Source organism: bacterium (genome assembly GCA_021157605.1).
In the GTDB taxonomy this organism is placed as follows: domain Bacteria; phylum Patescibacteriota; class UBA1384; order JAGGWG01; family JAGGWG01; genus JAGGWG01.
Map to the genome: position 1 here is coordinate 1 of JAGGWG010000011.1, position 50,437 is coordinate 50,437.

At 37.3% G+C, this 50,437-nt stretch carries 53 protein-coding genes and 13 tRNA genes; 12 read left to right on the forward strand and 54 right to left on the reverse strand.

The annotated features are described in order from the left end of the window. Positions 1–38: 38 nt before the first annotated feature. From J7K05_01460 to J7K05_01485, 6 genes are all read right to left on the reverse strand, one after another. Positions 39–1,115 carry a site-specific DNA-methyltransferase gene (locus J7K05_01460; protein MCD6194855.1) on the reverse strand — a complete coding sequence of 359 codons (1,077 nt, stop codon included), beginning with the start codon at positions 1,113–1,115 and terminating at the stop codon, positions 39–41. Positions 1,116–1,117: 2 nt separating this feature from the next. Then, positions 1,118–1,321 (reverse strand): helix-turn-helix transcriptional regulator, encoded by a 204-nt coding sequence (locus J7K05_01465; GenBank protein MCD6194856.1) that lies wholly within the window; start codon positions 1,319–1,321, stop codon positions 1,118–1,120. Positions 1,322–1,400: 79 nt separating this feature from the next. After that, positions 1,401–1,488: transfer RNA gene (locus J7K05_01470), tRNA-Ser, on the reverse strand. Between the two features lie 255 nt (positions 1,489–1,743). Further along, positions 1,744–3,123 carry a C39 family peptidase gene (locus J7K05_01475; protein ID MCD6194857.1) on the reverse strand — a complete coding sequence of 460 codons (1,380 nt, stop codon included), beginning with the start codon at positions 3,121–3,123 and terminating at the stop codon, positions 1,744–1,746. 93 nt (positions 3,124–3,216) lie between these two features. Continuing rightward, positions 3,217–3,288 (reverse strand) — tRNA-Ile (locus tag J7K05_01480). 9 nt (positions 3,289–3,297) lie between these two features. After that, complete coding sequence (locus tag J7K05_01485) at positions 3,298–3,552, reverse strand: hypothetical protein (GenBank protein MCD6194858.1); 255 nt, start codon at positions 3,550–3,552, stop codon at positions 3,298–3,300. Positions 3,553–3,653: 101 nt separating this feature from the next. Here J7K05_01485 and J7K05_01490 point away from each other — a divergent pair, with 101 nt between their 5' ends. Continuing rightward, positions 3,654–4,160, forward strand: a complete 507-nt coding sequence (locus tag J7K05_01490; GenBank protein ID MCD6194859.1) for a PH domain-containing protein — start codon at positions 3,654–3,656, stop codon at positions 4,158–4,160. A 194-nt stretch (positions 4,161–4,354) separates the two neighbouring features. Here J7K05_01490 and J7K05_01495 read toward each other — a convergent pair. Then, positions 4,355–4,429 (reverse strand) — tRNA-His (locus J7K05_01495). 87 nt (positions 4,430–4,516) lie between these two features. Between J7K05_01495 and J7K05_01500 the strand changes: the two genes are divergently transcribed. Together J7K05_01500 and J7K05_01505 are read left to right on the forward strand one after the other, a co-directional pair. Further along, positions 4,517–5,416 (forward strand): hypothetical protein, encoded by a 900-nt coding sequence (locus J7K05_01500; GenBank protein MCD6194860.1) that lies wholly within the window; start codon positions 4,517–4,519, stop codon positions 5,414–5,416. Between the two features lie 90 nt (positions 5,417–5,506). Beyond that, a complete protein-coding gene (locus J7K05_01505) occupies positions 5,507–5,752 on the forward strand; it encodes an RNA-binding protein (GenBank protein ID MCD6194861.1) in 246 nt (81 codons plus the stop codon). A 24-nt stretch (positions 5,753–5,776) separates the two neighbouring features. On the opposite strand, the gene J7K05_01510 is transcribed toward J7K05_01505, so the two are convergent. From J7K05_01510 to ruvA, 19 genes are all read right to left on the reverse strand, one after another. Further along, entirely contained in the window at positions 5,777–6,493 is a 717-nt protein-coding gene (locus J7K05_01510; protein ID MCD6194862.1) for a glycosyltransferase family 2 protein, read from the reverse strand. A 28-nt stretch (positions 6,494–6,521) separates the two neighbouring features. Continuing rightward, positions 6,522–8,363 carry a glycosyltransferase family 39 protein gene (locus J7K05_01515; protein ID MCD6194863.1) on the reverse strand — a complete coding sequence of 614 codons (1,842 nt, stop codon included), beginning with the start codon at positions 8,361–8,363 and terminating at the stop codon, positions 6,522–6,524. Positions 8,364–8,366: 3 nt separating this feature from the next. Next, positions 8,367–8,813 carry a GtrA family protein gene (locus J7K05_01520; GenBank protein MCD6194864.1) on the reverse strand — a complete coding sequence of 149 codons (447 nt, stop codon included), beginning with the start codon at positions 8,811–8,813 and terminating at the stop codon, positions 8,367–8,369. A gap of 2 nt (positions 8,814–8,815) precedes the next feature. Next, positions 8,816–10,423 carry a glycosyltransferase family 2 protein gene (locus J7K05_01525; protein ID MCD6194865.1) on the reverse strand — a complete coding sequence of 536 codons (1,608 nt, stop codon included), beginning with the start codon at positions 10,421–10,423 and terminating at the stop codon, positions 8,816–8,818. Further along, positions 10,423–10,722 (reverse strand): hypothetical protein, encoded by a 300-nt coding sequence (locus tag J7K05_01530; GenBank protein MCD6194866.1) that lies wholly within the window; start codon positions 10,720–10,722, stop codon positions 10,423–10,425. Before J7K05_01530 ends, J7K05_01525 begins: the two co-directional genes overlap by 1 nt. 33 nt (positions 10,723–10,755) lie before the next feature. Then, positions 10,756–11,688 carry an FAD-dependent oxidoreductase gene (locus J7K05_01535; protein ID MCD6194867.1) on the reverse strand — a complete coding sequence of 311 codons (933 nt, stop codon included), beginning with the start codon at positions 11,686–11,688 and terminating at the stop codon, positions 10,756–10,758. Then, positions 11,688–12,182 carry a ribonuclease H-like YkuK family protein gene (locus J7K05_01540; GenBank protein MCD6194868.1) on the reverse strand — a complete coding sequence of 165 codons (495 nt, stop codon included), beginning with the start codon at positions 12,180–12,182 and terminating at the stop codon, positions 11,688–11,690. The genes J7K05_01535 and J7K05_01540 overlap by 1 nt, the downstream gene beginning before the upstream one ends. Positions 12,183–12,195: 13 nt before the next feature. After that, positions 12,196–13,179: a peptidylprolyl isomerase gene (locus J7K05_01545; GenBank protein ID MCD6194869.1), complete on the reverse strand. Its 984-nt coding sequence runs from the start codon at positions 13,177–13,179 to the stop codon at positions 12,196–12,198. A 15-nt stretch (positions 13,180–13,194) separates the two neighbouring features. Then, entirely contained in the window at positions 13,195–14,004 is an 810-nt protein-coding gene (locus tag J7K05_01550; protein ID MCD6194870.1) for a hypothetical protein, read from the reverse strand. Beyond that, positions 13,991–15,379, reverse strand: coding sequence for an LCP family protein (locus J7K05_01555; protein ID MCD6194871.1), 1,389 nt, complete (start codon positions 15,377–15,379; stop codon positions 13,991–13,993). Before J7K05_01555 ends, J7K05_01550 begins: the two co-directional genes overlap by 14 nt. A 38-nt stretch (positions 15,380–15,417) precedes the next feature. Beyond that, positions 15,418–15,801 (reverse strand): hypothetical protein, encoded by a 384-nt coding sequence (locus J7K05_01560; protein MCD6194872.1) that lies wholly within the window; start codon positions 15,799–15,801, stop codon positions 15,418–15,420. Then, entirely contained in the window at positions 15,783–16,223 is a 441-nt protein-coding gene (gene tsaE, locus J7K05_01565) for a tRNA (adenosine(37)-N6)-threonylcarbamoyltransferase complex ATPase subunit type 1 TsaE (GenBank protein ID MCD6194873.1), read from the reverse strand. The genes J7K05_01560 and tsaE overlap by 19 nt, the downstream gene beginning before the upstream one ends. Before the next feature lie 11 nt (positions 16,224–16,234). Beyond that, positions 16,235–18,280 (reverse strand): lamin tail domain-containing protein, encoded by a 2,046-nt coding sequence (locus J7K05_01570; protein MCD6194874.1) that lies wholly within the window; start codon positions 18,278–18,280, stop codon positions 16,235–16,237. A 204-nt stretch (positions 18,281–18,484) separates the two neighbouring features. Beyond that, on the reverse strand, positions 18,485–19,513 hold the full coding sequence (queA, locus tag J7K05_01575) for a tRNA preQ1(34) S-adenosylmethionine ribosyltransferase-isomerase QueA (GenBank protein MCD6194875.1): 1,029 nt from the start codon (positions 19,511–19,513) through the stop codon (positions 18,485–18,487). 239 nt (positions 19,514–19,752) lie between these two features. After that, a complete protein-coding gene (locus J7K05_01580; protein ID MCD6194876.1) occupies positions 19,753–20,532 on the reverse strand; it encodes a hypothetical protein in 780 nt (259 codons plus the stop codon). Between the two features lie 5 nt (positions 20,533–20,537). After that, entirely contained in the window at positions 20,538–20,726 is a 189-nt protein-coding gene (locus tag J7K05_01585) for a hypothetical protein (protein MCD6194877.1), read from the reverse strand. After that, positions 20,723–21,310, reverse strand: a complete 588-nt coding sequence (locus J7K05_01590) for an epoxyqueuosine reductase QueH (protein MCD6194878.1) — start codon at positions 21,308–21,310, stop codon at positions 20,723–20,725. Before J7K05_01590 ends, J7K05_01585 begins: the two co-directional genes overlap by 4 nt. Then, positions 21,307–22,302 (reverse strand): Holliday junction branch migration DNA helicase RuvB, encoded by a 996-nt coding sequence (gene ruvB, locus J7K05_01595; protein MCD6194879.1) that lies wholly within the window; start codon positions 22,300–22,302, stop codon positions 21,307–21,309. The genes J7K05_01590 and ruvB overlap by 4 nt, the downstream gene beginning before the upstream one ends. After that, positions 22,295–22,840 (reverse strand): Holliday junction branch migration protein RuvA, encoded by a 546-nt coding sequence (gene ruvA, locus J7K05_01600; GenBank protein MCD6194880.1) that lies wholly within the window; start codon positions 22,838–22,840, stop codon positions 22,295–22,297. The genes ruvB and ruvA overlap by 8 nt, the downstream gene beginning before the upstream one ends. A gap of 83 nt (positions 22,841–22,923) precedes the next feature. Between ruvA and J7K05_01605 the strand changes: the two genes are divergently transcribed. After that, positions 22,924–24,348, forward strand: coding sequence for a DUF1704 domain-containing protein (locus J7K05_01605; GenBank protein ID MCD6194881.1), 1,425 nt, complete (start codon positions 22,924–22,926; stop codon positions 24,346–24,348). A gap of 58 nt (positions 24,349–24,406) precedes the next feature. On the opposite strand, the gene J7K05_01610 is transcribed toward J7K05_01605, so the two are convergent. The 7 genes from J7K05_01610 to J7K05_01640 form a co-directional block, all read right to left on the reverse strand. Further along, positions 24,407–27,172: an ATP-grasp domain-containing protein gene (locus J7K05_01610; GenBank protein ID MCD6194882.1), complete on the reverse strand. Its 2,766-nt coding sequence runs from the start codon at positions 27,170–27,172 to the stop codon at positions 24,407–24,409. Continuing rightward, a complete protein-coding gene (locus J7K05_01615; GenBank protein MCD6194883.1) occupies positions 27,172–27,891 on the reverse strand; it encodes a hypothetical protein in 720 nt (239 codons plus the stop codon). Before J7K05_01615 ends, J7K05_01610 begins: the two co-directional genes overlap by 1 nt. A gap of 46 nt (positions 27,892–27,937) precedes the next feature. Beyond that, positions 27,938–28,897: a galactose-1-phosphate uridylyltransferase gene (gene galT / locus J7K05_01620; protein MCD6194884.1), complete on the reverse strand. Its 960-nt coding sequence runs from the start codon at positions 28,895–28,897 to the stop codon at positions 27,938–27,940. Beyond that, positions 28,884–29,378, reverse strand: coding sequence for a crossover junction endodeoxyribonuclease RuvC (ruvC, locus tag J7K05_01625; protein MCD6194885.1), 495 nt, complete (start codon positions 29,376–29,378; stop codon positions 28,884–28,886). The genes galT and ruvC overlap by 14 nt, the downstream gene beginning before the upstream one ends. 43 nt (positions 29,379–29,421) lie before the next feature. After that, entirely contained in the window at positions 29,422–30,138 is a 717-nt protein-coding gene (locus J7K05_01630) for a YebC/PmpR family DNA-binding transcriptional regulator (protein ID MCD6194886.1), read from the reverse strand. 79 nt (positions 30,139–30,217) lie between these two features. Beyond that, positions 30,218–31,021, reverse strand: a complete 804-nt coding sequence (locus tag J7K05_01635) for an MBL fold metallo-hydrolase (GenBank protein ID MCD6194887.1) — start codon at positions 31,019–31,021, stop codon at positions 30,218–30,220. Beyond that, complete coding sequence (locus tag J7K05_01640; protein MCD6194888.1) at positions 31,002–32,420, reverse strand: ComEC/Rec2 family competence protein; 1,419 nt, start codon at positions 32,418–32,420, stop codon at positions 31,002–31,004. Before J7K05_01640 ends, J7K05_01635 begins: the two co-directional genes overlap by 20 nt. 24 nt (positions 32,421–32,444) lie before the next feature. Between J7K05_01640 and J7K05_01645 the strand changes: the two genes are divergently transcribed. From J7K05_01645 to J7K05_01675, 7 genes are all read left to right on the forward strand, one after another. Further along, entirely contained in the window at positions 32,445–33,137 is a 693-nt protein-coding gene (locus J7K05_01645) for a hypothetical protein (GenBank protein ID MCD6194889.1), read from the forward strand. 28 nt (positions 33,138–33,165) lie between these two features. After that, the gene (locus tag J7K05_01650; protein ID MCD6194890.1) at positions 33,166–33,702 is read left to right on the forward strand and encodes a hypothetical protein; all 537 of its coding nucleotides are present in this window, start codon (positions 33,166–33,168) and stop codon (positions 33,700–33,702) included. 79 nt (positions 33,703–33,781) lie between these two features. After that, positions 33,782–33,853: transfer RNA gene (locus tag J7K05_01655), tRNA-Gly, on the forward strand. Positions 33,854–34,013: 160 nt separating this feature from the next. Then, a tRNA-Asp gene (locus J7K05_01660) sits at positions 34,014–34,090 on the forward strand. Between the two features lie 38 nt (positions 34,091–34,128). After that, positions 34,129–34,368 carry a GIY-YIG nuclease family protein gene (locus tag J7K05_01665; protein MCD6194891.1) on the forward strand — a complete coding sequence of 80 codons (240 nt, stop codon included), beginning with the start codon at positions 34,129–34,131 and terminating at the stop codon, positions 34,366–34,368. Between the two features lie 136 nt (positions 34,369–34,504). Continuing rightward, positions 34,505–34,577, forward strand: a tRNA-Lys gene (locus J7K05_01670). 31 nt (positions 34,578–34,608) lie between these two features. After that, positions 34,609–35,292 carry a phosphoribosylglycinamide formyltransferase gene (locus J7K05_01675; GenBank protein MCD6194892.1) on the forward strand — a complete coding sequence of 228 codons (684 nt, stop codon included), beginning with the start codon at positions 34,609–34,611 and terminating at the stop codon, positions 35,290–35,292. 8 nt (positions 35,293–35,300) lie between these two features. Here J7K05_01675 and lepA read toward each other — a convergent pair whose 3' ends face one another. The 6 genes from lepA to J7K05_01705 form a co-directional block, all read right to left on the reverse strand. Next, positions 35,301–37,082 (reverse strand): translation elongation factor 4, encoded by a 1,782-nt coding sequence (gene lepA / locus J7K05_01680; GenBank protein MCD6194893.1) that lies wholly within the window; start codon positions 37,080–37,082, stop codon positions 35,301–35,303. 46 nt (positions 37,083–37,128) lie between these two features. Further along, positions 37,129–37,980, reverse strand: a complete 852-nt coding sequence (locus tag J7K05_01685; protein MCD6194894.1) for a deoxyribonuclease IV — start codon at positions 37,978–37,980, stop codon at positions 37,129–37,131. 14 nt (positions 37,981–37,994) lie between these two features. Continuing rightward, a complete protein-coding gene (locus J7K05_01690) occupies positions 37,995–38,588 on the reverse strand; it encodes a hypothetical protein (GenBank protein MCD6194895.1) in 594 nt (197 codons plus the stop codon). Positions 38,589–38,591: 3 nt separating this feature from the next. Then, complete coding sequence (gene murJ, locus J7K05_01695) at positions 38,592–40,178, reverse strand: murein biosynthesis integral membrane protein MurJ (protein MCD6194896.1); 1,587 nt, start codon at positions 40,176–40,178, stop codon at positions 38,592–38,594. Between the two features lie 3 nt (positions 40,179–40,181). Then, on the reverse strand, positions 40,182–41,999 hold the full coding sequence (ftsH, locus tag J7K05_01700) for an ATP-dependent zinc metalloprotease FtsH (GenBank protein ID MCD6194897.1): 1,818 nt from the start codon (positions 41,997–41,999) through the stop codon (positions 40,182–40,184). 106 nt (positions 42,000–42,105) lie between these two features. Beyond that, positions 42,106–42,178, reverse strand: a tRNA-Met gene (locus tag J7K05_01705). A gap of 125 nt (positions 42,179–42,303) precedes the next feature. On the opposite strand from J7K05_01705, the gene J7K05_01710 reads away from it, so the two are divergent. Then, entirely contained in the window at positions 42,304–42,750 is a 447-nt protein-coding gene (locus tag J7K05_01710) for a hypothetical protein (protein MCD6194898.1), read from the forward strand. 145 nt (positions 42,751–42,895) lie between these two features. On the opposite strand, the gene J7K05_01715 is transcribed toward J7K05_01710, so the two are convergent. The 15 genes from J7K05_01715 to J7K05_01785 all read right to left on the reverse strand — a co-directional run bounded on the left by J7K05_01715 (position 42,896) and on the right by J7K05_01785 (position 50,422). After that, positions 42,896–42,967 (reverse strand) — tRNA-Met (locus J7K05_01715). Further along, positions 42,931–43,218 (reverse strand): GIY-YIG nuclease family protein, encoded by a 288-nt coding sequence (locus J7K05_01720; protein MCD6194899.1) that lies wholly within the window; start codon positions 43,216–43,218, stop codon positions 42,931–42,933. The genes J7K05_01715 and J7K05_01720 overlap by 37 nt, the downstream gene beginning before the upstream one ends. Positions 43,219–43,346: 128 nt before the next feature. Further along, complete coding sequence (locus J7K05_01725) at positions 43,347–43,733, reverse strand: septum formation initiator family protein (GenBank protein ID MCD6194900.1); 387 nt, start codon at positions 43,731–43,733, stop codon at positions 43,347–43,349. Positions 43,734–43,753: 20 nt separating this feature from the next. Further along, the gene (locus tag J7K05_01730) at positions 43,754–44,461 is read right to left on the reverse strand and encodes a hypothetical protein (protein MCD6194901.1); all 708 of its coding nucleotides are present in this window, start codon (positions 44,459–44,461) and stop codon (positions 43,754–43,756) included. Continuing rightward, positions 44,461–45,081, reverse strand: a complete 621-nt coding sequence (locus J7K05_01735; GenBank protein MCD6194902.1) for a lamin tail domain-containing protein — start codon at positions 45,079–45,081, stop codon at positions 44,461–44,463. Before J7K05_01735 ends, J7K05_01730 begins: the two co-directional genes overlap by 1 nt. Then, positions 45,011–45,580, reverse strand: coding sequence for a signal peptidase I (locus J7K05_01740; protein MCD6194903.1), 570 nt, complete (start codon positions 45,578–45,580; stop codon positions 45,011–45,013). The genes J7K05_01735 and J7K05_01740 overlap by 71 nt, the downstream gene beginning before the upstream one ends. 51 nt (positions 45,581–45,631) lie before the next feature. Then, entirely contained in the window at positions 45,632–46,249 is a 618-nt protein-coding gene (locus J7K05_01745) for a hypothetical protein (GenBank protein MCD6194904.1), read from the reverse strand. Positions 46,250–46,338: 89 nt separating this feature from the next. After that, positions 46,339–48,249 carry a fibronectin type III domain-containing protein gene (locus tag J7K05_01750; GenBank protein MCD6194905.1) on the reverse strand — a complete coding sequence of 637 codons (1,911 nt, stop codon included), beginning with the start codon at positions 48,247–48,249 and terminating at the stop codon, positions 46,339–46,341. 284 nt (positions 48,250–48,533) lie between these two features. After that, complete coding sequence (locus J7K05_01755) at positions 48,534–49,229, reverse strand: hypothetical protein (protein ID MCD6194906.1); 696 nt, start codon at positions 49,227–49,229, stop codon at positions 48,534–48,536. Positions 49,230–49,336: 107 nt separating this feature from the next. Further along, positions 49,337–49,771, reverse strand: a complete 435-nt coding sequence (locus tag J7K05_01760) for a DNA-binding protein (GenBank protein ID MCD6194907.1) — start codon at positions 49,769–49,771, stop codon at positions 49,337–49,339. A gap of 22 nt (positions 49,772–49,793) precedes the next feature. Beyond that, a tRNA-Arg gene (locus J7K05_01765) sits at positions 49,794–49,867 on the reverse strand. Positions 49,868–49,883: 16 nt separating this feature from the next. Further along, a tRNA-Ile gene (locus tag J7K05_01770) sits at positions 49,884–49,956 on the reverse strand. A 13-nt stretch (positions 49,957–49,969) separates the two neighbouring features. Continuing rightward, positions 49,970–50,053: transfer RNA gene (locus J7K05_01775), tRNA-Leu, on the reverse strand. A 174-nt stretch (positions 50,054–50,227) separates the two neighbouring features. After that, positions 50,228–50,315: transfer RNA gene (locus J7K05_01780), tRNA-Ser, on the reverse strand. Between the two features lie 21 nt (positions 50,316–50,336). After that, positions 50,337–50,422 (reverse strand) — tRNA-Ser (locus tag J7K05_01785). Positions 50,423–50,437: the final 15 nt, after the last annotated feature.

Genomic DNA, 50,437 nt, shown 5'->3' on the forward strand with positions numbered 1-50,437 from the left:
GAATCTGGTTTTGGTTGTTTGCTCATACACTAATATAATTATGATAAATATTTTTTAATATAATTATTTCTTATTTCATCAATAAGCACCAAATCGGCTTTCTTATCTTTTGCATACCAATAAGTCCAACCATTATTTGAAACCTTACCAAGAATCTCTGCACTTATTTTATGGATTGAACCCACTTTATCATTCCATTTTAAAGTTGCATCTGCCAAAACTTTTGCTTTATGTTTTTTGTCTTTTGAATATAAATAATCGCCAATCTTTATATATCCTGCTTCAATTAAATTGCCAAAAGGAACTTTGGGTTTCTTTTCCTCAATTGGATATGTTAATAATTCATCACCAAGCGGTTTAACCTTTTTGATTCTTTCATTGGCAATCTTGATATAAAAATCTTCTTTTTCTATACCAATAAAATTCCGTTTTAGTTTTTTTGCGACAGCCCCAGTTGTCCCGCTTCCCATAAAAGGATCTAAAACCACATCACCAACATTTGAAGTTGATAAAATAATTCTAAAAAGCAAAGCTTCTGGCTTTTGTGTAGAATGGGCTTTTTCACCATTTATCTTTATCCTTTCGCCACCATTGCAAATAGGAATATACCAATCGCTACGCATTTGCTTATCGTCATTAAAAGCTTTCATTGATTTGTAATGAAAAGTAAATTTAGATTTTTGATCTTTGCTAGCCCAAATCAATGTTTCTTGAGCATTATTAAAACGCGTGCCTCTAAAATTCGGCATTGGATTAGTCTTAATCCAAACGATATCATTTAATATCCAAAACCCTAAATCTTGCATAATTTTACCAACCCGGAAAATATTATGATAACTACCTATAACCCATATCGTGCCATTTTTCTTTAAAACTCTTTTACATTCTTTAAGCCAATCGTGAGTAAATTTGTCGTATTCTTCAAAAGAAGCAAACTGGTCCCACTTATCATTTACAGCGTCAACTTTTGTTTGGTTTGGGCGGTAAAGTTCTCCTTGTAACTGGAGGTTATACGGAGGGTCGGCAAATATTAAATCAACAGAGTTAGCAGGAAGTTTTTTAAAAACTTCTATGCAATCGCCTTTGATTATCTTGTTTAAATATTTTTTGTCCATATTTACTTTATTAATTCCTCGATTGAAATATTCAACGCCTTTGCAATCTTCGCCACTACATATACCGAAGGTTTTTTAATAACACCTGTCTCAATCTTGGTTAAAGTCGTGTAAGGTACATCAGCTTTACGGGCAAGCTCGTCTTGAGATAAACCAAGACCAGTTCTTAACTTTTCAATCTTCCTCCCTAATTTATTGTCTATCATCTTCCATTATATAAAGATAAAAGATATTTAAAAAGAATATTGGTTAGCATACTATTTTTTATCTCCCTCAAAAAACACCTGGCGGAGGGGGTGGGAGTCGAACCCACAATCCCCTAAAGGGGAGCCGCTTTTCGAGAGCGGTGCCTTACCATTCAGCACACCCCTCCATTAAGCTGTTAATCTAGTTAAAGAGCAGGAAATTGACCTAGAGGAGTTAAATACGGCAGAGTCTAAAAGCTCACCTTACTCCCGCCGTTGGCGGGACAAGACACCGCCTTTGGCGGGACAAGCCTGCCTGACGGCAGTCAGGCACTCGGGACACCCCTCCAAAAACCAAACTTTTACCTTGTACTATTTTGGCAACATTAACCTTTAAACACAAGACACAAAAGGCTTGAGAAAAACCCGAGCCTTGAGAACAATCAAAAAGCTTGCCGCCTCACTTCTTCTACATCCTCAGGGGTCACGACCTCTGGCCAAGGAGGAACTGTGGATCTCTCTCTGACTCTTACTAACCGCAACCCCCTTCCTGTCTCTTTATCTCTGAAAATAACCTTACCTTCAATAATGCCATAGAAAGGATTCTTTTCTAGATAATACTCCACACCTACCTCTCTAGTCCCTTCAGGATAATTATCCAATACCTTATATACAGTAACTATGCCATCTCCAAAACCAAACCCTCTGTATCTCGGGTTATCTTGCTCTTCTAAAATTACATCTCTGACACTCACGCTCTCCCAACAATCTCTCTTTCCTATGCCTCCCTCCTCAACTAGGCCAATATTAAAAACATAAATCCGCTGGATAACTAGCAGGTGATTACCCACCTGATCCAAAACCCACAACTGAATCCCTATGGTTTCAGCCAAAAGGGGCAAACCAGGTCTTTCACCACAAAAATAACTATTCTCCAAATCCAAGAGAGGTTTTTGCATCTCTACTTCATAAAGAGAACGAGGCAAAACAACCTCTCCTGTCCAGATACGACTATCAGCAGACTCCACTTCAAGATTCAATTTTTGCTGCTGATCAGATAAGGGTAAAAACAGAGTTTTACCCTCGATTTCTGCCTCTGGATTTGCACATTGCAAGTTAAAATTAAACACTATCTGCCAACGTCCCCCCTGCCTTTTTTGTTCAACTACCTGCAAGGGCTCAAAGCCAATAACCATTGACCAGCCTTTAGCGGCCCTGTTGATGTCAACAAGAGGATAACGCACTTTATCTTGGGGATAATCAGGATCCTGACAAATTACCTCATCCCCCTCAATACCGCAGACAACTAAGAAGTGTCCGCCAGTATAGCCCTTATCATACCGCTGGGGTATTTTTCCATAGCTCAAACTAACAATCACAGGAGCAGACTTTTCTAGCTCCTGCAAAACTCTTTCCCATGAATAGCCAACCACCTCTATACCTTCAAATCCATAAAGCTGGGAAGCAATACGCGCCACTTCGCCACAGCTCGTATTCCTTCCGTGCCGCAAAAAGTAATCGTCATTAGCCCTTTCAGGCTCAAGCAAAGCATTGAATCTTTTTACATAGTCAAAACAAGGATCACGCTGCTGAAGATAAGCAGCACACATCTCCAGTGAACAAGGGCCACAAGTCATAGCCCCGCTGTACACTCCTATGTCAGCTCCATATTCCAAAAAATGAGGAACAGGTAGATCTATGGGATTTTCAGTGGAGAAAGAGTCTACCTCCGGCTTGTTTATTATATCTTTTGTCATCTTGCCCCAACAAGGCAAAAGCAAGAACAAAAAAACTACTAACACCGCGGTCCGTGAGAACTTCAACGATACCCCTCCTTTTCAAGGAGCGTCTATTTATATAAGACTGTTCTAAAAGAACTAATATTATAGATCCTCTTTTTCTTTTAAATTGAAATCTGCGCGCGGGAGGGTTCGAACCTCCGACCTCACCCTTATCAGGGGTGCGCTCTACCACTGAGCTACGCGCGCATTTTGAATTTACAAAACTATTGATTTAACCCAAAACACTACCACCAGCCACCCAATCAACAAAAAACCCAAAACAAACCAGATCCAGAGGTAAGAATGTGGAGAAGAAGACCTCTTCTCCTTCTTAGCCATAAAAGAATAACCACAATTCCAACAATTAATAGCATCTTCAGGATTAAGCTTGCCGCAGTGGGGACATTTTAAGGTGTAAAAAGAATACGGCTTTAAAGCTAATTTATCGGTTTTTTTGGCTAAAACAGCCATTAACCTTAAGATAACTAAATAGAGGCGCAGGGTCAAGAAAGAAAAAACTTTCCCCAACTAAAAACTTTGCCTTTAAATAGTTATATGACAAAATAAAACAAATGCCGCAAAGAGTCTTTAGCACCAACACTTCTCCTCTGCCTTTTTTGGAAGGAGAAAAGATTATCTTCTCTGCCAAACCTCATCCTTTATTCGCCCTTCTTCTTATTATTTTAATTCTTATTGCTGGAGGTATAACTTTGTTTTTGCTCTGGATCTCCCAGATATGGCTCTACACTGAAAATTTGCTTCCCGGTTGGGTTTTGTTTGTTTTTATAATAGGTGTTTTTTTATTTGTGTCTTTTCTTGTTTTTCTTTACTGGCTAAACACTAAATACATTTTAACCTCGCAAAGAGTACAGACAGAAACCGGAATTATTGCTAAAAAAACTATTGGCATTGCTTTAGATAATATCCAAAATCTTAAATCAGAAATCAGTTTTTGGGGCCGTATATTCAACTTTGGCACTATCACTATTGAACCAGCTGGGCTAGAAACAAAAATAGTTTTTGCCAATATTCCTAACCCTAAAAAAAGAATCTCAGAAATTAGAAAAGCAATCCCTTAAAACTCCGGCTTTGCTACAATTTATAGTTTCTATCACCTAAAAATTATATTCTAACATTCTTAAGAACATTAGAATACAGTCTTAGATAAATAAATCAAAAATACAACAATCTCAAAAAGCACCCACTTAACTTAACACCATCTGAGACCTAAAAATATTCTTTATTTTGAAAACTTTTACTTTTGTTTATTTTATGGGGTGACCGGCGGGACTTGAACCCGCAACCTCCAGGGCCACAACCTGGTGCTCTACCATTAAGCTACGGCCACCAGAAAAACTAAAAACTACTTCTTAAGATTATATCGACAGCACTGTTTTTTTGCAACTCTATATTTTTTATTGTTAAAATAAGAAAAATGAACAAACGACGTGTTTTGTTTTGGCTTTTTATTGGCTTATTACTTTTAATTGATGGTGCTCTTTTAATCTACCAGTTTAAAAAAGAAAAGCCAAAAGCAGATATTCAACCAACTCCTGCCTCTTCTCTTTCAAGAACCAATCTCTTTCCTACTCCTTTAAGTGCCATAAATGAAAACGCCCCGGAAATAAAATTTTCTCAGGAACAAACTATCTACAGCCTTGATAGCAATTACCACTATGACCATCCTGTTTTAATTCAAAGGACTAATGACTATCTTCTTTTCCTGGCTAGGGGAAAAAGTTCCCTACGTTTTAATGAAATAATATACCTTCGCTCTTTAGACCTAAAAAATTGGTCTAAAGCCGAAATAATCTGGTCAGATAAATACAAACATATTGCTGATATAGAGGGGCAAAAGACAAAAAAAGGTTTTTATCTCTTCTTTATTACAGAACAAAACCAAAAAACTTCTGCCCAATATCTTTATTCTGCTAAAGGCAGCAATTGGGAGCTCTTCAATTTGCCAAAAAGCGATACAGATTTAAGCCGCCTTTCTCTTTTTGAGGATAAAAATACTTTGCGCCTCTTGTCTTTATCAAAAGACCAAAAAATAATTCAGCAAACCTTTTCTCTGGATGGAAAAAAGTGGTCTAATTTTAAAGAAACTGTGAAACTTAATCTAAAAGTTGATGACATAGGCTGTTTGAAGATAGATTCCTACTACATTCTTTTTATGACTATTAACAACGAACTCTACTACACCCCTTCTTTAGATTTTTATTCCTTTAGTAAACCAACCAGTATTTTAAATTTAGCAACAAACAATTTTTTCCTTAATTCAATATCACTAGTTTACAAAAATGAAAAGGAGATTCTAATTAGATCTCTGCTTTAATTTGCTATTTTTTTTCTTTTGTTCTATAGTTATTTTATCTCTCGGGTCCGAGGGGATGAAAACTAATTTTTTATTTTTAGGAAAAGAGTTATGCGAATTTTTGTAGGCAACCTGCCCTGGGAAGCAACTGAAGAAGATCTGAAAAAGTTCTTTGAACCTATGGGTGAAGTAGCCGAAGCGGTTATTATCACTCGCAACGGCAGAAGCCGCGGTTTTGGCTTTGTAGAGATGCCCAATGAGGAAGAAGCCAAAAAAGCTATCAAAGAGCTTAATGAAAAAGAGCTCGGGGGCAGAAAAGTCGTTGTCAATGAGGCTCGACCCAGAAAAGAAGAATAAGTAGAGAACTAGATAAGGTATAGTTTAACGATACTTACCTGTTAAAAGGTTCCACTTTATTAGCAGTAGGTCTTTTAGGGTGCGTAAAGCTGCTTTTGCAGCTTTAAGTTTAGATTGAGAAGCATTACGCCAAATAACTGGTACTTCTTTGATTTTAAAGCCTGCTTTTTTAGCAATGGCTAATATTTCCATATCAAAACTCCAGCGCATAAAACGTTGCTTAGGAAAAACTACCTCTGCTGCTTTCTGGCTAAACATTTTAAAACCGCATTGAGTATCTTGAATACCGGGCAAAACCAAAAGCTGGATCAAGATATTGCCTGCTCTTGAAATAAAACGCCGAATAAATGGCTGTTTTTCTGTAATTTTGCTTCCTTGGATATAACGAGATCCAATAATTACTTCGTAATCTTTAATAAAAGGCCAAAATTCTTCTACTTCAGAAATAGGAGTAGAGTTATCTGCGTCCATAAACAAACGCCATTCGCCTTTAGCCTCTAACATACCCTGTTTAACTACAGCCCCTTTGCCCTGATTTATTTTGTTATCAATTAACCTCACATTTGGATGGGATTGGGTAAAGTCAGCCACAATTTTGGCTGTATTGTCACTAGACCCATCATTAACTACTAAAACCTCCCAGCTGAAATTTTGCTTTTTTAAATACTCCACCACTTCTTCAAGAGTAGGCGGCAAACGTTTTTCCTCATTGTAAGCAGGAATAACTACAGAAAGATAGATTGGCATAGTATTCTAAATTTAACAAAAATCAATGAACCTGCCAACTCTTTACCAACCCTTGACGCTCCGCCTCAGCTTGTTGGGGAGTAATCCTAATTTCCCCCAGAGGGCGGGGAGGATGCTTTTTTAAATCTTCAGTAGAGATATTAAAAACTAAAATTGAACCGCCAATAATTTTTTCCGGCTCAAAAGCCTCCAACCAATTATAGCCCCACTTCCCCTCTTTTATTCCGTACATTTTCGAGAACTGAAAATAAGTAGCAGAAATAGCAAACCAGCCAGTAGCTGGACCCTGATCTGAATGCCAAGAGATTATTTTTTCTTCAGGAATATAATAAGAAGGAACAGTGCCGCCAAAATAATCAATTTTTATCTTTTTTATGTTGCGTTCCTGGATAAACTTAGCCAAACGCTTACAATCCTGCCCCCAGTCAAGATTAGAATCAACCAAAAAATCATGCTTTTCCTTGCCAAAAGTGATTTCATTAAAGTAAGCCAAATAATAAGGAAAAGAAAGCCAGCTGCTTAAAACATACCAAACAAAAAGAAAACCAACTAAAACCCTACTCAAAACAAGCGCCTCCTGCGAGAAAAATCTCTTATCTCCATTAATAATTGGGTAAATTGTATCAGCAATAAAAAGATAAACAAAAGGAAAAGTGGGAAGCAAATGGCGTATACCGATATTAAGAGAGCCTTTAAGAGTAACAGCCCAATAAGCCAAAAGGGGAATGAAAATATAAGTCAAGCGCCAATAATTCTCTTTTCTTAGTTTATAACGAAGAAGAAAGTAAAAGCCAAAAAGAAAAAGAATAGTCACAGGTAAAGGAATTTTTAAAAGCCAAGCTACTGGAAAATACCACTTAACCCCGTGATTGGAAAAATAACCTAAAATAAAGGTGTCATTTCCTCCGGCAGTACGACCAAAAACACAAAAAAGCCCCAATAAATAATGACCCACTGGACGAGTCAATTTAGAGTTTTCAAAAACATGAAGGAAATTTCTGATAGGCAAAGTGCGGGCATCATCAGGTTTGAGATTTTGCTCTATAACTTGGTGCTCTATTGCTGGAGGCATATTCCAAGTAAAAGGAAGATAAATCAACCAAACAACAACAAAACCTATTAGCAACATTACTAAATAACGACCAAATAAAAATAAAAAATTAGGCCAAGCCCGATGCTTCTTTCTTTCTAAACACACCTTAACCAAAAAAATGAGAAAAAGAATGGGAATAAGGAGAAAACAGGAAAACTTAAGTGTTTGGGCAACACCAAAAAGAACGCCAGCCAAAACTAAATTTTGCCAATTTTTCTTTTCTAGAAAATTAACCCAACCCCAAACAGCAATAGTGAAACCTAAAGTTGCGGCAATATCAGTGGTAACCAAATGACCGTGAGCCAATACCGTAGGCGCAAAGCTGTATAAAAAAAGAATTAAAAGCGCCACCTTTCTTCCATATAAAGATTTAACCCAGAAAAAAAGCACTAAACCCAAAACCACAGTCAATAACGCTATAGGTAAACGAGACCAAAAAAGCATCTGGTCAGCATCATTTCCCTGTTCGTAAAGAAAGTTCCAACCTGCTTCCCACTGATTAGCAGCTCCCCAACTCCAATCACCAAACGGGCCTTTAAGATTTTGAAAAAGTAAAGGTATACCAGATAAAACTTTAGCCAATGGAGGATGTTCAGGATTGAGACGATAATCTAATTTTTTCACATAAGAATAACCGGCAGGTATATGCGCCACCTCATCAGTTGTGCCCGAATCCCAACGTGCTTGAAGTAAAAGAAAAACAAACATTGCACCTAGCAAAACAAAAACCAAGAAAAAAGTAATTGCTTTTTTGAAATTTGCCCCTTGCATTTTTTACTTTTTATTTTTATAAGTCCACCACTTATTAGCGGAAAAGTTCCAAACAATAACCACAAAAGAAGCTAAAGCTAAAGAAAACAAACGCATCCAAAAACTATCTTCAGAAAAAAGATAAAGACGACAAGCTTTAAAAACGCCCATATTAAGCAAAAAACCAACACAACTTACCAACATAAATTTTATGTAATAAGCTGAGCCTTTGGCTGCTTTGCTCTTTGATTCTTCCATACCTTTAGTAAACTCCTCTCTAAAAGTCCATAAAGAATTCCAAACAAAACTATTAGTCGCTGAAATCCAAAAAGATAAACCCTTGGCTGCTACTTCAAAAACAGCAAAAAAAGGAATCAAACGCAAAAGAAAAAAACTAACCCAATCCACTAATGTGTTTAAGACTCCGATAACAGCAAATTTAAGAAATTGAGAAAAAGTTTTTTTGTCCATAATCAGTTTTTAGCTAATTCCTTTGGAGTTACCCAAAAGCCTAGGTATTTCCCCAACATTAACCGCGTTTGGGCACTAATAGCTGGGAAAGAGCCAAAAAAGATAGCGGTAATCGGGACAAATACCCAGCTAACAAAAACTCCCAACGTTTTTATTTTACCATAATTTTTAGGACGAGGAGGTAAGAGAAGTACAGAGACAAAACCTGAAATTATAAGACCTATCCATGTTAAGGCAAGCAGCCTTTGAGCCAAAAAAGGAAGGTAATAAGAAAGAACTGAAGTTTGAAAATAAGGATTAAGCAGAAACGGCCACCAACCACCCAAAGCAATTAACAAAGAAGTTGAAGCCCAAGAAACATGGCTTTCCAGAAGCCGAAAAACCAAACTCCACTTAGACCAAAAATTAATCTCTTTGTGCTTTAAACACTTTTTCACTAAATAAGGAAAATGCTCTACTCCCCAAGCCCAACGACGCTTTTGCAAATACTGATTCTTTAATGTCTGCCAAATAGAAGGGGCATAAATAGCATCCATATAAACAGGTATAAATATAGGAATACAACTGTGCCTCCCCTGATAACGGAAAAAAACGCGGTAATAAGTGCGTGAGTCTTCAGAAACAATTTTTGTGTCCCAAAAATCAATATCTACCAAAGTTTTAAAACTTAATGATTGCGAAGAGAAATTGATCAGACGATAAGGACGTGTTGATTCAATCAACTGCCAAAAAGAGGAACCAAAAGCCACCAGTCTCACCAATGGCGGCACCTGCCAAATATTATTGCTATATAAAGGTATGGGTTGGAAGCTATGATAGATTCTATCAGCATGAAGCAGGTATTTATAAGTCAGGGCAGAAAAAAATGAATGAGCTGGACGGGTATCAGCATCAAAAATAGAAACAACAACTTTTTCATACTCTATCCCCTGTCTATCAATAAACTCTTTTAGTCTTTTGCCTGCCCAAGTAGCATTAGCTCCTTTGGCTTTTAGTTCTCCGACAATATTATCAGGGTGAACAGTTATTAAAAATTTATAAAAAACATCCTTAAACTCAGCTTTAAGACGCCGGGCAATTTGTTGCCCCTCTTTTCCAGACCGAGCCTCAGTAGCTAAAACTAAAATAATTCTCTTATTAGGAAAATCAGAATCAGCGACCGCAGAAATTGATTTGTAAAGCACTTCAAAAGGTTCTTTATAAGTTGTATAAATTACAGCGTGAAAAACTTCTGAAGGAGAAATAACCCTTTGGGGATGCCTGAGTAAATCCTTAAGGACTAAAATCTCCTCACTAATCCGCCGCCTTTCCAAAAGTGAAGAGTTTTTAGCTTTTTGTTTTAACCGCAAAAGTAGTTGCTGAGGGTTTTTAAGATAACGCAATCTTTCAGACCAGTTAATACTTTCTTCATACTTTAGGTGCCAGTAAGCGGATAATAAATAAACACCCATTACAAGAGCACGGTTAAGCCAATAAAAATCAAAAAGAATAATAAAAATTGCCACACCCTCAGGACAAAACAAAGAAAGAACAATAGGAAAAAATAAAACTAAGTAGCTCAAGCTGGCAGGTAAAATCTCCAAAAAACGTTCAAAACCTTTCTTTTTCATTAGGCTACAATTACATAATAGCTCAAAATAACTATCTCTAAGAGAGAGATAATAAAGTTAAAAAACAAAAGAAAAAATCTTAAAAAATAGTTTCTGCCAAAAATAAAAAAAGCCAAACTCAAATTCAAAATCAAAAACAAAAATAAAGCTACAGGGAAAAACCAAACATCGCTAATACCTAAATTGTTAAACACCGCTAGCCCTTCATTGGCTACAGCCCTATACCAAAGCAAAAAAACTACAAATTGAAGCGCTAACTGGAGAACTATCTGAAGTTTTTCAGTAAAAGTAATCTTCATCTTCCCTTATGATAAGAAAAAGCAGTTTTAAAGTCAAAAAGAAGCAAAAGAGCTTCGATAAAAAGAGTCAACAGCGATTGCCCCTTCACTGGCGCTAATTAAAAGCTGTTGGAAATAGTTAGAGCCAGTAGTAATATCACCAGCAGCATATATCTTAGGATGAGAAGTTTGTTGGTTGTCTTTCACCTTAATATAACCCCTTTGATCTAAATCTAAACCTAATTTTTTAGCCAGCCTATTATTAGGTATTGAGCCAATCTCCACAAAAACACCATCAACCTTAAGTTCTTTTGACCCAGAATATGGGTGAACTAAAGAAACTTTCTCTAACCTTTCTCCACCTTTGAAAGCTTTAACAGCGTTTGCCAATACTATATCTACATTTCTTTTTTGCTTAATTCTTTTTTGCCAGATAGGAGTAGCTCGCAGTTTGTCAGCTGCCTCAAGCAAATAGATTTTTTTGGCAATATCGCTCAACATCAAGGCCGCAGTAACTCCAGCATTGCCTCCACCAACCACTAAAACTTTTTTGTCCTTATAAAAATAACCATCACAGGCAGCGCAAAAATGAACACCTTTGCCTAAAAATTCTTTCTCTCCTTCAACATTGAGCTTTCTCCGCTTGGTCCCCAAAGCTAAAATCAAAAACTCTGCTTTTATTTTCTTTTGAGAGCTAAGAATAAGTTTAAATTCATTTTTTTCTTCCTTTATCTCTTTTACCTTTTCCTGATAAAAATCAGGATGATAAGAAAGAACCTGCTTTTTAACTCTCTGCATCAATTCAGCCCCAGAAATCTGTTCAAAGCCAGGATAGTTTTCAACCAAAATAGCATCTAAACCTTTACCACCCGGCACTGCACCAATAAGAGCATAACTAAGACCATAACGAGAAGCATAAAGAGAGGCGGTCAACCCCGCCATACCAGCACCAATAATAGCTAAAGGATATTTTTTCATTATGCTCATTAATGGCAAAATTTATCAGCAACTATCGAAGCCCCAAAAGATTCCGGTTTTATCTTGGCTTTGAAACCATTTTGGGTTACATAACCTACCAGCTCTTTTATCATATCTTTAGTTTCACCGTGAGTGCCAACATCAACATGGATCTCTAAATTTTTTAAAATTGAAGAGTCAAAAAGATGTTTTTGTCCTAGAGCATTAATCACTTTTTGGGCTAAAAGAAGAGAAAAATTAACCTCTTGCCAAATGCGATGACGTAAAGTATGGATATTTCTTAAATAATGCTTTTGCCAATAAAATTTACCACCTTTGCCTATACGATGAACAGCCAAAATACTAACAAAAACAACTCTACCGTTTTTTTGGTTCTTAGAGTCAGTACCCACAATTAAGCGAAAACTATCTTTTTTATGTTCAGACAAAAAAGAAAATATCTCGCCTAAAACCTTGGGGAAAGTCAATTCACCAAGAGTAGGGCTCTGAAAGTTATTCTTCATAAGAGTTAGTTATTTAAATAAATCGCAAGACAAAAGACTGCTCAATCTGATCTTGAAGCCAATCATCAAACTCTCTGTCTTCGGTGCCGCGAAAATCCAAAACCTTAACCACCTGCCATCCTCTATTAGTATGGAACACTAAAACAGAGTTTTCTTTAGCAGACCAAACTTTTTTCTTAAAATCCTCGAGCTGTTTTTTATCTGCAGTCTTATCCTTGGCAATAACTCTGACTAGTTCATCCGGAGCAAAATAACCCAAATCTCCTCCTTTGGTTTTTGTCTCCTTATCAGTAGAGTTCTTTTTAGCTAGTTCTGAAAAATCAGCACCTTTTTTAGCCTGAGAAGCAATCTCTTTGGCTTTATTTTCTTCTGAAAGCAGTATATGAGCTAAATGAACTTTTTTTCGCAAGTTATCCTCGTAGTAATTAATAAGCTTTTCCTGTTTTAGGGAAAACCGCACTAAATTTTTTATTTCAGTCGGCGTAAAACCATAAAACTGCCACAGAATTTCTTCAAAACTTTTTTGTCCTCCATTTTCTTCGTAAAGTTGATTCAATGCTTTATCCAATTCTTCTTGCCCAACCCGAAGATTATAAACTACTGCCAATTTCTCAACCACCTTTTCCCTAATCAAAAGATCCAGAGTTCTCTGTTCCAAATCTTTATCATCAGGAAGCTGACTGCCTGTTTGACGGAAAAATTGAACAATATGTGTTTTTTGCTGAAAAAGCTTTGAAAAGGTAATTGGTTCTACATTGACCCAAGCTGCAGGATAAGGAATAACAGCTGTTGTTTTTTTAACCCAGATAGAGCGCCAATTTAAAGCATATAAACCTATGCCAACAACAACCAGATAAATTAAAAAGAGACTCCATAAAGTAGTCAGGGCTATTAAAATTGTAAAAAAACCTTTTTTAGAAAGCTGTATCTTGACTTTGGGTTCTGCTAATAAAGACGAACTGCTTTCCTTCTTTGGCAAAGCGGATTTTTCTTCCATTATTTATAAATTAGTTTAGAAACCAGTTAATGTAAAGGGTCTAAAAAACAGAAAAACTATTCCCCCCAACAATAAAATTAAAGTTGTTAAGCGAATAATATCTTTTTGGCGAATAAATTGATAGCGGAAAAAGATATTGAGGTTCTCCAGAAAAAAGTAAAGTAGCAAAACAAACAAAAGACTACCGCCTATAGGAGACATTTTATAAAAACCCCAAAGTAGTAAAAATTCAGCCAAAACTAAGTCAAAAACAAAGCCATAAAAAATTATCTCCTGATAATGACGATTGCGGGCCCACAAACTAAAAATAACTAAATAAAAGCTAAAAACCAAAAGCGAAATAGAAAAAGCAAAATAACGCCAATTTTCAGAAAAATTAAGAAGATAAAAGAAAAAGTAGTAAAGGACTAAGAAAGAGAGAAAAGCAACCCAATAAATAACCATATCAAGCCAGTAATAAGTAACCGCCTCTCTTACATGGAAAGGCAAAGGAATTTTAAGCCGAGAAGCAAAAAAATAAAATCCAATCGCAGAAAATAAAATAACACCCACAGACCAAAAAGAAAGCGGAAAAATCATTGCATAGCCACTAGTAAGCACAACTAAGCTAAAAGGTAAGGAATATTTAGCTATTCTCCTCCGATAATTTTCTTTCTTTTCCAACCAAAAAAAGGAGGCAATAACAAATAAAACCAATACTACTACAAAAATAATTTTTAACAGCTCTGTCTGTGAATAAAGAGCTATTAACCCCAAAACAAAAAACAAAAAACTAACTACTGCTGCTTTGTGCCATCGTTTAAGAATAAAGTTAAATCTGAGCATTGAAGAAAGCGGAGTCGTCAAAATCTTGTCCTAAAGTTATCACAAAATCCGCTTCTTTGTCCATACCAGCAGAACAAGCAATAATCTTTGCCTGAAGAAATCTCTTTTTTAACAATTCTAAAGAGTAAGGTTTTTCCCCTGAAGAACAATCAAGAATCTTAGTTGTAGCCGTTAAACTTTTAGCTGTCCGATAAGACAAAACCTTATAACCTCTGGCTTTTAAGAAATTAGCTACTTTAAAAGCTAAACCATTAACTCCGGCTCCATTTTCAATAACAATCTCTGCCTGCTCTTTTTCCAAAAACGGTTCAATAAAAATAGAGTGGGCTAAGGCTCTAATCCCCTCCCAACTTGGATCTCTGGGCTTTAAAACATAAGCACCATTAACCCTGTCAGCATAAAGCAAACCTTGAGGTGAAGAATCTAAAACCTTGGTAGCAATTTCATCTTCACCAAGATCTTTTATTAATTCAAAAGTTTTCACTATTTCCTCAGCTGTAAGATCAGTATGAACATTACTGGCAAGACTATTAAGCAATTGCGCTACTTTAGCGGGGTTACTCCACAAACCCAAGGAAGTCATTTTGTCTTTTAAAGCTAAAATAATCTTTTGCTGGCGGCGAGCCCGGTCAAAATCCGAAGTTGTATAACGAGAACGAGCATACTGCAAAGCCTCCTCGCCATTAAAATGATGCCAGCCTTTTTTAACTTGGTAAACCATATTTCCCCCTTTCCCATCAGGAAAATAAGGATCATAAATATCTTTTTCCACATACACATCCACACCACCAACTAAATCAATTGCCTGACGAAAACCTTCAAAATTTATATTCAAATAGTAATGAATAGGCAGATCCAGAATAAAGTTAACTGTTTTTTTGACCAGCTCTTCTCCACTCAATCCATCCTTCTCATTGCTTTTGCCAAGAGAATAAGCGGCATTAATCTTACTATATCCTCCTGTAGGCAAAGGCACATACAGATCTCTGGGGATTGAGAGCAAAGCACATTTTTTGTTGTAAGGATCAATGCTGGCGACAATAACTGTATCAGTGAGGTAGGTGCCCGGGTGATTGCCGCCAGCATAACCTAAAATCAAAAAATTAATCCGCCCGTCACCTTCACCCCGTAAGTGAGCAGGCTCAACTTGTTGTAAAAAACGGAAAAACGGCGCCTGCCATCCTTGGTTTTTGTGAAAAATGTCCTTAAAAGAATAAACAATCATCCCTGCACAAACTGCTATTACCACACCTATAAAAACCAAAGAAAAACGAAATATCTTTTGGCGGCGGGCTAATTTACGCCTAATTTTTGTGTCTTGTTTTTTCATTTCTTTTTCTTTGAGAAAAACCTCTTTTTTCTGACTTGAAGGCATAGATTTTATTATAGCAAAGATGAAAAACAAAAAAAGAACTAACCGATTTTAGGAGGAGAAGGATATTTGGGAAGAATAAAATTTTCCACTCTTTTCCACTTTTCTCTTTCTGCTAACTCAACAAAATCTTCTACTCCTTTAGCAATAATCTGATTTAGTTTTAGAGCAGGAAAAACAATTTTAAGAGCATTGGCTACTACAGAAGAAAGCCGCAAACCAGAAAAACTCCCTGCTCCCTGATGAACCACTACTCCTGACAACTGAAGAATATCCTTGTTGGAAATAAACTCTTTCCAGACTTCAAAAAACCTTTCTGATTGAGAAGCCTTAAATTTTTTGCGCTTAAGCCAGCGCTTTTCCCAAATACCTAAAAAATTATTATCTGGATCAGAAGTAGAAATTATTAAGTATTTTTCAGCCATTTTCCAAGATTAGAAGACAAAGAAAGCAAACGCTTGCTTTTGGTTGCAGTTTTAAACTTGATTTTAAAATACTTTTTTCCTTTTAAAAAAGGCTCTATCTTTTCCCCCCACTCAATAAAACTTACATATTCCGGATGAAACAAATAATCAGGCCACTCAAAACAGGAAACTTCCCCTACAGAAAAACGATAAAAATCAAAGTGAGCGATCTTAAAATCCTTCTGGGTAGAATGCACTTCCAAGACCACAAAAGAAGGACTTTTAACTGCTTTGGCTCCTAAAAACTTCCCTATTTGTTGTACAAAAAAAGTCTTTCCTGAACCTAATTCGCCTTCAAGCAAAAAAACCTCTCCCCCTTTTAGTTGGGAAGCAATCCTGCCAGCCAAAGCAGAAATCTCTTTTTTGCCGCAAAGAGTTTTCATTGTTCTTAAATCTAGGGGAAAAAGAGCATCTTCGCAAGCCCTAAAAAAGAAAGCAAAACAAAGTAGTAAGGAAAAAGCCAAAAATACGAAAACAAATCAGAATTTGATGTTTTTTGCCGAAAATCTTCACATTTTAAACTGACCCCCGACACCTTTGTTTCTAATTTTTCTGGCCTTAAAAAAACATCTTTTGAGCTCTTAGAACCTTCCATCTCTTTATTAGAATTCCCTTCAGACAAAATCGAGACTTGATCTTCAGATTTAGCCATATATTTTATCCACTGCGGCAGATATATAAAAAGCTGTCTATACTTTGAACCTGAACCAACCAGAGCTTTTATTGATCCTTGGCTCTTTTTCAATTTAAAAGGAGCCCTTACTTTTAAGTCTGTGTCTTTTATAAAATACCCTCCTCTTTTAGATTCGATTTCAGCCTTAATAGATACTAACTGCCCTAAAACCAAAGACCCAAGATTAGCTTTTTTAAAATAAAAATCAGGACAATCTATAGCTGGCTGAAAATAAAGAAGTTTAAGATAAGGTTCCTGACCCTGCTTTATCTTTCCTCGCCATAAAAAGCAGGAATTAAAAGCAAAACTCTGTTTCGAAGGAATTTTAACCTTAAGAGCCCAATTATCTTGGGCAATATAAAGGTAAGAAGAGGCAAAAACATTATTAGGGATTACCACCTTAGCCTTAAGCTCAACCCAATCATCCAGCTGACGAGCCTCTCTTACAGAGGAAGGCAAGAATTGAGGCTTAAAAACATTTTCTGCACCTGGAGTTATTTCACGCGACCACTCCCATTTTGAGCCAAAACGAGAATAAGAAAAAGTACTCAAAGCTTGCTCATAAGAAACAGAATCACTTTTTTCCTTATTGGGATCAAAGAGTATAAGTTCTTCTTGGTTATTGTTCAGAACAAAATTAGGATAAAAAACCAAAAAATTTTTAGCCTTAATCACTCCGGAAAGAAAAAAGATATTTTTAGCCTTGTCCTGAAGCTGCCAGCCATCTAAATCTACAGAAAAATTATTGGGATTATAAAGCTCCACAAATTCCTTTTCACCACTTTTTGGCGCTGGATAAAGTTCATTAAGCCAAATAAGAGGATAGTGTTTCTTTGTTTTAAAAAATATCTCTCTTTGGAAACAAAAATAATTATCGCAAGCCTCAAGTACTAATCTGTAATCTGTATCTTCTTTAAGTTGGCTAAAACCAATCCTATCTAAACCAACAAAGCTTTGAGAAACAAGTGTCTTATTGTCCTGATAAAGACTAACTTGTTCATAAGCAAGAGGACCACCCAAACGTTCAAAAGAAAGATTGACACTTTGAAAACCTATATCTAAATCTACTTCAATAAACTCTGGCAAAGCAACAAAAGGTGTGGGGGCAAAAGAAACAAAGGGCAAATTTTGACTATAAACAGGCTTTTGCCAAGAGCTCTCTTTCTCTGCTTCCTGCCAAACAAAACTATCAACTATTTCCCCCGATTTAGTAATTATATAAAGAAAACCATCTTTGTCCGAGAGATAGGCTCGGCTCAAAGACAAATTCTCCAAATTAGGCACTCTTTCTTCAATAAGAGAAGACTCGCCTGTTTCTTTAAGCTCAAAAAGATAGCCTCCAAATATGTCTTTCAGGTTAGACCCACTTTCCATCTCCTCTTTTACCACATCCAACTCAAAACCATTTTCCGACAAAAACCAAAAAGCAGAATAAGCCACTATTGCCACTTCTTTGGGACCAAGACTGAAGGAAGGAAAACAATTTTTAGGTTCTCTTAACCCTCTCTGGATATCAACAACATAGTCACTGTCATTAAGCAGACAAAAATCTCCCAGATCAAGTTTCTCATCAGTTGTATTCATTATTTCCAACCATTCACCATAATGAGAGGGGGTAAGGGAACTTTTTGCTTTTACCTCTTGTATAGAGAGACCACCTAAAGTTTTAAGTTTTGTTGATAAATCAAGATTTGCTTTTGCTAATGAAAAATTAGGTGTTAAAAACACTAAAGCAGCAAAAACCGCAAGCCACTTTCTGCTTGCCATTTTCTGTATTATACCATCTTTTCTTACTTTTAAAAAACTTAATTTTTAAGTATAAGGGGGAAGGGTAGGGGACATTACATTACCCTAAACATTAAAAAACAGGGATAAAAAACCAAGATTAAAAGGACGGAATCTTCTTAAGAAATAACTCAGAAAGAGCAATTTTATTTATACAAAGAAAATAAAAAAGACCAAAAGAGTGCCCTATCTAATCAACATCGCATCCCCAAAACTAAAAAATCGATACTTCTTTTTGACAGCCTCCCTATAAGCCCGAAGGATATTTTTGCTGCCAGCAAAAGCAGAGACCAAAGCCAAAAGAGAGCTTTTAGGCAAATGAAAATTGGTAATCATGCTTTTTACAATTTTGAACTGAAAAGGCGGGTAGATAAAAAGAGAGGTTTCTTTTTTACAAGCTTGCACAATACCTTTTTTAGTGACCGCTGATTCCAAAGACCTTACTGCCGTAGTACCTACAGCTAAAACCTTTTTTCCTTCTTTAATTTTTTGGTTTAAAAATCCAGCCGCTTCTTCTGAAATCTCTATCCACTCAGAATGAATCCTGTGATCTTTGATTTTTTTTGTTCTAATAGGAGCAAAAGTGCCCCAACCAATATGCAAAGTAATAAAGACAGACTCTACCCCTTTCTGGCGCAATTTTTTAAGTAGTCTTTGGGTAAAATGAAAAGAAGCAGTAGGGGCAGCTACAGAGCCAGGATTTTGCGCAAAAATCGACTGATACCATTTTTGAGCTTTGGCTTCAGGTATTTTAGTTTTGATATACGGCGGCAAGGGAGTTCGTCCTTTCCCAAGAAGAAAATTTAATAATTTTTTGTCTGAGCAGTTTACTCTTACTTCCCAAACCTTTTCTTTATTTAGAAAATTTTGGAACTCAAGCTCAATACCTTGGCCAAGAAAAACTTTGGCCTGAGAATTAAGTTTACCTTTAGCTAGAACATGCCATAAACGCTTGTCTGCTTCTTTAAGGAATAAGACCTCTACTCTTCCGCCTGTTTCTTTTTCCCCGTGAACGCGAAAAGGTAAAACTTTACTATTGTTAAAAACAAATACATAACTATCGTCAACAAACTCAACCAAATCAAAAAATCGCCGATGCTCAATTTCTCCTGTTTTTTTATTCAAAATCATCAAACGTGAATAATCTCTAGGTCTAACAGGTTTTTGGGCTATCAAATTTTGGGGCAAAAAATAATTAAGGTCTTTTAAATGCATAATTTTTAGATTAACATCTCTTATTTTTTAGAGCAAAACTATGCTTTTATTACCCCTAAAGGTCTTAGTCTTACCAATGGCTGGGCCAAACCTGACTTGTGTATTATTTGAATCCTTTCCTTGGTGTCTTTATAAGTAAAAAATATTGAGCAGAACGAATAATCAGCTTTTGCCAATTCTTACCCCTAAGTTTAATTTTTTAATCCGCTGGACGCGGCAGAATTTTACAAAAAACTATATTAGGTTAAATCAATTTCTCCTGACTGAGCATCCTCACTTTTTTCTCTATCCCGACTCTCTTCTTTATTCTCAACCTCTTCCTTACCACTAATATTAACTCCCTCGCTTCTACTTTGTCTTTCCTTTTTAGAAAAATTGCTACTTGGGACTAGTTTCCCTCCACTCATAGAAGAAAAAACCTCCTCTTCATGTCTTTTAATTAACTCTTCTCCAGAAGAAACTTGGGTTGAAGTTTTACCCTGGGCAGTAACCAAAATCTGACGAGCTACAGCTGAAGGATGGGGTATGTTTTCCAAGATGAAATTTGGACGTTCACCCGCAGTTTGTACAACAACCCGTCCATAATCCAATAAAGAGGGCAAAAAACCTTTAACCTCAGAACTCACATCCTGAATATAGACTAAATCAGTGGAAGCCACTTGACGTTGGAAAATGTTCACCTGCTCTATATCTACTAAACGCCGATTAGTCAAAATAGTAACGTCTAAATAATACTGAATCCAGGCAACCAAACAAAAGAAATCCAAAAAAAGAAAATAAACAGCAAAAAAGAAAGCTAAAATTTTACTTGGAGAAACTAACAAACCCCACTCTTCTAACAAAAGAGAAAGATCAAAATAAGAATAAGCCACAAAAACCAAAATAGGAAAAAGAATCAACACTAAAACCGCTAAAAACACTGGCAACATTGCCAACCAATGCCGGTGCAGAAAAATAACAATCTCCTCTCCTTCTTCTAACCTCTGCTGGGCATCACCTTGAAACATACTCTTAAACATAGCTATTAACTTAAAATTATTGCTAAAAAACCAGAAATAATAATTAAAACAGAAACAAAAAGATAAATTCTTCTTGCCTTTAAGGTGGCGTCTCCCACAAAACCAAATTGGTGCAAGGCTCTCATAGCAAAAAAACTGGCTATACTCCATAGCACTACAACTAATAGATAAAACAATAAAAGCAGCCAAATCATAGTTTACCTTTTTCTTTCTCTTTTAAACTATAAGCACATCCACAGTAAGTTGGCAAATAAAAACCTCTTTTCTTGGCTTTGTGCAATGCTTCCCAATAAATTTTTCTTAAATCTCGAAAATAAAAAGGGATATGAAAATGCTCACCCAGCTCTATACCTATACGCCAAATAACAGATTGCTGTTGGTAAGGAGAGATTAAAAGGGTGGTGGTGAAAAAATCAGCCTTTATCTTTTGCGCATACTTAGCTGTAGTTTCTAAACGCAAACGATAACACACGGGACAGCGCTTTGTGGAATTATCTTCAATTTTACAGTAGTGCTTTTTCTCATAATCATAAATAGCAGAAAAATACTCCTGCATATTATAATCCGGTATCTCTAATTTGATATTTTCTTTTTGACAAAGTCGCCTCACATCTTTAAGACGCTTTTGGTACTCTTTTTCACCATGAATATTGGGATTATAGAAAAAACCAATAATGCTAAACCCCTGCTCCTTTAAAAAAGGCAAAATCCCCACAGCACAAGGAGCACAACAGATATGAACAAGAATAACCTTATCTTTTAAATCTTTCTGGTTCATAAGTGTTTAAATAAGGAACTATTTTGCAAATGTCTCAAACCCCTTTCCGTAACTACCCTTCCTTTGGGTGTCCGATTCAAAAATCCAATCTGAATTAAATAGGGTTCATACACTTCCTCTAAAGTAGCTCTTTCTTCCCCTACTGCAGAAGCTAAAGCATTAATCCCTACTGGCCCTCCAGCAAACTTATTAGAAATTACTTCCAAAATTTTTCTGTCAAGCTCATCTAAACCAAAATCATCGATTTCAAGAGCATCAAGAGCTTTCTGAGCTAAAACATTATCAATTGCCTTTTTGTTTTCCACTTGGGCAAAATCTCTTATTCTCTTTAATAAACGGTTAGCAATACGAGGAGTGCGCCGGGAACGCTGGGCAATAATTTTTACAGCCTTGTCTTTTATACCTATTTTTAAAATCTTGGCAGAGCGCTTAATAATTGTTTCAATATCTTTTGGTTCATAAAATCCTAAACGATAAACAATGCCAAATCTATCCCGTAAAGGCGAAGAAAGACTGGCATATTGGGTAGTGGCACCAATTAAAGTAAAGGGGTTAAGATCTAAACGCATTACCTGAGCAGAAGGACCTTTGCCTAAAACAAGATCAATTTTTCCTTCTTCTAAGGCAGGGTAAAGAACCTCTTCAATCTGGCGGCGTAAACGATGGATTTCATCAATAAAAAGAATTTCCCCTTCTTCTAAACTGGAAAGAACAGCAGCCAAATCCCCTACCCTCTCAAGCGCTGGCCCTGAGGTAATTTTAATAGGAACATTTAATTCTTTGGCAATAATATGAGCTAAAGTAGTTTTACCAATGCCCGGTGGCCCGTGCAAAAGCAAGTGTTCCAAAGGCTCTCCCCTTTGTTGCGCCGCCTGTAGAAAAACAGCCAGACTATGTTTAATTTTAGGCTGACCTATAAATTCATCGAGAGTTTTAGGACGCAGGGTCCTGTCAATTTGAGTTTCTTTATCTTTGAATATATCTTCAGGCATTTTTCCCTTTTTCTTTTAAAATACGACGCACTTTCTCAGCAAGAGTTTTTTCTTTGCCGCTTAAGTACTGTAAACTCTTTTGAGCTTCTTGCCGGGAAAAACCTAAACTTTCTAAAGCCTCAAGCAGATCCTCTTCGCCAGACTGCTTAAACATTTCCGAGGCAGAAAGTTCAGCTAAAACCTTGCGAGCAGTTTTTTTACCAATACCCGGGGCTACCTCTAACTTAGCCAGATTTCCCTCTTGGATAAAAGCTAAAACTTCTTCCGGCCGGTAAAGGGAAAGAAGCGCCAAAGCCCCCTTGGGACCCAAGCCGGAAATTTTAATCAGCTTGCCAAAAAGTTCTCTTTCCTTAAAAGTAGCAAATCCATATAAAGACTCACTCTTTTCTGTCTGGTAGTGATAAATAAAGAGACGAGCTATCTTTTGGGAGATTAATCTGGGAGGAACATTAACCAAATATCCTAACCCACTTTTGGTAACCAAAACAATAAAATTTGCTCCCCTAATTTTAACCTCTCCCTCCAGATAAGCGATCATAGCTTAATAATAAGCGCTAAAAACTTCTTTATCAACCAAACTCCATTTGCTAAAAGAAAAAATGTTATATAATAGAAAGGAGCATGGAAAGAGAAAGTTCTTTTGCGCCAAACCAACCAGAGCCAGAGAAAAAAGGAATGCAGACAACTACAGCCTTAGAAGTAAGAACCTACGATTCGCAGTGGTGGGAGGAATTCCAAAAGATCGGCCTTTTTGAAGCCTATGAGTTTTTGGAAGGAAACAAGGAATACAGGAATCAACAAAAAGAAGCCTTTTTGCAAGACAAAATTGAAAACCCTACTTTTGACTACCCCCACCTCAGTGCAGAAGATTTGCAAAGACGCGAAAATGAGCTTTTGGAATTAAAAAAGAAGATTATTGAGCAAGAAAGTAATCCGGTGGTCAAACAGGCCTATCGCTGGAAAATCAACGAAAAAATCGCCACCCTAAGAATGCTCCAAGCCACTTTAGCAGGTGATATGCGGCGATTCAGACGTTGGTCAGAATTTATCTATGGCAAACCCTCTTCTGAAATTTTTGCCTTTACTATTGGAGAAACACGTCAAGAGGCGCAAAAGATTCTTGAAGACCCAGAAGCATCTGAAACCTTAAAAGAAGCCGCAGAAAACTTAACCCGCCTCCTGCCGCAAGTAAACAATATCTCCCTCTCTTTACCAGAAGAGGAAACAGTAACTCAGGCTCGAGAGGCTTCAAAAAAACTTCTACAAAAGCTTATACCTGAACTACCTGAATTAGATAAATTTGATGCCCCTCTTATCCGAGAAGCCTTTACCCAAGCCCTGCAGCGCCTCCAAGCAGAAGGATGGAAAGTGGTTATTGACGAAGAAAGCAGCAAAACAGGTATTGCTGTTAGTCAAGAATCACAGGAGGTACGTATACCTGCAACACGCAAAACCTCCAAAGAAAAACTGGTAGCCCTGATTCTCCACGAAATAGGCACCCATGTGCAACGCCGGCTTAAAGGAGAACGAAGCCGTCTGCTGCTATTAGGAGCTGGACTTGATCGTTATGAAAAAGCAGAGGAAGGTATCGCTACTATGAGAGAACAAATTACCAAAGAGAAAATAGAAAAATACGCCGGCTTAGAAGGTCACTTGGCTATATCTCTGGCTATGGGTTTAGATGGACAACCTCGCGATTTCCGAAAAGTCTTTCAAATTCTGGAGGCTTTGTTTTATATGCGCAACTTAAAGAGGGGAAAAACACCAGAAGAAGCCCGCAAAAAGGCTCAAAGTTCTGCTTGGACAAGATGTGTAAGAACTTTTCGCGGAACAGATTGTAAAACCCGCGGCGCCTGCTTTACCAAAGACATTATTTACCGGGAAGGCAATATTAGTATTTGGAAATTAGTGAGAGAGCATCCAGAGGCAATGGTAAAATTTGATATCGGCAAATATGACCCTACCAACTGGCGCCATCTTTACATTCTGATGGTATTGGGCATTACCGATGAAGACCTAGAAAGAGAATCGCAACAGCCCCAATAATGCCATCTCTTAAATTTGACGTTTTTTATCGTAAAGACGAAAGCAAAAAAAGTAAATTTTATAGCTCCACTTTAGCTCTCAGAATTTTTACTAATTGACGCGCCCACGGATTAAGACACTTCAAACTCTTATCTAAAACTGAATTCTTAGTAATTATGCGGCACAAAGTGAACCCAGGCTTCAGATAAGTACCTTTAGCAGGAACCCCATCAGTAATAATAATCTCGTCCTTAGCAAGCTTAGAAAAATTATGATCAGCGCGGCGATAAATTAACTTACGACCGTTAAAAAAATAGACTCCAGCTTTGAGACCTTTAGTCACATAAGCAGGCTTACGACCTAAATAATGCAGTACTAAATGAGCGCCTCGTCGAGGACGCAAATATTGAGTCTGTATTCTTTTTTGATTCACTGAATAAGAAGCTTTTAAGAACCCCATCAAATGCCAAGCTAAAAGAGGAATCTGCTTATGGGCTAACTGAATCCAGAGCTGAACAGGCAAAGTGCCGGTAAGCCGAGGATTAAGCTCAATAAGGTATACCTTTCCATCAGGAGCCCAAATACAATCTAAGCTAAAAAGCCCCTTAAAACCTTCTCGCCGCAAAACCTCCCCTATCTTTTCCACATACTCAAAACAAATCTTCTGTATCTCTTCCGGAATAAGAGAAGAATTAAAGTCGTGACCACAAAAACGGCCAAAAGTGTTCTTCCCCACCAACTCTTCCTGATCAACAACTTGAATTTGGGGTGGAAGATAAAAAACATCTTTTTTAAGAACACATCCCTCTATAGAAAGAGGCACCCCTTCCTTTTTTTCGCTAACAAGCAAGGGCCATTTTTCTTCTTTTGCTAATATTTTTACAAGCTCCTCCTTGTTTTTTACCATTCTGCTTCCCCTTCCTCCCATCCCAGACAACTCTTGAACCACAACAGGAAAGGTTAACTTTCCTTTTTTTCTATTCCAATCTGCTGGCGAAGAAAGAAGTTTAGAACTAGGAGCAGGCAGATTTAATTTGGAAGCTACTTTTCGCAAAAAAACCTTATTATCTAGTCTTTCGAACAGCTGAGGAGAAACAGCTAAAACCTTAGCTCCAAATTCTGTGGCAACCTTTTTTATTTTTTCACTAGGAGCATAAACCATCCAAGCAGTAGGGGAATGTAATGACTCTAAAAAACTTTTAAATTCTTTAGAGGCAACAACTGTTTTAGAATTCCATTGCATTTTCTCAATCTTGCTCTTTTTGCTTGTATTAGCAGCTACAGAAAAAATATTCAGTCCCTCTTTTCCAAGAAGCAAATCTTCAGTATTTTTTCTTAAAGCCGCTACCAAATACTTATTAAGAAATTTTTCAGGACCGGCGCGACGCACAGCATTAACACTCAGACCAATAATACGCCGTGGATAAAGAGCAAAAAAAGCCCTTACCTCATCTAAACTCTTTACGGCAAAAGGACGCAATCGGCTAGTGTATTTTAAGGGATCAACAATAAAATCTCTTGCTGTAAGACGTCCTAAAATAACAGGATATTTTAAGTGTCGCCGATTACTTAAATGCGCTTTAGCTTTAATAAGTTTTCCTGCGATCCTTAGCTTAACTTTAATCAAGGGCCGGACTTCCTTTCCTAAACTAGAACGAACTTTTTTAAATCTTATTACTTCTGGAAATTTCTTAATTTCCCGCTGCAACTTTTCGATCTTTACTTTATCTTTTTCTCGAAAAGCCCGATGCAACTCTCTAGATTTATCCACTAATTCCTCAAGCCCCATCTGCTTAGCAATGGAAAAATCTAAGGAGCAAGAGTAAGCACCTGTGTCTATCTTGGCTAAAGTCTTAATCCGATGTTTTTTCCCAAAAAACTCCACTACTTCTACTAAACCAATCACCGGCCTCTCTTCTTCTCCGAGATATCCCCTATAAACCCTAAAAAGCTCTTTTCCTAACTTTACTCCTTTTTCTGGCCGCTCTATCCCTATTTTCTTTAGTCTTTCAAGCCTCTCTCTTAAGCCAGCCTTGTTAACATTTTGGATACTTAACCCCGGCCTAGCATTTAATTCTAAAATTAAAGGCCCTCTTTCAGTTAAAGCAATATCTACTCCTAAAAAATCACCTCCTGCTGCTGCTTGAGCTTCTGAAGCCAAAAGTAAAATCTCCTCCCAAAACTTAATTTTTTTCCCTCTAAGTTTTGTTTTTGATCGAGGAAGAACCTTATATCTTTTCCCATTGCGAAATCCATCTAAAGTTACTCCTGATCCCAAATCAATCCCTACTCCAATTGCCCCCTCGTGAAGATTAGCTCTTCCTCTTGATTCCACAGTAGGCAATCTTAGCATTGCCATAATCGGCACAAGACGAAAAACAATCACCCTAATATCTGGAAGCCCCCGATAAGCCAACCGTTTTAGGGTTCTGTCTGGCTTTATTCTTTCTTCTATATAAGCTACATCAGGTAAACCACTCAAAGAGTAGGTGCCTTCTAAAATATTAAGAATGTGAAGCTTTAATTGCTCTTCAGTAATATCACCTCCATCTGATCTGAGAAAACCCCTTTTAGTCCTGCCAAAAACTACTAAAATACCCTTGCCGCCAAAACCAGAGTTGGGCTTAACCACAAAACTGTTCGGAAGGCTTTTAAAATCAAATTTTCTTACCTGCTCTGGCCGACGGAATACTTTATATGTTTCGGGAACAGGCAAACCAGCATTTTTCAAAACTCGCTTAGTTTTTAGTTTATTATCAACCAAACGTATAACCTCCCTAGGATTGCAAGCTCGAATATAGGAAAAATTACGAGCATTAACTCCCAATACATCTTCCAGAGCCATTATTCAAAAATTAGTTTTCTAAAACGCAAGAATTCAGTCAATCTTAAACCAGTATAACGACCTAAAATAAAGTTAATAACTATCAAAATAACTACCACTTCTGGATATTGCCAAGTAAAATTCTGTAAAACACTCCAACGCATTAGAAATACTGCGGCAATCACCACTGTTAAAGTTTGCAGGGTATAAGAAAGGGCTTTACCAAAAGGAAGACGCAGTTGCGAAGTAATAAAGCGTTCTGAAGCAACAATAATAATTAAAACCGGAAACACTGCTACTGGAGCCAAACGGGCCAAAAAGTACCCCTGATTTACACTAAATATCAAAAGCCAGACAATCACTAAAGCCACACTAATCATTACCATCGCTCTTCGGGGTAAATCCAAAATCCGCCATCCAGACAACAAATAGCGGACAACTGTACCTACTGCTAAAGCAGCTGAAAGAAACAAAAGACCAAAACGCAAACCAATAGCAAACAAAGCTACAGCTAATACAGAAGGAATATAGATACCATAAGTTTTAAAACCAATTAGCTGTCTTGAAATAACCAATATTGTCACTGCCCAAGGAAAAAGCAAAAGCCAGAGAAAGGTTTTATAATCTGCCCCCTCGGCAACTGCTACTGACAACCAATAATGAAATTGGTGGTTATAGGCCAAAACAGCAAAAAGTACTATTGCTATGAGCACAGATAACATCCGGAAAAATCTTGCCATAATGAATTTTAGATAGTTTGAAGTATACGCTAAAATACCTCTTTTTTCAATCTTGACGCAAAAACCAAGCTGCTTTTTCTGGAGAAACCACATCAACCACAATACCTCCCCCCAACTCATAACCGCCAAATTTGCTTAAACGAGGCAGTATTTCAATATGCCAATGGTAGTAATTTTCTGCTCCTGCTTCTTTGGCCGGGGTAGTATGAATAAAAAAATTAAAATCAGGATCACCCAACTTCTTATCTAAAATCTTTAAAACAGAAGAAAAAATCTCTGCCAAGCTCACTCTTTTGCTTTTATTCATTTTCTCAAAATAGTTTCTATGTTTTTTAGGCAAAATCCAAATCTCAAAAGGAAAACGGGCTGCAAAGAAAGTAAAAGCAACAAAATCCTTATTTTCTAAAATTACCCTCTCGCCCTTTCTCAACTCTTCTGCAACCAAAGAACAGAAAACACATCTTTTTTCTTTTTGAAAATATCTCTGCGCTCCTTTTAGTTCTTTGCGAATCCGGGAAGGCAAAACTGAAGAAGAAAAAATCTGCGAATGGGGATGCTCAATAGAAGCCCCTGAAGACTCACCATGGTTATGAATAAGTAAAGAGTATTCAACTGCCGGATCTTGAAGATGTTTTTTCATCCTTTCTTGATAAACATAAAAAAGTTCATCTAATACAGCTAAAGATAACCCGCTAAGATCCGGCCGGTGTTTTTTTAAATTAACAACTTCATGGTAACCTAAAGCCCGGTAAGCCGGGTAAAGCTTTCCTCCCCGCTCTAAAACCGCGTCTTCGGGAATGTAGCTGGGGTATTTATTAGGAATAACATAGATATTTTTTGTCTCATAAACCCTTGTAGGATAAGCCGGACCAGGAATACAAAAAGGGCAATCTTTGGTCTTCTTTTTTTTGGGCTTTTTCCTAATGTAATCCTCTGGCCTTTTAGCTCTTTCAGGGGCAATAATTACCCACTCACCAGTAATAATATTTTTTCTAAGACTTGGCATAAAACCCCTCCTTTTTTTGCAAACAAGACAATGCCCAAAAAGCAACTGCCAAAGCATCAGCAGCATCATCAGGTTTGGGCAACTCTTTAAGCTTTAAAATTTTCTGAATCATCATTTGAATCTGCTGTTTAGAAGCCCGACCATAACCGGTTAATGCCTGTTTAACTTCTAAGGGGGTGGGAGCAAGCACTTGGCAACCATTTTCCGCACCCGCTAAAACTATTACTCCCCGTGCTTCACTAACAGCAAAAGCTGTTTTTTGGTTTTTAAAAAAATAAAGTTTTTCTACTGCCAAAATATCAGGCTGATGCTTTTTAATTATAGCACGGACTTTAGTAAAAATCTCTTTAAGTCTGGTGCTACCAAGACGTGCTTTGGGTTGTAAACATCCATAACAACCAACAACAAAACTGCTTTTGTTTTTTTCAAGCAAAGCATAGCCTATTCGATGAGTACCTGGGTCAATACCTAATACTTTCATCCCCAATATTATAAGCCACAAAAAAGTAAACTCAAAATATTATTTAGCCTAAATTTGCATAAACCTCACTCACTTCTTCTAAATTTTCCAACTTTTCCAAAAGCTGAATAATTTTTTCTTTAACTTTATCTGAAACTTCAACTGAATTTTCTGGCTCATAACCTAAAGCAAGAGTTTCAATTTCTATACCTGCTTTTTCGAGGTTCAAACGAGTCTGCTCTAACTTTTCAGGATGAGTATAAACAACAATAATCCCCTCCCCTTGCTCATAATCCTCTGCGCCAGACTCAATTATCGCCATCTCCACCTCTTCTTCTTTTTTGTCTTGATCTCGAGAAAGCACGATTCTGCCTTTGGGCTTAAACATCCATTTTACTGATCCAGCTTCAGCTAACTTGCCTCCATATTGGCTAAGCAAATGCCTAACTTCTGAGAGAGCACGATTCTTGTTGTCAGAAACACACTTTATTAAAAGAGCCGCTCCGCCAGGACCATAACCTTCTAATAAAAACTCTTCTAACTCTCCTGCTCCTTCACCACTTCCTCTTTTTATTGCCCGCTCAATATTGCCTTTAGGAAGATTAGCTGCTTTAGCTGCTTGAAGAGCAATCCTCAGACGAGAGTTGGAGTCCGGATCAGGACCACCTAATTTTACAGCAATAGAAATATCGCGAGCCAATTTAGAAAAAAGTTTGCCCTTGCGCTTGTCTTTAATTTCCTTTCTAAATCTAATATTTGCCCACTTTGAGTGTCCAGCCATAATAATTTTTAGCAAAGATAAGCATAACGGATAAATAATATATTTTCAATGTCTTTATCTTTGCTCAAAATCCACTTAATTAATAATAAACAATATCCTGTTCTTTGTCTGTCCGCCTCACCCTGATGTTATTTTTCTCTAAAAGAGCTAAAACCTCTTTGTGAGGATGACCATAAGTATTTTTACCTACAGAAATTACTGCTTCTTGAGGCTTGATTTTTTCTAAAAGCAAAGGGCTTAAGCCATTGCGACTGCCATGGTGAGACACTTTAAATATATCAGCTCCTAAATAGACATTATGCTTGAAAAGATCGTTCCAGTGGGAATTTTCCAAATCTCCAGCTAAAACAAAACTCTTATCTAAAAAATGAAGCTTCATTGCTAAAGAAAGATTACGGCTTGAATAGTCTGTGTCATAAAAAGGATAAAGAACCTCTATATAGCCAGAGTTTAGGTGAATAACGCGGCCATATATTAAACGCTCTTCTTTTAAGCCTAAATTTCTCAATTCTCTCTGCCAGCGCTCATAGGTTTTTGTCTTTTTTTGAACCTCAACCAATCCGTATACTCTACCCACTTCAAAAGCAGAAAAAATATCAGAAAAACCGCCAATATGATCAGCATCATAGTGAGAAGCAAATACAAACTCAATTTTTCGGTCAAAAAAAGGCAGAAAACGATTTAAACAATTTTTCATCTTTTCATTATCCGGACCAGCATCAACCACTGCTTCAATCAAACCATCTTTAATCAAAATACCGTCTCCCTGCCCCACATCACAAAAAACTACTAAACGGCTATTAGCCTGAAACCAAAGATAAACAAAAACCCCTAAAAACACCAAAACAATAAAAAGAAAATAGCTACGGCTGGAGTTCTTCATTTTGCCACCTTGTTTGCCAAAGATAAAAAACTAAAAAACCCAAAAATAAATAATAGAGAAAAAGCCAACCAAAATGGGATATTTCTAAATTCAAAACTGTCCAAGAAAAACGGCCAAAAAACTCTATGATTTTTAAGATATAAAACAAAAACACTTCAGCTAAATAAGAAAAAACACGACTAAGAAACAGGGAAAAATAACCAAAAACCGCTGTTGCTAAAATAAGATAAGTAGCCAAAGGAACCACTGCTACCACCAAAACATTGACTAAAAATGCAATCCAACTAATAGAACCAAAGTAGTAAGCCACAAGGGGCAAAGTGAACAAAATAGCACCAATAGTCTCTGCTAAAATCCCTCCTAAAAAACCAAACTTCTGCAAAGGGGGACTTAACAAAGGACTTAAAGCCAATAAACCCACAAAGGCAAAAAAGGAAAGCTGAAGTGATATATCCCAAACTAAACTAAAAGGATTCAATAAAGCCATTATAAATAAAGAAAAAGATAGAATTAAAACACTATCCCTCTGCCGCCCCAATATTTGCGCACTTAGTAAAAAAACACCCATAATGCCAGCTCTCACAATTGAAGCAGAAGCTCCGGTCATTAACACAAAGGCCAAAATAGCCAAACAAGTGGTGCCAAAAGCAAATAACGGCGAAAGAAATTTTAAAGTCCCAAAAAGAGAAAAGATCAAAATTGAGATATTAAAACCAGACAAAGCTACTAAATGAGAAGTACCTGTTCTTTTTAGAGCCTCCTTAAAATTACTATCAAAATTCTGTTTTTCTCCCAAAACCAAACCTTGAGCAAAAGATCTATTGCCTTCAGACATCACTTTTTTAAGTTGTTTTTTAAAACTCTCTTTGATTAAATAAAGCTTCCGCTTTACTGCTAAAAACAAAGGTGGATTTTCAGCTATTAGTTTCAGTTCAGAAACCTTTATAGCCCCGCTAATTCTTTTAGCAAATCTTTCTGAAGAATAAACAGAAATAGACTTGCCCTTGGCCTCAACCAGATTACCCGGCAAACAAAAAGAGGGATCAAATCTTTCAGGACTAAACACTAACTTTATCCTCAAACCTCCGCTTTTGACTACACAAGTACATCTTTGCTTAAAACACATCACTTCATCTACCCTACCCACAATCTCCTCTCCCTGAAAAAATAAAGGCACGCCCCACAAAGAAAGGTATGCCCAGCCCAAAGTAAATCCTAAAACCAAACAAGAACAAAGACGCCACCATTTTTTAGCCAAAACTAAAGCAACTAAACTAAAAAACACAGGCAAAACAACCATTTTATCCACAAAAATCTGCCAATAGCTAAAAAGAGCCACTCCTATACAAAAACTTAAGAGAAAAACTATCAGATACAAAGAACGCTCTCGCTTCAGCACTTTTTTTATAATATACTAAAAAAGATGCGATCAAGCTCATCTTTTTTAAAGTTGGCCGGTATTGGGATTTTGGTTTTGATTTTAGCTGTAGTTGGAGTTTTGCTTTTGCTCAGAAACAGAAACTCCTCAACCACTTCCACACCTGAGGCAACAGAAACAACTACTGAAAGCTCTTCAGAACAAAACAATCTTAATATTACCTCCTCCCCCACTATTTTAGATCAAGCTAATGCGGTCAGTAGCCAATTTCAGCAATTCGAACAACAGGCTTATGAATTTGCTTCCAAATGGAAAAAAAGCGCTTCGCTTTGCGCTACCTCTATTAAAATGACAGCTGACCTTAATCCCAACAATCTTACTTATTCTTATATATACTGTACGCCGGAAGATAAAAGCTATTATTTTAATATCAACTTCAATACTCAAGGCCAATTCCTAAGAGCTTTAGTTTGGCAAACAGATTACTTAAAACCCAATCTATTAAAAATCAACCGTCAATATCTTAAACTTAATCTAACTGAAGCCTTGAGTTTGGCTGAGCAAAATGGAGGCTCAGCTTTCCGTTCTTCCCATCCAGAAGGCATTATTACTCTAAATCTTTATCGGGCTGATCCAAAAAACTATCTTTACTGGTTTGTCCAATATGAAGACACCACCAGCCCTGATCAGTTAATTAAAAAAATTGACGCCTTCTCAGGCAAATTAGTTAGTGAATAAAGAGTTTTTATGGTAAAATAAGAAAGATATGCCAACAGATGGAGTATTAATAGTGCCGAAGTGGGATTTAATTATTGTAGGGATTCTTGTCTTTTTTGCTGTTTATAGTCTGATTTTACAAAAAGAAAAAATTTTGGCCAGTATTGTTGCTCTTTATGTAGCTATTGTTGTTACTGAAGTTTGGGGAGATAAAGTAGCTGCTTTTTTTATGGGACAAAACTTTATTGGCAGTTTTTGGGTTAAAGCTAATCTTGATCCTTTTTGGGTTAAGCTCACTATATTTCTAGGTATTATTGTCTTTTTTGCTGTTAGAAGTGATTTGGTAAGCAGCATGGCTAAAGATACCCCCTCTTCTTTTCTTATGATCCTCCTTTACAGCGCCTCATATACTGCTCTTTTAGCTACTTCAATTTTAAAACTTTTGCCTCAACCAACACTTAATCTCTTTATCCTTCAGTCTAAATTAGCCTCCTTTCTCTATACTCATCTATCGTGGTGGGTGATTTTGCCAGTGGCTCTGATTATTATTGGCGGCTATTCAAACAAACCAAACCACAGAGATTAAGCTAGCTCTTGAAATAAAACAATCTTTTATCTAAAATTAAACAGCTAAACAGATTCTTTTTGGTTTAAACTGCTTTTAAGCGGGTGTAGTTCAATGGTAGAACGCCTCCTTGCCAAGGAGGAGGTTGCCGGTTCAAATCCGGTCACCCGCTAAGAAATAGGACCCAACTTTAAATCTTTGAGAATAAACAGATCCCTCTGATAAATAACTCTGGAGCGGTAGTTCAGTTGGATAGAACGTCCCGACCTATGCGTCGGGAAGGTCGCGAGCCTACTTCTGTTTAACAACCTATAATAACTTAAAAAGTAAATGGGGCGGTAGTTCAGTTGGATAGAACGCCGGCCTGTCACGCCGGAGGTCGCGGGTTCAAATCCCGTCCGCCCCGCCATTTTCTACCATTCCATCATGTAGGGTGGCTGGCTTTACATTCTTTACAGTCAATCGCGCAATCAGTACTACATTGGAAGCACTACTGATTTGAAACGCCGCCTAAAAGAACACAAGAAGGGGAAACACCGCTTTTCTAAAACTCTGGGGAAATTTAATCTAGTCTTTGTTCAGCACTTTAAAAACATTAGAATCGCGCGCCGAAAAGAGAAACAGCTAAAAAAATGGAAACGCCGAGATTATATTGAGAAAATCATCAGGAAAGGAAAAATCCACTGAAAAGCTTTTCAGTTAGATAGAACGTCCCGACCTATGCGTCGGGAAGGTCGCGGGTTCAAATCCCGTCCGCCCCGAAGTAAAGGATTGAAAATTTAGTGAACGCGTAATAAACTGAAAATAGAAAATAAGCCCATAAGGGCCCGTAGCTCAGTTGGTAGAGCGCCAGCCTTTTAAGCTGGGCGTCGCGGGTTCGAGTCCCGCCGGGCCCTTTTTAAAAACCAAGACAAAACTAAACAAACAATGGGAAGCAAAATAGCCCGTATTGCTGTCGGCGCAGACGGCAGAGGATCAACTTTTAAACAAATAGTTTTAGCCTGCAAAAAAAAGAAAATACCAGCCAATGTGGTTTTGCTTTTCTCCTCTAATCCTCAAGCAAGAGCTATCCAATTAGCCAAAAAATTTAATATCCCTGCCAAAATAATCAAACACCCTTCTGAATTAGATAAAATTCTAGATCCTAACAAAATAGACCTTATTTGCTTAGCTGGTTTTCTTAAGTTAGTACCTGCAACTGTTTGTAAAAAATTTAAAAATCGTATCCTTAATTCCCACCCCGGACCTATACCTGAATTTGGTGGTAAAGGGATGTACGGAGAAAGAGTCCATCAAGTAAGGTTGGAGTTTGTAAAAAGAACAAATAGGAATTTTAAAACTGCAGCCACTATCCATTTTGTTGACGAAATCTATGATCACGGGAAACGCGTCAAAGAAAAATGGATTAAAATTAAAGCAAACGATACCCCAGAGAGCTTAAGTCAACGTCTTTTACCGTTTGAGCACAAAATATACCTTGAAGCTATAAAAAACTTCTGCCAAGGAAATCTTAAACCTTTGCCACCACGGAAAAAATCTCTGGTTAAAAATAAAGAGAGAAAAATCTTGCAAACTATAAAGAAAGAGATCTTGCAAAAAAAGCCCAAATAGCTGCCTTTTTATTTGGAAAGCTTCTGAAAAAACTCAGGAGGTAAATGTAAATTACCAATCTGTTTGAGTTTTTTCTTGCCTTCTTTTTGTTTTTTTAGCAGTTTATCTTTACGTGTTCTATCACCACCATAAAGCTTTGCTAAGACATCTTTGCGTAAAGGAGAAAGTTTGGCTTTGGCAATTACCCGACTGCCCACTTGCGCCCTAATGTGCACCTCAAATAACTGCCTAGGTAGCACCTCTTTAATTTTATCCACCTTCTCTCTTGCCTCCTTATAAGCCTCATTTTTGTGAGCCAAAAAACTTAAAGCAGGAAAAATCTTATCAGCAATAGAGATATCCACTTTGACTAATTCTTCTTTTTTATAGCCAGAAAAACTATAGTCTAAAGAGGCAAAACCAGAACTCAAAGAGAGAATTTTAGAAAAAAGACCTCTAACCACCAAAACCAAAGGCACCTCATACTCCAAAAACAACCTTTGCGAATTGCCTAAATATTGGGTATTAATCATTGTGCCTCTTTGCTGATGTAGATACTCCATAATCTTCCCTTGAAATTCTGCCGGAACAATTACCTTAATTTTTGCTTTAGGTTCAAATACCTCACTAACCAAAGAAAAATCTATTTTTTCTATTTGATCTGTTGTTTGCCAAGAACCATCTCTGAACTTGAATTTGTATTTCACTCTTGGAGCAGTCAATAATGTCTCTAGAGAAAACTCTTTCTCTAATCTCTCCCTGATAATCTGTAGATGTAAACTGCCTAAAGCGCCCAAGCGAAACCCTCTGCCCAGTAGCCCCGAAAGTTCAGGACGGAACTCAAAAGAGGAATCAGAAAGAGAAAGAAGCTCTAAAGACTCGCGAAGACGCACATAATCATTCTCATCAACTGGATAAAGAGAAGCAAAAACCTTGGGCTTTGGTTTCTTAAACCCAGATAAAACCGAAAAATTAGGTTTTAGGGTAGGGGAATGGGTGAGTGTGTCGCCAACTAAAACCTTGTGTATATCTTTGAGATTAGTCAAAACAAAACCAATTTCTCCTGCCTTAAGAACTCTTTCAGATGTTAAATGAGGCTTAAAAATACCTACTTTTTCAGCTTTAGCCTCTGTTTTTGTGCCAACTAAATATATCTTTTCTCCTTGAGATATTTGGCCAGAAAAAATACGCACATGAGCTACTACACCAGAGTGGGTATCATAATGAGCATCAAAAACTAAAGATTTTAATTCTTTTTGCGGCAAAGACTGAGGCGAGGGTGTCTCTTTGATAACCCTTTCTAAAAGACTACTTACCCCCTCCCCTGTCTTGGCAGAAACAAAACTAATCTCTGTTTGAGGAGACAAAACTTCCTTAATCTCTTCAGCTGTTTTCTTTGGATCAGCCTGAGAAAGGTCAATCTTATTTACCGCTGGTATAATCCTTAACCCCTCTTTTTTAGCCATCTCCAACACACTCAATGTCTGAGCCTGTACCCCTGAAACAGCATCAACCAATAAAATAGCTCCCTCTACTGCCTTTAAAGCCCGCGAAACCTCATAAGCAAAATCAATATGGCCCGGGGTATCAATCAAATTTAAAACAACCCCCTTAAACTTCATTTGCACCGGCTGCATCTTTATAGTAATACCATGCTCTCTTTCTGCCTCCAGTCTATCTAAAAATTGGGGCTTGAACTTTTTTTCAGGAACTGTTTTTGTTATCTGTAAAAACCTATCAGCCAAGGTAGATTTGCCGTGATCAATATGGGCAATAATACAAAAATTACGGATTTTAGAAGAATTTGTCATAAGTTATACAATTAGCCTCAACTCTTATATTATACCATAAAATTCCTTATTTTTCCAGCTTGAGAGAGCGTAAAATATTTAAATTTTCGCGATCGCTCAAAAGCCTATCTTCACCCTTTGGGGTTTCTATTACTCCCGGAGTTTCTCTAAATAAAGAGTGGTTCACAAGCATTCTAAAAATCTCCAAGCCTAAAAATCCCTTACCAATCCCTGCATGTCTGTCCCTGTTAGAACCTAAAGGGCTGGCTGAATCATTAAGATGCCAAAGAACAACTTTATTTAAACCAAGTAATTTATCTGCTAAAAAAATAAACTTGTCCAATCCTTTTTTAGTACGCAAATCATAACCAGCAGCAAAAGCATGAGCTGTATCTAAACAGAAACAAATCTTTGTTTGTGCTGTCTTAGAAAGAGATCTATACACAAATACTAATTCCTCAATTTTATCTCCTATTAAATTTCCAGCACCAGCTGAATTTTCAAAAATTAAAAAAGATTCTGCTTTTTCTGCTATTTCCTCTATAACTAAACAGCTTTGCTTTATCTGTTTTTCAGCAGAACCACCGGTTAAAGACCCTAAATGGAAAACCACTCCTTTAGCTTTAATCTGTTTGGCTTTAAAAAGATAACTCTCAAGCATTTGTTTTGAATTATGAAGAATCAAGGGATTGGAAGAAAAAAAGTTCAAAAGATAAGAAGCGTGAATAAAGTAATCTTTAATACCCAGTTTTTTCACGCCTGATAAAAACAAATTTATCTCTTTTTTGGACCATTTTTTGATTTGCCGTGATCTCGGACTGTCAGAAAAAAACTGAAAACTCTCGCACTCTAAAAACTCTGCTTCCTGAATTAAATTCTTGAGTGATCCTTTTTTGGAAAGATGAGCACCGAGTTTCATTATATCTGTCCTCTTTATTCAAAGGAAAAATCTTGAAGCATCTTATCCCAATCCAAATCTAAAACCAACTCCCTGTCTTTAAGTTCTAAACTACGCAACTGCAAACCTTGTTCAGCAAAAACCTCTTTAAAAGAAATAACCCCTTTACCGGGCAAAAAACTTTTGACTAATAAAAGAGGCAGAGGCAAATATCCTACTTTCACCTTTTCAATCTCTAAATTGCTGCTCTCATCATCTTGAGGCTTGAGAGAAAAAGTAAAATAAACAGGTGGTTTTGCCTCTAAAACTGCCAACACAAGAACCTTATCAGTAAAAATGTTAACTTTTATATCTTGAAGATGATCTTTGGTAGCATCTTTTAAAAAAACAGATACTTCTCCCTCTGTGAGTTTAAGCTTTTGTTTGTTGCTTAAAGCATCAGCCAGTTTTGCCTCTAAATCTAAAGAGGCAGTTGTTGAGCGAGGCAAAGCTGGCGGCTTTTTATAAAGCAATGGGGAAAGAAAAGGGATCTCTTTAACTCCGCTCAAAGAAACAGCTATAAGCCCAACTAAAACCAAAAAACAAAAGCCAAGCAACAAAAATCCCAAACAACTTAAAAATTTCTTCATCAGCTATATTATTTTAGCACTAATTCCCTTAAATTCCTTTAGTTCAGATAGATCAAAAAGTTTAGCCAAAAGCAAAAATACTATTGCGCCAACAACAAAAGCTGCTCCTCCTTGAATTAACACATTTAATCCATATTGAAGATCTAAAACCTCACCCAAAAAAGTCTTTATCACTTGGACAAAAACAGCAGCTAATAAAGAAAGAACCAAAACTTTAAAACCAAAACTCCAAAGTTCAGAAACAAAATCCCCAATCTTGCCTTTAAGTTTCAAAATCAATAAACAAGCCTGGAAAAAAGCAGCTAAAGAAAAAGCTAAAGCTACACCCTCAGGACCAAGCCGAGGCAAAAACTCAAGGCGGGCAGTGAATAAAAAAATTAAAACAGAATTAACAATAAAAGAGAGAAAAGAAATTTTAAATGGGGTCCAAGTATCTTTTAGAGCAAAAAAGACTTGGTTAAGCAATAAAATAAAACACTGGGCAAAAAGAGAAACAGCAAAATAACCAACCACTTTAGCAGTAAGATAGGTATCTAACCAGTCAAAATGACCTGCTCCCAATATCACCCTTACTGCTTGCGCCCTAAGAACAATTAAAAATAAAGTGAGAGGCAAAATTATAAATAAGATCATCCGTAAAGCTTTAATGATTTTTAGACGCATCTTTTCCCTTTGGCCATAAAAAGCAATCTCGGTCAAAGTAGGAAAAATAGCAGACGAGAGAGCAACACCCACTAAACCGACTGGTAAACTTTGTATGTTTTGGCCAAAATTAAGAACTGAAATCGCACCTCCTGCCATATAAGAAGCAGCAAAAGTCTGAATCCAAAGATTAAGTTGATAAACTGAAGTAGCCAACATTCTGGGAATTGCCAAAAAAATTACCTCTTTAGCCTTAGGATGCCAGAAATTAAAATCAAAAAAATAACGAAACCTAAGCTGAAACAAACCAATCCACTGAACAAGAAAGTGCAGCACAGCTCCTAAAATAACACCCCAAGCCAAACCAATCACACCCTTAGAAGGAGCAAAAACTAAAGCTCCAATAATAATTCCTAAATTATAAAGAGAAGGTGCCAAAGCAGTAAGAAAAAAGCGTTTATATGCATTCAGAGTAGAACCAGCAACATTAGAAAGACCCAAGAACAAAGGTGAAAGTAAAAGAATTCTGGTAAGATGTGCTGTCAAACTCAATTGTTCGCCAGAAAAACCGGGAACAATTAATTTAACAAAATAAGGAGCAAAAATAAAAACCACTAAAGCACAAGCAATCCACAAAAAAATAAGCAGATTCAAAAGGATACTCACCAAACGCCACCCTTCTTTCTCATCTTTTTTCAGCTTTACCTCCATAAAAACAGGAATAAAAGCAGCTGAAAACGAACCTATAATAACTAAATTAAAAATTAAGTCAGGTAAGCGAAAAGCAGCAAAAAAAGTATCAAGTTCTGATCCAGCCCCAAACTGAGCTGCAAAAAGACGGTCCCTGATTAATCCCAAAATACGAGCCACAAGAATAAAGAAAGAAAGAATTAACGAGGCTTGAAAAACAGTATTCTCTCCAAAGAGGCGTTTAATTCTTCCCCGCATAGATTATTTTTTAGGACTTTTTACCCCAAATTTGTTTAGTAAAGCCAAGAAGTCTTTCCGATCCAACTCCTCTTTCTTTAGCAATTCCTGTGATATTGCTGCCAATAAAGAACGGTGTTTTTCTAAAATCTTTTTTGCTTCTGAAAAAGCCTCTTCAATAATTCTCTTTATCTCTCTATCAATCAAAGACGCTGTTCTCTCAGAAGCAACCTTATGTTCAGCCAACTCTCGCCCTAAAAACACCAGTTCTTCCCTTTCCCCATAAACTACAGGACCTAACTTTTCACTCATCCCATAGTTAACTACCATTTCCCGAGCAATCTTAGTAGCTTGACGTAAATCATTTTCAGCACCAGTAGTTGATTCTTTGAAAACAACCTCCTCAGCTGCTCTGCCACCAAGAAGAGAAACAAGTTGAGCCTTAAAACGGCTTTTAGTAGTTAACAATTTGTCCTCTTCGGGAAGATTCCAAGTATATCCTAAAGCTTCTCCCCGGGAAATAAGAGAAATTTTATGCACTGGATCAGCTTCTTTTAAAAGCTCGGTCACTAAAGCATGACCTGCCTCGTGGTAAGCAGAGATCTCTTTTTCTTTGCCTTTTAAAATCTTACTTTTGCGCGCTGGCCCAAGCATTACTTTTTCCAAAGCCTCCTCCAACTCCTTTTGTCTAATTGTTTTTTGGTTGTGGCGAGCAGCTAAAATTGCTGCCTCATTAAGCAGATTCTTTAGATCTGCTCCAGAAAAACCAGCTGTTGTAGCAGCAATTTTATCCAGCTTTACATCTTGAGCTAAATACTTATTGCGGGAATGAATCTTGAGAATAGCCAATCGCTCCTCACGGGTAGGCAAATTCAGCACTATACGGCGATCAAATCTGCCGGGACGCAAAAGTGCTGGGTCCAAAACATCAGGCCTATTAGTTGCTGCCATAACAATAACGCTAGTATCAGTATCAAAACCATCCATCTCCACTAAAATTTGGTTTAAGGTCTGCTCTCTTTCGTCATGAGTGCCCCCCAAACCTGTTCCCCTTTGGCGGCCAACTGCATCTAACTCATCAATAAAAACAATTGCCGGAGCATTGCGTTTGGCTTTATTAAAAAGATCTCTTACTCTTGCTGCTCCCACACCAACAAAAAGTTCCACAAACTCTGAACCAGAAATAGAAAAAAAGGAAACATTGGCTTCGCCGGCTACTGCTTTAGCTAAAAGAGTTTTCCCGCACCCCGGAGGTCCCACCAAAAGCACTCCTTTAGGAACCTCTGCCCCTAAACGACGGAATTTTTCCGGATACTTAAGAAACTCTACCACTTCTTGAAGCTCTTCTTTTACCTCCTCTAAACCAGCCACATCTTTAAAAGTAATTTTTTTCTTACCGCCCAAGAATACTCTTGCTTGGGACTGGGTAAAGGTAAAAGCTTTAGTAGCTCCTCCCTGAGCAGAACGCATCATAAAATAAAGGAAAAAAGCAAAAACTATAATCGGACCTAAAGAAAACAATATATTAAACCACAAATTAGCACTACTTGTATCTTCCACCTCAACCTTAACTTTGGTCAAATCTATACCATAATCAGCTAAAGAGGTGTCAGCTTCTTTGATAGTCCTTTGCTCAACTCCATTTTTAAGCTTAACTTCTAAAACATTACCCTTAATATGTACTTGCTCTACCTGTTCGTTTTTTATCTCTTCAATCACTTGGCTTAAAGGAACGCTTTTGACTTGAGAATACTGGCTGTTAAAAAGAACAAAAAGAAGAACAAAAAAAAGAGCAATAAATATTAAGTAAGCTATTTGGCGAGTGCGTTTAAAATCAAACATAAAGATAGAATAGCATAAGTCTTAATAAAAATAAAGGGGCAAATCGGCCTGAAAACCAAAAAATATTTCAGTGGGATAAGTTTTTGCGGCAAAATTTTAATAAAAATGCCAGTGGGAGGATTTGAACCTCCGACCTCCGCCTTATGAAGGCGTCGCTCTAACCGCTGAGCTACACTGGCTGAACCCTACTTTTGAAGCCTAATTATTATAAAAAGATATTTAGCTAAAGGCAAGATTGACCTAAAAAAAGTTTAGGTTATAAAATGAGATAGAAGCAACATACCTTGAAAAGGAGGTAAAGGTTATGGAAAAGAGAGAGATTCTGCAAGAGCAAAAAGCTCTACAGCTACTTTCCCTGTTGCAAACAGAGGGACCGTTGTCAGAGGAAGGACTCAGAAGGATATTGGCCAGCGAAAATATCTGTCCCCTGGGAGAAAAAGGAAATAATATCTTTACTGAGCTTGTTAATACTCTTCGGGGAAATGATCTGATCTCTATCTCGACGGAGGGCATCTTCAGCATCAGCAGAAATGGCCGCATTTTTCTAGAAGAAAACGATTTCATCCTAGCTCGAGTTATCTCTCCTTTTAAAGAACAAATTGAAGAACAGATTCAAAGAATCCAAGCCATAATTGAACTTCTTTCAGAACAAATAGAAATAGCTCAAGAAATAGCTGAAAAATTAGGTAAAGACCGCGAGAGACTTGAGGAGACCCTCTCTACTCTTGAAGAAGTGCAAAGCCGGCTCTAAGAACTCCCTATCCCCTGCCCTATCGGCAGGGGATTTTAATAAGAACCATTCTTTTTTCCCTCTTATTCAGAAGTATTATACAGCTAGTAGTAATAATCCCCACTAGCCAATAAGGCTAAACTCTGCAGAAAATTATTTTAAAAAATTGCGGGGGAAGGATTTGAACCTCCGACCTCCGGGTTATGAGCCCGGCGAGCTACCACTGCTCCACCCCGCATTAATCTTTGGCCTCTTGCCCCTGTAAATCTGCTCTCTATAATAACCCGACTTTAACTTTTTTTCCAGTTTTCTTGCCTCTCGCCGCGAGCAACAACTCCAGTAAGCTATTAGTTTGTAAGGAGCAAAAGCCTTGGTAGATTTATTCTGCTCAGAATTATGCTCTTTTATTCTTCTTGCAAGATTGTTGGTCAAACCAATATAAAAATATTTCTTCTTTATGCTTTTTAAAATATACACAAAATAACGCATAATTATGAGCCCGGCGAGCCCTGCCTGCCGGCAGGCAGGTACCACTCTGCTCCACCCCGCATTAATCTTTGATATAACACAGCAAGTGTAAGTTAAAAACTTTCCTTTTTCAAGGGAATTACTTCATCTTAACTAGATCCAGATAAAAAATCCCACCATTTTTTATAGTTTGGCCGCGTATCTACTTTTTTGTCCTGAAATTTAAATTCTTCTTTCTGGGGGGGTTGATAAGGAAAAGCAATAACTTTTTCCTCAGGTTTTTTATAATTAAGCAAAGCCCGAGCCATCCTCTCTTTATAAGAATCAGAGCGGTAGTAAGCTACTAAATTCTTAAGTCTTAAATTTTCCTCCTGAGCAAGCTCTACCTCTTTTTGTAGACGATATATTTTCCTATTAATAACAAAATTGCGGTAAGAGGTTCTAGCAAAAATAAAAATTATATAGCCAATAGCCGCTAATGCAAATAACCACCCCCAAAATTTTTTAATCCAACCGTAACGTCCAAAATTAACCATCATTATAATTATAGCACTATCTACTCTTTCCTGGTCCTCTTATAAACTAACCAGCTCAATAAGGTAATAATCATTAAAAGCAAAAGCCAACAGTACCAATATCTCACAAAAACACTCCCTTCTTTACACTGACTTTTACTTTCACCTTTTACTTCTTCTTTTTGGTTATCACTTGGTTTTGTTTGGGTAGCTACTCCTTCTGCTCTACCTGAACTGGAGCCTAATGTCTCAGTACTGGCTAAAGAAACCGGAGGAGCAAAACTTTCTCCAATAAAACCAAAACGAAAGTTTACGGGTTGACTAACCTGCCCCTGTAGTTCATTGGGCAAATCCTTATTTATCTGGAGACAGATTTTAAAATCCTCTTTAGTCTGCGGTGCAACTGCAAAAAGAAATTCAGCTTCATCAGTGCTGGGACTAATCAATTGAGTCAGTTTTTTAAAAATCTCTTCATCTTTTTTAATTACACTCAAATCAACATAACGAAAGAAATTATCATCTTTAAAACCTTCTGTTGCCAAACCTAATTTTTGATTTTTGTTGGAAAAATTTTCTACTACTAAAGACGCGCAACTTTTTTCGTGAGGATTAAGTACGGTTTTGGTAAAAAGGCGCTCACCCTCAAAATAAATACCTAAACTTTTTCCCTTGTAAACAAAAGCTTCAGTCTTTTGAGGTGCCAACAAAACCACTAAAAAACAGGCAAGTAAAAAAATAATTTTTTTCATTATAAATGATTACTTGTACCCAAACTAGGAGTCATTTTGACAAAATCGTTGCTGTCCACACCAGTGTCTTTGCCATTCGGATAGCGACCAATAGTCTCTCCTTGATCAGGATTAGGAGCATTATCACTTAAATTGCCATCATCCCAATCACCCCAAGCAACCTTATCTTTTACCTGATTATCACAGATAAAGCGCAGTTCATCACCGGAGTTATTCAAAATAGATATAGGCAAAGATAAAACCAGATAACCATTTACCGGAATTGTAAAAGAGGAGATTTGGATAAGATGATTAGCTCCATCAAGCAAAGAACAGTTGCTCAAGGAAACAGAAACAGTAGTAGGATTAAAAAGCTCTATCTGTTCTTTACTGTCAGCAAAAGCATAAGGATAAACTTCATTGATCTTCACAAAATCCTCTGGATGAACAAAGTAATCGCTAGCAGCAGAAAAACGATTGCTGGAAACAATCGAATCATTAAAAAAAGCAAAAACAACAGCAGAATTTAAACCAATTAATCCCAATAAAAATAATAAACGAGCAAAGTGCTTAAGCATTTTTCTTTTTATTTTTTCTTTTTTGCCAACGGCGCCACTCTTCTTTAAGCTTAAAGCCTTCATCAATAATAATAATTAAACTGGGAACAACTATCAAAAGCATAATACCAATAAAACTTTGCGCAAAAGCAATAATATAGCCAACACAGGGAACAGAACCAATAACTTTACCCACTATCTTATCAGCAGCAATCTTTAATGAGTCAGGGGCATTATTTGCATCTCCTTTAGTTTGGTAAAAAACCGTATCTCCCTCTTCTTGTATCTCTACCACTCTGTGAGTAATAGTGTTGTTTTTAAAACCAGTATAAAAAGTAATAATATCACCTTTTTGAATGGAAATATCTTCTTTAACCAATACCAAACTCCCTTTGGGTAAAGCAGGCTCCATAGAGCCGCTGCGCACGCTATAAAGCCTAAAACCTAATAAACCATATCTGGAACTCAAAACAACCAAAGCAAAAATAACGATAACAAGATAAAGAAGCAACCACCCCCACTTTTTGCTAAAGTAAGCTTTTGCTTTGTTTTTAATTTTTGGCCATCTTTTTTTACTAGACATAAAAGGGCTTACCAGGGCCGCCAAATAAATTGGCAGCCCCCAAAACCCTTTTTACTGATTAGCGGTTTGAGCCAGCTCAAAGGTAAGGTCCAATGTGAAAGAGTCTCCTTGAGCTAAATTATCACTGCCTGTAGTCCACCAATCAAAAATAGCAGTAATAGTAGTGCTGGAACCAGCAGCAATAGGTTCATTTAAATCGCTAAAGCTTGAAGGCAGATCCTTGACTTTACCATTGTAAAACTTAGTATCGCCAGCACCAAACCAACCATCACCATCACGATCAATAAAGAGCGTGATATTCAAAACATCCTGAAGTTCACCCTCACCTACACCGGGATTACCGCAAGTAGTATCACCAGCTAAAGTCTCTGCAGCATTACAAGCATTTTCTTGGCTGGTAACTGAAATGTTCTCAATGTCTAAATAACCATTAATAGTACCAACATTAGAAACTGTGTAACTGCCTTTAGGCTGTGAACCCGGACGCAGATTGGCAACATTGAACTTTGCTACATTTGAGTGTTGGCCATCAACATTTAAAACCAAAGTTCCAGCAGCAAATGTATTGCCCTCGCTGGTGACTTGATCTGAAAAGTAGGCACTAGTGGCCCCTACTGCCAAAACGCTGACAGCAGTGATAACAATTAAGCTTTTAATAATTCTTAACATCTTTCCTCCTCAATCTAATAAATTTATTAGTTTTTTTCACTCCCCTTAATCGCGTCGGCCCCAAAAGGGGGAATCATTATTTTTTTAACTTAAATTTCATCCTCTTCACGGGTATACCACCAGTACATTCCTCCACCCACAACTAAAACTATGCCTAATATTATGGCTACTAATAACGCCCAGTTAAAACCTTTTGCCTCTTCTTCTCCTCGCACTTGACCCTCTGGCTCTATAGATTGATCCTCTTCAGTTTTAGGCGGAACTTGAGTTTTAGCTTGGACTTCAGGGACAAGAACAGAGGGTGTATAACTTACTGCCGGCTGCTGATAACTAGTGCTGGAAACTCTTGGCTCAGGAATATAAATATCTACGCTATTGCTTGGCCGACTGCGATTACCTGCTTGATCAACAGCTACAACCCAATAGGTGTACTTAGTGCCTTGTGGCAGATTTTCTTCCACAAACATCAAAGAATTGGTATAGGCAACTAATTTGTTGTCTCGATAAACTTCATAATAAATACCATCTTCAACTGCCTGCCAAGAAACAACAATCTTTCCTTCTCGCAGCTCAAGGGAGACCAAAGGCGCTGAAGGCGCTTTGGTGTCCAAACGGTAAAGCTCGTCAAACACAATCCAATCCTTTAGCTCACTGCTATTAGCCACACCATCTAAAGCAAAAGCCACCACTTTATAAATACCATCTTTAAGATACTTTGCTTCTTGCCAGTTATCTTCCTTTGCCTGCTGAAGTGAGACTTGAGATAAACTGGTAGCAGTTAAACCTTTGCCGTAAAAAAGCAAGGTATTAGGATCAAGGGAATCAAAACCATCATTTTTGCGGGGGATAAAATAGAAATAGCCCTCGTCTAAACCTGTATTTAAAAAGCTGACAACTGCCACCACTGAATCACTATCTTTTGCCTCAAATTTACCCCAAATATGAGGTTTGTTTATATTATTAAACTTCTTTGAAGGAGAAGGATCTATTCTTACCTCAGAGAGAGCTGGCGGAGAAGTAATATCAATTGAAAACTCATAACTATCGCTCCACTGATAATTTAGGCCACCATCATCTGAAACTCCTACACGCCAACAGTACAAACCTTCAGCCAAATCACTTTGGGGTTGATACTCAGTTTCCACAATCAGCTCTTTGTCTAAAAGAGGAGTAGAAAAGTCGCAAACAAAATCTTTTTTCTCTACTAATTGCCAACGGGAAACAAGCTGGTCTCCGTCAGGATCACTCACCTGCCACTTAAAAACAGGGCGAGAAGCCGGATAACCCTCCTCTTCTTCGGTATAAACGCCAAAACCTGTCTTATCTTCTGGCTGAATTAGCTCAATTGAAGGAAGGCGGTTGTAAGAAACAGAAAGAGTTAAAAGATCGTGGGTAGTTTTGGCTACCTCCTCTTCTAGGGTTTCTTCACTTTGGACTTGGAATTTTACTGCCAGTGGCTGTAAATCAATTAAAGAAGTGATCACTGAGGTTAAATCAATTTTTTGGACGATCTCTTCCCCTGTAGGAGAAGCACTAATATCAACTGGTGCTGGCATCTGCCAATCAGTATGCCAAGTGTCATTATAAGCCTTATCTAAAGAATAAGTGCTTTGGATTAAATTTTTAGTGTTGGCCGCATCTTTCCAAAAAATATGAGTCAGCTTTACTTCTTGGATAGCTATATTTTTAGGCAAACTATTTAAAGAAAAAACCGCCAAAAGATAATCTTCTCCTTTTGAATCCCAACTTTCTTGGGTGGTATAGGTTTTTACTTCCCCAATTTCTTGTGAAGAACGATTATAAAGCGCCACAACCTCTTCATTATTTAGACTATAGCTTTTATTTCCGGTTAAATCTAAAACTGAGGTTGGACCAAAATCTTGAGACAAACTGCTTAATTTTATTCTCTCTTTAGCTTTAACAGTTTGAAAGGGGACTAAGAGAGAAAAAAGGAAAATACTGATAAAAATTTTTACTCCCAATCTAAAAGTTTTTCCCATAAACCACCATTTAGTTTCCGCAAAAAAATAACAAAAAGACCTTTGCTCAATGAGAGCGATATAAAGAGATAATAATCTCAAAATTTAGGAACCGCCTGACTAACCTGTTTTGCTAATTTGTTTATCTTCTGTCTCTCCCTAATCTCACAAAAGACTAAGAAGAGAAATAGTAAACACTAAAATTTTAGCTTGCCGTGAAAAAAGGTGTCAAGCATAACAATAATTTATCCGCGAACGCTAACATTTCAACCTGACCTTCTGAAAATCTAGTTAGAGAATAAAACTTAAGAGCTAAAAGGAGAAAAGGAAAACAAGCGAGATCGAAGCCAAAAAAGAAAATTCTTAATGCCTTCTGCTAAAGTAGACCAAAATCCTTTATTTTCAGCTTGTTTCTCCGCGGGAGAAGTAGAAGTAATAGATTCATTAGATTTTGTCTCCTGCTCATTAATACCAGCCACTTGAGATTCTACCTGAATTGCTTTTTTAGGAGCACCAAACATTTGTACGACAATAATGGTTTCATGGTTTTTGAAAAAACCTTTAGCTACACCAACACCAATTTCCTTAAAATTAGGATTTAAAATATTTTGACGATGAGTAGGAGAATCCATCCAAGCTTTTATCATTGGTTCAACTTCTAAAAAATCAATAGCCAAGTTCTCTCCTGCAGCTTTAAACTCATAACCAGCTTCATGCATCCAATCCCAAGGAGACTTTCCATTGTGATAGTGCTCCCAATAACCGTTAGCTATCATATCATTAGCCTTATTCTGGGCTGCTAAGTTGAGCTTATAATTGGACCAAAGTATAGGAAGGCCGGCTTTTACCCTTTCCTGATTAGTATATTCTACTATATTAGCTTTGGTTATAGGGGAAGCAAAAGCCACTCCTTGAGGTGCAAAAACTAAAGATAAAGTAAATACCCCTAGAAAAAGAAGTTTTACCCTTTTAAACATAACCCCTCCTTTTTGTTTTTTCATTGTACAAACACTATTATAACAAAAATAAAAAAAGCAGTCAATAGTTTTTAAGCGACCGCTTAAAATTCTAATTCAATTAAATAAGCAAAAACGCGAGCGCTAAAAAATTAACTATCAATCTCTAAACCTTCTAATTGGCTTTTGGGATTAAACTTTCGGTAAATTTTATTGTTTGAGTCTACTTTTAATAGAGCAAGCTCTAAAACATTGTGGACCTTGCCTGTTATTAGATGACCTCCAACTGTTTTCTTGTTCTTTTTGCCTAAAACTGTATGAATATGAGCTTTAAACTCTCCTTTATCATTAAAACAAAGATTGCCGGAAAAACTTACAATTTCAAAACAAGAACGGTATTTATTCTGTTTGTATTTTCCTTGACCAATAAAATAACCTAATTTTACTTTTCTCAACATCCCTACCCCTGAAAGAATAACAGCAAAATCCATTTTTTGACTGCGAAAGATCTTTTCTAAAGATTTAAAAAGATCTTCACCATCTTCTAACTTTGCTAGAATCAGTTTTCCATTTTTAAGTGTTTTCATAAAAACTATTATTTTTTAACTATACCCCCGGCAGGACTCGAACCTGCAACCTTCTCCTTAGAAGGGAGCTGCTCTAGCCAATTGAGCTACGGGGGCGAGCTATTAAAACTAATGGGCGCGGGAGGATTCGAACCTCCGACCTACGGCTTATAAGGCCGTCGCTCTAACCCCTGAGCTACGCGCCCGATTTCTATCTTCTGCCCGGGGAGGGAGTCGAACCCTCAAGGGTTTAGGCCCACTGGATCCTAAGTCCAGCGCGTCTACCAATTCCGCCACCCGGGCCAATTAATACTATTTATAAACTACTTTACTTGCCACAAGAAACAACCAAGACGCCAAGTGAAACTTGCGCGTCTACCCCTGCCTGCCCTGACTGCCGTCAGGCAGGCGGCAGGCAACCCCGCTGCAGGCGCGGGCGCCACCCGGGCTTTTAAAGCCCTCTTTTTATGCTTACTACGGAGGGGGTGGGAGTCGAACCCACGGTTCGCGGAAAGCGAACACCTGTTTTCAAGACAGGCCCGTTCAACCGCTCCGGCACCCCTCCCTAAAACCAATAATAACCATACGGAGGGGGCGGGACTCGAACCCACAAGCCCGCAAAGCGGGCTACGCCTTAGCAGGGCGTTGCCTTACCATTCGGCACACCCCTCCATTAAGCTGTTAATC

Bases quoted from the DNA above. Each gene is read 5' to 3' on its own strand.
- J7K05_01460 (MCD6194855.1), bottom strand. From the start codon at position 1,115: ATGGACAAAAAATATTTAAACAAGATAATCAAAGGCGATTGCATAGAA.
- J7K05_01465 (MCD6194856.1), bottom strand. From the start codon at position 1,321: ATGATAGACAATAAATTAGGGAGGAAGATTGAAAAGTTAAGAACTGGT.
- J7K05_01485 (MCD6194858.1), bottom strand. From the start codon at position 3,552: ATGGCTGTTTTAGCCAAAAAAACCGATAAATTAGCTTTAAAGCCGTAT.
- J7K05_01490 (MCD6194859.1), top strand. From the start codon at position 3,654: ATGCCGCAAAGAGTCTTTAGCACCAACACTTCTCCTCTGCCTTTTTTG.
- J7K05_01500 (MCD6194860.1), top strand. From the start codon at position 4,517: ATGAACAAACGACGTGTTTTGTTTTGGCTTTTTATTGGCTTATTACTT.
- J7K05_01505 (MCD6194861.1), top strand. From the start codon at position 5,507: ATGCGAATTTTTGTAGGCAACCTGCCCTGGGAAGCAACTGAAGAAGAT.
- J7K05_01515 (MCD6194863.1), bottom strand. From the start codon at position 8,363: ATGCAAGGGGCAAATTTCAAAAAAGCAATTACTTTTTTCTTGGTTTTT.
- J7K05_01520 (MCD6194864.1), bottom strand. From the start codon at position 8,813: ATGGACAAAAAAACTTTTTCTCAATTTCTTAAATTTGCTGTTATCGGA.
- J7K05_01525 (MCD6194865.1), bottom strand. From the start codon at position 10,423: ATGAAAAAGAAAGGTTTTGAACGTTTTTTGGAGATTTTACCTGCCAGC.
- J7K05_01530 (MCD6194866.1), bottom strand. From the start codon at position 10,722: ATGAAGATTACTTTTACTGAAAAACTTCAGATAGTTCTCCAGTTAGCG.
- J7K05_01535 (MCD6194867.1), bottom strand. From the start codon at position 11,688: ATGAGCATAATGAAAAAATATCCTTTAGCTATTATTGGTGCTGGTATG.
- J7K05_01540 (MCD6194868.1), bottom strand. From the start codon at position 12,182: ATGAAGAATAACTTTCAGAGCCCTACTCTTGGTGAATTGACTTTCCCC.
- J7K05_01545 (MCD6194869.1), bottom strand. From the start codon at position 13,179: ATGGAAGAAAAATCCGCTTTGCCAAAGAAGGAAAGCAGTTCGTCTTTA.
- J7K05_01550 (MCD6194870.1), bottom strand. From the start codon at position 14,004: ATGCTCAGATTTAACTTTATTCTTAAACGATGGCACAAAGCAGCAGTA.
- J7K05_01555 (MCD6194871.1), bottom strand. From the start codon at position 15,379: ATGCCTTCAAGTCAGAAAAAAGAGGTTTTTCTCAAAGAAAAAGAAATG.
- J7K05_01560 (MCD6194872.1), bottom strand. From the start codon at position 15,801: ATGGCTGAAAAATACTTAATAATTTCTACTTCTGATCCAGATAATAAT.
- tsaE (MCD6194873.1), bottom strand. From the start codon at position 16,223: ATGAAAACTCTTTGCGGCAAAAAAGAGATTTCTGCTTTGGCTGGCAGG.
- J7K05_01570 (MCD6194874.1), bottom strand. From the start codon at position 18,280: ATGGCAAGCAGAAAGTGGCTTGCGGTTTTTGCTGCTTTAGTGTTTTTA.
- queA (MCD6194875.1), bottom strand. From the start codon at position 19,513: ATGCATTTAAAAGACCTTAATTATTTTTTGCCCCAAAATTTGATAGCC.
- J7K05_01580 (MCD6194876.1), bottom strand. From the start codon at position 20,532: ATGTTTAAGAGTATGTTTCAAGGTGATGCCCAGCAGAGGTTAGAAGAA.
- J7K05_01585 (MCD6194877.1), bottom strand. From the start codon at position 20,726: ATGATTTGGCTGCTTTTATTGTTTTATCTATTAGTTGTAGTGCTATGG.
- J7K05_01590 (MCD6194878.1), bottom strand. From the start codon at position 21,310: ATGAACCAGAAAGATTTAAAAGATAAGGTTATTCTTGTTCATATCTGT.
- ruvB (MCD6194879.1), bottom strand. From the start codon at position 22,302: ATGCCTGAAGATATATTCAAAGATAAAGAAACTCAAATTGACAGGACC.
- ruvA (MCD6194880.1), bottom strand. From the start codon at position 22,840: ATGATCGCTTATCTGGAGGGAGAGGTTAAAATTAGGGGAGCAAATTTT.
- J7K05_01605 (MCD6194881.1), top strand. From the start codon at position 22,924: ATGGAAAGAGAAAGTTCTTTTGCGCCAAACCAACCAGAGCCAGAGAAA.
- J7K05_01610 (MCD6194882.1), bottom strand. From the start codon at position 27,172: ATGGCTCTGGAAGATGTATTGGGAGTTAATGCTCGTAATTTTTCCTAT.
- J7K05_01615 (MCD6194883.1), bottom strand. From the start codon at position 27,891: ATGGCAAGATTTTTCCGGATGTTATCTGTGCTCATAGCAATAGTACTT.
- galT (MCD6194884.1), bottom strand. From the start codon at position 28,897: ATGCCAAGTCTTAGAAAAAATATTATTACTGGTGAGTGGGTAATTATT.
- ruvC (MCD6194885.1), bottom strand. From the start codon at position 29,378: ATGAAAGTATTAGGTATTGACCCAGGTACTCATCGAATAGGCTATGCT.
- J7K05_01630 (MCD6194886.1), bottom strand. From the start codon at position 30,138: ATGGCTGGACACTCAAAGTGGGCAAATATTAGATTTAGAAAGGAAATT.
- J7K05_01635 (MCD6194887.1), bottom strand. From the start codon at position 31,021: ATGAAGAACTCCAGCCGTAGCTATTTTCTTTTTATTGTTTTGGTGTTT.
- J7K05_01645 (MCD6194889.1), top strand. From the start codon at position 32,445: ATGCGATCAAGCTCATCTTTTTTAAAGTTGGCCGGTATTGGGATTTTG.
- J7K05_01650 (MCD6194890.1), top strand. From the start codon at position 33,166: ATGCCAACAGATGGAGTATTAATAGTGCCGAAGTGGGATTTAATTATT.
- J7K05_01675 (MCD6194892.1), top strand. From the start codon at position 34,609: ATGGGAAGCAAAATAGCCCGTATTGCTGTCGGCGCAGACGGCAGAGGA.
- lepA (MCD6194893.1), bottom strand. From the start codon at position 37,082: ATGACAAATTCTTCTAAAATCCGTAATTTTTGTATTATTGCCCATATT.
- J7K05_01685 (MCD6194894.1), bottom strand. From the start codon at position 37,980: ATGAAACTCGGTGCTCATCTTTCCAAAAAAGGATCACTCAAGAATTTA.
- J7K05_01690 (MCD6194895.1), bottom strand. From the start codon at position 38,588: ATGAAGAAATTTTTAAGTTGTTTGGGATTTTTGTTGCTTGGCTTTTGT.
- murJ (MCD6194896.1), bottom strand. From the start codon at position 40,178: ATGCGGGGAAGAATTAAACGCCTCTTTGGAGAGAATACTGTTTTTCAA.
- ftsH (MCD6194897.1), bottom strand. From the start codon at position 41,999: ATGTTTGATTTTAAACGCACTCGCCAAATAGCTTACTTAATATTTATT.
- J7K05_01710 (MCD6194898.1), top strand. From the start codon at position 42,304: ATGGAAAAGAGAGAGATTCTGCAAGAGCAAAAAGCTCTACAGCTACTT.
- J7K05_01720 (MCD6194899.1), bottom strand. From the start codon at position 43,218: ATGCGTTATTTTGTGTATATTTTAAAAAGCATAAAGAAGAAATATTTT.
- J7K05_01725 (MCD6194900.1), bottom strand. From the start codon at position 43,733: ATGGTTAATTTTGGACGTTACGGTTGGATTAAAAAATTTTGGGGGTGG.
- J7K05_01730 (MCD6194901.1), bottom strand. From the start codon at position 44,461: ATGAAAAAAATTATTTTTTTACTTGCCTGTTTTTTAGTGGTTTTGTTG.
- J7K05_01735 (MCD6194902.1), bottom strand. From the start codon at position 45,081: ATGAAGGCTTTAAGCTTAAAGAAGAGTGGCGCCGTTGGCAAAAAAGAA.
- J7K05_01740 (MCD6194903.1), bottom strand. From the start codon at position 45,580: ATGTCTAGTAAAAAAAGATGGCCAAAAATTAAAAACAAAGCAAAAGCT.
- J7K05_01745 (MCD6194904.1), bottom strand. From the start codon at position 46,249: ATGTTAAGAATTATTAAAAGCTTAATTGTTATCACTGCTGTCAGCGTT.
- J7K05_01750 (MCD6194905.1), bottom strand. From the start codon at position 48,249: ATGGGAAAAACTTTTAGATTGGGAGTAAAAATTTTTATCAGTATTTTC.
- J7K05_01755 (MCD6194906.1), bottom strand. From the start codon at position 49,229: ATGAAAAAACAAAAAGGAGGGGTTATGTTTAAAAGGGTAAAACTTCTT.
- J7K05_01760 (MCD6194907.1), bottom strand. From the start codon at position 49,771: ATGAAAACACTTAAAAATGGAAAACTGATTCTAGCAAAGTTAGAAGAT.